The 57671-nt window shown below is 43.6% G+C and carries 44 protein-coding genes (2 of these 44 only partly in view); 34 read left to right on the forward strand and 10 right to left on the reverse strand.

All coding sequences use genetic code 11. From position 1 onward, the window contains the following. The 3 genes from BLS59_RS07680 to BLS59_RS07690 form a co-directional block, all read left to right on the forward strand. Window positions 1-362, forward strand: the 3' portion of a protein-coding gene (locus BLS59_RS07680; RefSeq protein ID WP_162842580.1) for a SusC/RagA family TonB-linked outer membrane protein. 2689 nt of this gene lie to the left of the window's left edge; only the last 362 of its 3051 coding nucleotides appear in the window; its start codon lies beyond the left edge, outside the window; the stop codon is at window positions 360-362. 23 nt (window positions 363-385) lie between these two features. Further along, window positions 386-1831, forward strand: a complete 1446-nt coding sequence (locus BLS59_RS07685) for a RagB/SusD family nutrient uptake outer membrane protein (RefSeq protein ID WP_091147135.1) — start codon at window positions 386-388, stop codon at window positions 1829-1831. A 347-nt stretch (window positions 1832-2178) separates the two neighbouring features. Further along, window positions 2179-2439 (forward strand): hypothetical protein, encoded by a 261-nt coding sequence (locus tag BLS59_RS07690; RefSeq protein ID WP_091147139.1) that lies wholly within the window; start codon window positions 2179-2181, stop codon window positions 2437-2439. Between the two features lie 17 nt (window positions 2440-2456). On the opposite strand, the gene BLS59_RS07695 is transcribed toward BLS59_RS07690, so the two are convergent. Continuing rightward, complete coding sequence (locus BLS59_RS07695) at window positions 2457-4595, reverse strand: FUSC family membrane protein (RefSeq protein ID WP_091147142.1); 2139 nt, start codon at window positions 4593-4595, stop codon at window positions 2457-2459. 353 nt (window positions 4596-4948) lie between these two features. Here BLS59_RS07695 and BLS59_RS07700 point away from each other — a divergent pair, with 353 nt between their 5' ends. Continuing rightward, a complete protein-coding gene (locus BLS59_RS07700; protein ID WP_091147146.1) occupies window positions 4949-7519 on the forward strand; it encodes a phosphoenolpyruvate carboxylase in 2571 nt (856 codons plus the stop codon). Between the two features lie 385 nt (window positions 7520-7904). On the opposite strand, the gene BLS59_RS07705 is transcribed toward BLS59_RS07700, so the two are convergent. Next, window positions 7905-8342: a carboxymuconolactone decarboxylase family protein gene (locus BLS59_RS07705; protein ID WP_091147150.1), complete on the reverse strand. Its 438-nt coding sequence runs from the start codon at window positions 8340-8342 to the stop codon at window positions 7905-7907. Window positions 8343-8429: 87 nt separating this feature from the next. Then, window positions 8430-9017, reverse strand: a complete 588-nt coding sequence (locus tag BLS59_RS07710; RefSeq protein WP_240315171.1) for a Crp/Fnr family transcriptional regulator — start codon at window positions 9015-9017, stop codon at window positions 8430-8432. A gap of 385 nt (window positions 9018-9402) precedes the next feature. On the opposite strand from BLS59_RS07710, the gene BLS59_RS07715 reads away from it, so the two are divergent. The 21 genes from BLS59_RS07715 to BLS59_RS07815 all read left to right on the forward strand — a co-directional run bounded on the left by BLS59_RS07715 (window position 9403) and on the right by BLS59_RS07815 (window position 35718). Continuing rightward, the gene (locus BLS59_RS07715; protein ID WP_091147153.1) at window positions 9403-10647 is read left to right on the forward strand and encodes an efflux RND transporter periplasmic adaptor subunit; all 1245 of its coding nucleotides are present in this window, start codon (window positions 9403-9405) and stop codon (window positions 10645-10647) included. A gap of 48 nt (window positions 10648-10695) precedes the next feature. Next, window positions 10696-12153, forward strand: coding sequence for a TolC family protein (locus tag BLS59_RS07720; protein WP_091147157.1), 1458 nt, complete (start codon window positions 10696-10698; stop codon window positions 12151-12153). 202 nt (window positions 12154-12355) lie between these two features. Further along, the gene (locus BLS59_RS07725; RefSeq protein WP_091147161.1) at window positions 12356-13021 is read left to right on the forward strand and encodes an ABC transporter ATP-binding protein; all 666 of its coding nucleotides are present in this window, start codon (window positions 12356-12358) and stop codon (window positions 13019-13021) included. Between the two features lie 25 nt (window positions 13022-13046). After that, the gene (locus BLS59_RS07730; protein ID WP_091147166.1) at window positions 13047-14279 is read left to right on the forward strand and encodes an ABC transporter permease; all 1233 of its coding nucleotides are present in this window, start codon (window positions 13047-13049) and stop codon (window positions 14277-14279) included. Between the two features lie 27 nt (window positions 14280-14306). After that, a complete protein-coding gene (locus BLS59_RS07735; RefSeq protein ID WP_091147168.1) occupies window positions 14307-15497 on the forward strand; it encodes an ABC transporter permease in 1191 nt (396 codons plus the stop codon). 24 nt (window positions 15498-15521) lie between these two features. Further along, complete coding sequence (locus tag BLS59_RS07740; RefSeq protein WP_091147170.1) at window positions 15522-16895, forward strand: sigma-54-dependent transcriptional regulator; 1374 nt, start codon at window positions 15522-15524, stop codon at window positions 16893-16895. Then, window positions 16879-18180, forward strand: a complete 1302-nt coding sequence (locus BLS59_RS07745; RefSeq protein ID WP_091147173.1) for a sensor histidine kinase — start codon at window positions 16879-16881, stop codon at window positions 18178-18180. Before BLS59_RS07740 ends, BLS59_RS07745 begins: the two co-directional genes overlap by 17 nt. Before the next feature lie 311 nt (window positions 18181-18491). Beyond that, window positions 18492-19106, forward strand: a complete 615-nt coding sequence (locus BLS59_RS07750; protein WP_091147177.1) for a TetR/AcrR family transcriptional regulator — start codon at window positions 18492-18494, stop codon at window positions 19104-19106. Between the two features lie 54 nt (window positions 19107-19160). Then, window positions 19161-20411 (forward strand): MFS transporter, encoded by a 1251-nt coding sequence (locus tag BLS59_RS07755; RefSeq protein WP_091147182.1) that lies wholly within the window; start codon window positions 19161-19163, stop codon window positions 20409-20411. Between the two features lie 17 nt (window positions 20412-20428). Further along, the gene (locus tag BLS59_RS07760) at window positions 20429-20737 is read left to right on the forward strand and encodes a hypothetical protein (RefSeq protein ID WP_091147186.1); all 309 of its coding nucleotides are present in this window, start codon (window positions 20429-20431) and stop codon (window positions 20735-20737) included. Window positions 20738-20777: 40 nt separating this feature from the next. Beyond that, window positions 20778-21338, forward strand: a complete 561-nt coding sequence (locus tag BLS59_RS07765; protein WP_091147189.1) for a cysteine hydrolase family protein — start codon at window positions 20778-20780, stop codon at window positions 21336-21338. Window positions 21339-21514: 176 nt separating this feature from the next. Then, complete coding sequence (locus BLS59_RS07770; protein WP_091147192.1) at window positions 21515-23182, forward strand: alpha-amylase family protein; 1668 nt, start codon at window positions 21515-21517, stop codon at window positions 23180-23182. Between the two features lie 67 nt (window positions 23183-23249). After that, window positions 23250-24560: a hypothetical protein gene (locus BLS59_RS07775; protein WP_091147195.1), complete on the forward strand. Its 1311-nt coding sequence runs from the start codon at window positions 23250-23252 to the stop codon at window positions 24558-24560. A gap of 32 nt (window positions 24561-24592) precedes the next feature. Next, window positions 24593-25183, forward strand: a complete 591-nt coding sequence (locus BLS59_RS07780; RefSeq protein WP_240315172.1) for a TMEM175 family protein — start codon at window positions 24593-24595, stop codon at window positions 25181-25183. Between the two features lie 187 nt (window positions 25184-25370). Next, window positions 25371-26018, forward strand: a complete 648-nt coding sequence (locus tag BLS59_RS07785; RefSeq protein WP_091147199.1) for an RNA polymerase sigma factor — start codon at window positions 25371-25373, stop codon at window positions 26016-26018. Between the two features lie 97 nt (window positions 26019-26115). Beyond that, on the forward strand, window positions 26116-27324 hold the full coding sequence (locus BLS59_RS07790) for a FecR family protein (protein ID WP_091147202.1): 1209 nt from the start codon (window positions 26116-26118) through the stop codon (window positions 27322-27324). 282 nt (window positions 27325-27606) lie between these two features. Then, window positions 27607-29862, forward strand: coding sequence for a SusC/RagA family TonB-linked outer membrane protein (locus BLS59_RS32440; protein WP_091147205.1), 2256 nt, complete (start codon window positions 27607-27609; stop codon window positions 29860-29862). Then, a complete protein-coding gene (locus BLS59_RS32445) occupies window positions 29849-31036 on the forward strand; it encodes a SusC/RagA family TonB-linked outer membrane protein (RefSeq protein WP_091147209.1) in 1188 nt (395 codons plus the stop codon). Before BLS59_RS32440 ends, BLS59_RS32445 begins: the two co-directional genes overlap by 14 nt. Window positions 31037-31059: 23 nt before the next feature. Continuing rightward, window positions 31060-32559: a RagB/SusD family nutrient uptake outer membrane protein gene (locus tag BLS59_RS07805; protein ID WP_091147212.1), complete on the forward strand. Its 1500-nt coding sequence runs from the start codon at window positions 31060-31062 to the stop codon at window positions 32557-32559. 93 nt (window positions 32560-32652) lie between these two features. Beyond that, a complete protein-coding gene (locus tag BLS59_RS07810) occupies window positions 32653-34938 on the forward strand; it encodes a GH92 family glycosyl hydrolase (protein ID WP_091147214.1) in 2286 nt (761 codons plus the stop codon). Window positions 34939-34944: 6 nt separating this feature from the next. Further along, window positions 34945-35718 carry a PI-PLC domain-containing protein gene (locus tag BLS59_RS07815; protein WP_091147218.1) on the forward strand — a complete coding sequence of 258 codons (774 nt, stop codon included), beginning with the start codon at window positions 34945-34947 and terminating at the stop codon, window positions 35716-35718. Window positions 35719-35726: 8 nt separating this feature from the next. Here the strand turns inward: BLS59_RS07815 and BLS59_RS07820 are convergent, their stop codons facing one another. After that, entirely contained in the window at window positions 35727-36341 is a 615-nt protein-coding gene (locus BLS59_RS07820; protein ID WP_091147221.1) for a trimeric intracellular cation channel family protein, read from the reverse strand. 207 nt (window positions 36342-36548) lie between these two features. On the opposite strand from BLS59_RS07820, the gene BLS59_RS07825 reads away from it, so the two are divergent. Further along, on the forward strand, window positions 36549-36992 hold the full coding sequence (locus BLS59_RS07825) for a hypothetical protein (protein ID WP_143014068.1): 444 nt from the start codon (window positions 36549-36551) through the stop codon (window positions 36990-36992). Here the strand turns inward: BLS59_RS07825 and BLS59_RS07830 are convergent. After that, the gene (locus BLS59_RS07830) at window positions 36989-38209 is read right to left on the reverse strand and encodes a dicarboxylate/amino acid:cation symporter (RefSeq protein WP_091147229.1); all 1221 of its coding nucleotides are present in this window, start codon (window positions 38207-38209) and stop codon (window positions 36989-36991) included. The two genes, BLS59_RS07825 and BLS59_RS07830, sit on opposite strands and share 4 nt — an antisense overlap. 109 nt (window positions 38210-38318) lie before the next feature. Between BLS59_RS07830 and BLS59_RS07835 the strand changes: the two genes are divergently transcribed. Together BLS59_RS07835 and BLS59_RS07840 are read left to right on the forward strand one after the other, a co-directional pair. Then, a complete protein-coding gene (locus BLS59_RS07835; RefSeq protein WP_091147233.1) occupies window positions 38319-38900 on the forward strand; it encodes an HD domain-containing protein in 582 nt (193 codons plus the stop codon). 10 nt (window positions 38901-38910) lie between these two features. Then, entirely contained in the window at window positions 38911-39789 is an 879-nt protein-coding gene (locus BLS59_RS07840) for a YitT family protein (protein ID WP_091147236.1), read from the forward strand. Between the two features lie 96 nt (window positions 39790-39885). Here BLS59_RS07840 and BLS59_RS07845 read toward each other — a convergent pair whose 3' ends face one another. The 4 genes from BLS59_RS07845 to BLS59_RS07860 form a co-directional block, all read right to left on the reverse strand. After that, complete coding sequence (locus tag BLS59_RS07845) at window positions 39886-40929, reverse strand: adenylate/guanylate cyclase domain-containing protein (RefSeq protein WP_205411208.1); 1044 nt, start codon at window positions 40927-40929, stop codon at window positions 39886-39888. Further along, window positions 40929-41306, reverse strand: coding sequence for a response regulator (locus BLS59_RS07850; RefSeq protein WP_091147243.1), 378 nt, complete (start codon window positions 41304-41306; stop codon window positions 40929-40931). Before BLS59_RS07850 ends, BLS59_RS07845 begins: the two co-directional genes overlap by 1 nt. An 82-nt stretch (window positions 41307-41388) precedes the next feature. Then, window positions 41389-42819 carry a sensor histidine kinase gene (locus tag BLS59_RS07855; RefSeq protein WP_240315173.1) on the reverse strand — a complete coding sequence of 477 codons (1431 nt, stop codon included), beginning with the start codon at window positions 42817-42819 and terminating at the stop codon, window positions 41389-41391. A gap of 125 nt (window positions 42820-42944) precedes the next feature. Beyond that, window positions 42945-43820 carry a helix-turn-helix domain-containing protein gene (locus BLS59_RS07860; RefSeq protein ID WP_091147245.1) on the reverse strand — a complete coding sequence of 292 codons (876 nt, stop codon included), beginning with the start codon at window positions 43818-43820 and terminating at the stop codon, window positions 42945-42947. A gap of 148 nt (window positions 43821-43968) precedes the next feature. Here BLS59_RS07860 and BLS59_RS07865 point away from each other — a divergent pair, with 148 nt between their 5' ends. The 6 genes from BLS59_RS07865 to BLS59_RS07890 all read left to right on the forward strand — a co-directional run bounded on the left by BLS59_RS07865 (window position 43969) and on the right by BLS59_RS07890 (window position 55765). After that, window positions 43969-47193, forward strand: a complete 3225-nt coding sequence (locus BLS59_RS07865; protein WP_091147248.1) for a DUF1553 domain-containing protein — start codon at window positions 43969-43971, stop codon at window positions 47191-47193. A 6-nt stretch (window positions 47194-47199) separates the two neighbouring features. Next, entirely contained in the window at window positions 47200-48714 is a 1515-nt protein-coding gene (locus tag BLS59_RS07870; RefSeq protein WP_091147251.1) for a DUF1501 domain-containing protein, read from the forward strand. A gap of 169 nt (window positions 48715-48883) precedes the next feature. After that, window positions 48884-49993, forward strand: coding sequence for a twin-arginine translocation signal domain-containing protein (locus tag BLS59_RS07875; protein WP_091147254.1), 1110 nt, complete (start codon window positions 48884-48886; stop codon window positions 49991-49993). Further along, on the forward strand, window positions 49990-51315 hold the full coding sequence (locus BLS59_RS07880; protein WP_091147257.1) for a DUF2231 domain-containing protein: 1326 nt from the start codon (window positions 49990-49992) through the stop codon (window positions 51313-51315). Before BLS59_RS07875 ends, BLS59_RS07880 begins: the two co-directional genes overlap by 4 nt. A gap of 56 nt (window positions 51316-51371) precedes the next feature. After that, entirely contained in the window at window positions 51372-54206 is a 2835-nt protein-coding gene (locus BLS59_RS07885) for a hypothetical protein (RefSeq protein ID WP_091147260.1), read from the forward strand. A gap of 155 nt (window positions 54207-54361) precedes the next feature. Next, the gene (locus BLS59_RS07890; protein WP_091147263.1) at window positions 54362-55765 is read left to right on the forward strand and encodes an alpha-L-fucosidase; all 1404 of its coding nucleotides are present in this window, start codon (window positions 54362-54364) and stop codon (window positions 55763-55765) included. A 352-nt stretch (window positions 55766-56117) separates the two neighbouring features. Here BLS59_RS07890 and BLS59_RS07895 read toward each other — a convergent pair whose 3' ends face one another. Next, on the reverse strand, window positions 56118-57671 hold the 3' portion of the coding sequence (locus tag BLS59_RS07895) for a GH92 family glycosyl hydrolase (RefSeq protein ID WP_240315176.1). It continues 750 nt past the right edge of the window; 1554 of the gene's 2304 nt are visible here — the last part of the coding sequence; the start codon falls outside the window, past its right edge — the gene reads right to left on this strand; its stop codon occupies window positions 56118-56120.

Here is a 57671-nt window from a genome sequence, read left to right on the forward strand (position 1 = left end):
CTGATGCGTTAAACTACTGGAAAAAACCAGGCGATAAAAACGTACTGCCTAAGCCCGATGCCAACGCTACTACTTATGATACCGACCTGTATCTGCAAAAAGCATCATACATAAGGTTAAAGAACGTTACGCTGGCTTACACCATACCAAAAAATATAACCCAAAAAGTGCATGTACAGGGATTGAGGGTATTTATTACCGGCGAAAACCTGCTTACCATTAACCCCAATCATTTCTTTGGCGATCCTGAGGTGGGTATTGGCAGCGCAGAAAGTTTTGCCACCACTATACCAGGGCAGGCAACTTTATTTAGCTATCCAAACACACGCCAGCTTACATTTGGTGTCGACGTAACCTTTTAATAACCATTAATACAGAAACAGAAATGAAAAAGATATATATATACGCATCAATTGCATTGCTGGGTTTGGGTATAAGCAGTTGTAAAAAGGAGCTTACGCAAAACCCTTATAACGCCGTAAACAGCGAAGACGCTTTTAAAACCCCCGATGATTTTAGCAATGCTTTAAGAGGAGCCTACGCGGCGTACCGCAGTACTACCAATTTTGCGGTGTACTATGGCGGTCAGGATGGCGGCGCTATGGCCAGCACGCCAGATATTTTGGCCGATAACCTTATCCTTAACCAGCAGGGCCGTAAATCGCAGCAAACGTTTTTTGATTTCAAATACCAGCCCAACAATACCTGGGACTTGTGGGGAAATGCTTATGCCGTTATTCTGCGCGCTAATTTCATCCTCGCTAACATTGATCATTTAGGTGCAGGCGACTTTAAAAACAACATACAGGGCGAAGCTTTGGCCGTTAGGGCATTGGCACATTTCGATTTGCTGAGAACCTATGCCAAATCATACACGTCGGCAACGGATGCTGATCTTGGGGTGCCTTACGTAACCTCTACAGATCCAAATGCATTACCTGCAAGAGATCCTGATAAAAAATGTTATGATCTTGTTGTGGCCGATTTTGAAAAAGCAGCCACACTTATTGGTGCCGATAATGGCGTTGGCCGTATGGATAAAGCGGCTGTTGAGGGGCTGCTATCAAGAGTGTACTTGTACATGGGCCAATGGCAAAAAGTGGTTGATGCAGCTACATCGGCTATCAACACCGCGCCCGATGCTAATAAACTGGCAGATACGGTTGAGTTTCCAAAGATCTGGCTGGATGCCTCGGAGCGGGATGTACTGTTCAAAGTAAAAATACTGGATGGTGATAATGTGCAAATTGGCGTAGGCTACGAGCAGGCAAGTCCGGCTGGTGTAAAAGCGGAGTACAGTCCCGATTATGCTTTAACACTATTGTATACCACTACGGATACACGTAAAAGGTCATACATTGGGCAAACTGTGTTAAATACGGTTAAATACAATTACATTAAAAAGTATTTCGGTCGGGCGGCAGGTGCAGCCAACGTGGTTGATTTTAAAGTGATAAGGATGGGCGAGGTATACCTTAACCGTGCCGAGGCTTATTACAACCTTACAAAACCGGCCGATGCCCTTGCCGATTTAAATACACTTCGCGCAAACCGCTACAGCGATGACACACCCGGCGCCGAAACCGGACAGGCTTTGTATAACGCCATACAACTGCAGCGCAGGCTTGAACTTGCTTTTGAAGGCGCAAGGTTTTTCGATATCAAACGCTTGAACCTGCCTGTTCAACGGTCGTCATTTGGCGATAAGGCGGATGGATCTGGTATTGCGGCTTCGGTAAAAACAGTGCCTGCAAACAGCAAATTGTTTGAGCTGCCAATACCACTGGCCGAAACAAATGCCAATAAAAATATCAAACAAAACGATTATTAAACGAGGATAATAAGCATTTGCAAATGCAGCAAGGGCCGTTTTTAGTTTAAACGGCCCTTGCTGTTTGTTAACATTATCCGTTTTATGCACACTGTAATAAAGGGTGATTTTCACACATAATGATTTTGGGTAACGGTTTATGTTTGCATCAACCAGATATTTGTTAATTATTTGGTCAGTTAATAGTTAATTAAAAAAGTCAGTAACGCGAGGCTACTGACTTTTTTTTGTGCGCTGGTTTTTAAAGCGGGATTTATCCGTGTTCAAAATATGCGAAAATCACCTTTTTTAAAACGTGTGTAACGTTTGTGTTTTTCCTCCGTCATTATTTGTAAATCTATTAACCAATGAAAACATTTACTATTCTGGCCGTAACCGGCGGATTATACCTAAGCTCGCTTTACCTAAACAAACCTCTCAACGATAATCAGTCAAGAAATACCATCTCCAGACATTGCACAGCAAAATGCTGCAAAGACAAGTGTTCAAAACCGGTAGTCAAAAATGGAGGCGATAATGCAGAAACTGCAAATCCGGCTATGGGGATGCTTTTACAAATGGCAAGCTGCACGTTTCAGGCTATAGTTTCCTGGAATCCGCTGGCCTGAAGTTATTAACAGCCAGTCTATTGCAAAATATTATCGGTGATCTTGGCTATATCGTAGCTTATTTTGTTGATAAAGCCCAACTGCTCTTTCAGCAGGGTATCAACGGCAGATGGTTCGGTTTTTTCGGTATCGTTAGAGGTTTTGCCAACGTTAAACTCAATATTTGCGCCATGCAGCTTTTTATTGCTTTCGTTAAGTACGGCTATACTGCGTTTAATGAGTTTAAGAGCTTCGGGGTGGGGGCGCTGGGTTTCATTTTGCGTTAAGCCGGATGCTATGGTGGCTATGTATGATGATAAGATGTGGTTAAGCACCACAAACTTATGCACATCCTTTACATTACGCTGTTTGCTTTTAGGCTCAGATGTCATCCTTTCAAACGTGGCCGATAAGTTGGCCGATTTTACATAAACCTCTTTACGGGCCAGTTTATAGGAAGTTAAACTGGTTACTTTGGCTGATATATTATCGGCAATGGTAAGCAGGTAGTTAATGTTGGCCACAATTACTTCGCGCAGGGTTTGTTCAATTTGCTCAAACTCCCATGTAGGGAAAATAATGTAGCTGGCTATAAATGCTATCGATGATCCTATAACCGTATCCACAATACGTTCCTGCGCTACGTTTAATAAGCCCACGCCCAGAAATTTAAAAAGGATAAGCACATAAGGCGTCATGAAAATTACGCTTACTACGTAATTTAACCGCTGAAAGCTATAGGCACCTATCATAAACACCATCAGAAAAATGAATTGCGCGGTAGTATCAGGTATAAAGTTTAATATTAAAATACCAATTGCCCCGCCGCCTATGGTGCCTATAAGCCTTTGGTAATTTCGCTGTTTAGAGAGGCTAAAGCCCGGTTTAAGAATCACAATAATGGTCAATAGTACCCAATAACTGTGGTGGCCCAATGCAATAAATTTGGCGGTTGTAAAACCTATAAGGCAAACCAAAGATACCCGCAAAGCATGTTTAAAAGTGCTGGAGCCAAAGGTAAGGTTATCAAAAAAGATGTGCGGCGCGTAATCCTGGTGGGTTACAAATTGCGTATACTCCACATCACCGCGCAGCTCGGTTGATTTTTGCACGCCTTTACGGTTATAGTAGTTATAAACATTGGTGATGCTTTCGCCCAGGTTGCGCAGGTTAATGAGGATCTTTTTAAGCACCATATTGCTGCTTTCATTTTGATTGCCTATAGCATCAATCTTCAATTTCAGCTTTTCCAGTTCGGTATTAAAATCCATCAAATGACGGTGCCGGGTGTTTGATAACACCAGATAGGCAATATCGTCGAGTTCATCGGCCATGTGGTGCAGGATGCGGGCAATTTCGGTCAGCACGCCTGTACTCATGAATTTTTCGCGTATTTCGCTGTAATCATAATGAGTTATCATTATTTGCTCATACATATCCACCAAGTCAACAAAGGTGAGTACCAATATCCTGCTGGCCGCAGTTGATTCGCGCACCATTATGCGGCTTTTAAACAGCAGCTCGCGTACGGCATCCTGGTGCTGGCTTACCTGTATCTGCTGCGATACCAGCTTGCGGTAATTATCGTCTATATTGGTTTCGGCAACATAAAAATCGGCCTTTATCCGAAGGAAACGGGCAATATCGGCCACGTTTTCACCCAGTGTTTGCTGCGCCGCGCGGTAGGGGCGAATGCCGAAAAATACCAGGCTAAATAGCATATACCATATACCACCTGCTAAAATTTGCAGGCTGTACACCAGCACTTCAGATGGCGGCGTAGCCTTGTCCATCATGAAGATCATAATAAGCAGTGATGACGTACCAATTGATGCCGCCCTGTTGCCATACACAATAAACATGCTGAACAGGAAGGAAAATACCGTGATCTCCAGCCCAAGCGTAAATACATTCAAGCGTGCAAAACTGGTAACAACCGCTACAATAAAAAGGCAAAGGTTGCCAATGGCCATGGCATTGCGCTTATGTAATACCGGCCCCGGGTTATCTATAACACAAATGCAAAGTGCACCAAGCGACAGGGTAAGGCCCAAGTCAAACTTGTTAAACTCCATTAGCAGCAGCGAGGGCAGCAGTATCCCTGCAGATATGCGCAAGCCATCAGAAAAATACTGGCTATAAAAAAAGCTGTTGATCTCCCTGGTGTTAATTTTCATCAATATTGTTTGTTTTTTTTAAAGCGATGATGCTATCATGAGCAATTATTTATTGCCTGTTGCCCATGATGGTTCCATCGGTGTTTTTGTATGTTAAACCTATTAAAGCAATTATAAACAATTTAGCTATTTATGGTTTTTTACTAAATATAATTTATGGGCCTTAATTGGGTGTTCAAATTTACAAAAATTAAATTATTTAGGCTTATTTTAATGAATATGGCATTAATACCATATAACTGTTATAAATTATTTACTTTTTGCTGAAAATTAATTTAAGATATTTAAATTCACCCCCGGTATTGTATCTTTTGCGTGCCCATCAATTTAACCTTCAACTTATTTGTACCACCATGTCGTTAAATTTAAAACTCAGTCAAAGAGAAACAACTTTTAATAGCGAAGTTGTAACCCGTTTTGAGTTGTATAACAGTTTATTTCAAACACTGCCGTTTTACCAGGTAAAAGATACGGGTATTTTGTTGCCTTTCTTTAGTTCGCATTGCGAAAAGGGAGCGGCCATGAATGCTTCGCCAACAGATATTATTGAAACCTTTTTTAAGAAGTACGTACCGGATATTGATCACCGGGAGCAGATAAACCGCATGTTCAGGTTTATTCAGTACATTGAGCGGCAGGTGGTATTATTTGATGCTATTGAAGATTCATCGTTTAATAAACTGGGTAAGTTTGATGATTCGGGCACGCTGCAAAGCCTGCTGCAACAAGCTGCCATAAGCGATGAAACCCGCAAAAACATCAGCGAGAAACTAAAGGATTTTTCGTTGAGGCTGGTGCTTACCGCGCATCCAACCCAATTTTACCCAGGCACCGTACTGGGCATCATGACAGATCTTATCGAAGCTGTAAAGGTTAACGATATTACCAGTATTGATGTACTACTGCAGCAATTGGGTAAAACACCTTTCTTTAACAAAACATCGCCAACACCGGTTGATGAGGCCATTAGCCTTTCGTGGTTTTTGGAAAATATATTTTACTACGCCGTATCGGGCATACAGGCCAAGCTGGAGGAAGAATTTGACATTGATGCCAGCAGTCAACTCCTTGAAATGGGCTTTTGGCCGGGCGGCGACAGGGACGGAAACCCCAACGTAACCACCGAATCAACAAAAGCGGTGGCCAGCTATTTAAGGCAGCGTTTATTCCGTTGTTATTACCGCGATTTCAGGAACCTTAAACGCCGTATCACTTTCCGTGGGGTTGAAAAACCAATGGCCAAGCTGGAGAAACTCATCTACAAAAATGCCAATGAACATGGCGATCCGAAAGATATCCAGGCCGAATTACTGAGCCTGCTGCAAACTGTTAAACAAACTATAATTACCGACCATGATAGTTTGTTTGTTGATATTGTGGAAGACCTGATGCAAAAGGTGCGCCTGTTTGGCTGCTACTTTGCCACGCTGGATATACGGCAGGACAGCCGCATTTTGCGCAGTGTGTTTGACTACGTAACCGAGCGTACCGAAACCGGCATCCCCGCAGGTTATAATGATACCGAAGAAACAGATAAACTAAAAAATATAGCCTTTAACGAGGTTGACTTTAAACGCCCGGATGATGCAGACGATATGACCAGCGATACGCTGGATACCATTCGTCTGATGAAGCAAATTCAGCATAGCAATGGCGAAAAGGCCTGCCAGCGTTTTATCATCAGCAATTGCCAGCGCGCATCTGATATTTTGCAGCTTATCGACCTGTTTTTATGGAGCGGCTGGAAAAAAGAAAGCCTGAGTGTTGATTTTATGCCATTGTTTGAAACCGTGAATGACCTAACCCGTGCCGGCGAGATCATGGAGCAGTTATATACTCACCCATACTACGCCGAACACCTTAAACTACGCGGCAACAGGCAAACCATTATGCTGGGTTTCTCAGATAGTACCAAAGATGGTGGTTATCTGATGGCCAATTGGTCGATATACAAAGCTAAGGTTGAACTTACTGCCATGGCCCGCAAATACGGCGTAAGCCTGGCGTTTTTTGATGGCAGGGGAGGCCCACCGGCACGCGGCGGCGGTAAAACCCACCGTTTTTATGCCTCAATGGGTAACGAGATAGCCAATGAGCATATCCAACTAACTATACAGGGTCAAACCGTAAGCTCGCAATACGGCTCGGTAGAAACTGCCCGTTTTAATATGGAGCAGCTGATTAATGCCGGTATCATATCGTCATTACACCCTAACCGTAACGATTTGCTGGATAACAGGCATAAAAAGCTGATCTCAGAAATGGCCGAAGTAAGCCACAAGCTGTTTTTAGCGCTTCGTGCGCACCCGTTATTTGTGGAGTACCTGGAAAAATTCAGTCCGCTTAAATTATTGTCGCGTATTAACATCAGTAGCAGGCCAACCAAACGTAATGCAGGTGCACCACTTAAACTGGAAGATCTGCGTGCCATTAGCTTTGTAACCTCTTGGAGCCAGCTTAAACAAAGCATCCCTGGTTTTTACGGCGTTGGCACGGCATTAAAACTAATGAAGGATGAGGGCAACTGGGCCGAGATCCAGGAGCTTTACCAAACATCGGGTTTCTTTAAAACCATGCTGGATAACTGTATGATGTCGATGTCGAAATCGGATTTCAGGGTTACCGCTTATCTGGAAAAAGACGAAAAATTCGGTGATTTCTGGAAGATGCTGAAAAACGAATTTGAGCTTACCCGCACCATGCTGCTGGAGCTAACCGGCAGTGCTGTACTAATGGAAGAATACCCGGTTGAACGCCGCTCTATCGCCATTCGCGAAAAAATTGTACTGCCGCTGGTAATTATTCAGCACTACGCCCTGCAATGCCTCAACAACAGCCAGGACGCCGAGCTGATTGAAATATACGACAAGCTGGTTATCCGTACCGTTTACGGTATAGTGAACGCCGGCAGGAATTTGGCGTAAAAGCCCCACCCAACCCTCCCCTGAAGGGGAGGGCTTAAAAAGGGATTAACTGAAGCTGTAACAGGTTTAGTTAATCCCTTTTTTTGTTTATATCCAAACGTATTTTGTTTTTAAGTGGGGGGCTGTCAGTCTGAGCCTGTCGAAGACTCGTGTGTGAAGGCCTTTACCCGCTATCCTTCGACAGGCTCAGGATGACAGACCCTTTATGTATATATAAACTTGTCATTGCTGTAACGAAGCAATCCCACAGGACGGGCGGACGAACCTTCAGACGAGATTGCCACGTTATCGCTCGCAATGACAAAAGTCGTATTGAGGGTTTTAAACATATGAAATTAACCTCACTGCAACATCTGCACATTTGAAATTTAAAATGCGCACATCTTTACAGCGCCGGCTGCATTCCCGTAGCAATGCCTATCCTGTTCCAGGCGTTTATATTGATAATAGCCATCATTATTTGAGCAAGGTAGTGCTCATCAAACAAACTGGCAGCTTTGGCGTAGGTTTCGTTTGATACATGGTTTTGTATCAGGGTAACTTCTTCGGTTAAGGCCAGTATCACCTGTTCTTCCTCGGTGAAAAAAGGAGTTTCGCGCCAGGCGTTAAGGGCGTAAATACGTTGCTCGGTTTCGCCGGCTTTGCGGGCATCTTTGGTGTGCATATCAATACAGTAGGCACAGCCATTTACCTGCGATGCGCGGATCTTTATTAACTCGCGGTGGGTTTTTGTTAAGCTGCTGCTGGCAATGTAATGATCTAACCCTAACATAACTTTTAATGCTTCGGGTTCTAATTTGGTGATGCTAATTCTGGTTTCCATTTTCTTTATCTTTTGTTTTGATAACACAAAGATGGGGGTAAACCAAGGCCAAAAAAATGAATCACGATTAAGAAAACACAGGAGCGGTTAAGTTTTTTTCGCGCGTATTTTGCTCATAAACTGCGGCGTAAACCCCAGGTATGATGCCAGCATATATTGCGGTACGCGCTGTAAAAAGCCGGGGAATAGGCTGCTGAAATGCCAGTAGCGCTCTTCCTCGGTCATGCTGTAAATAAACTCAATACGTTTTTGGGCGGCAGTAAAAGCCCTTAATTGCACAATTCTAAAGTAACGTTCCAATTGCGGCACAGCTATAAAAAGTTCTTCAAGTTTGGTTTTTGTAATGCTGATAACTTCCGAATTTTCAACCGCCTGGATGGCATATTTGGATGGCTTGCCGCTTTCCAGGCTGTCATGATCGGTTATCCACCAGTTCTCTATCGCAAATTGGGTTATCTGCTCGTTTAGCTTTTTGTTGATGAAATACAGGCGCAGGCAGCCCTTGCTTACAAAATACAGCTCTTTACAAACATGGTCGGGCTCCAGCAAAAAAGTTTTCTTTTTCAGGGTTTTTACCGATACAGCCGCGTTGATAACGTCTACATCGGCGGCAGATAAGTCAACGAATTTTTTGATATGGTCTGTAAGTGGCAATGGCATGGTGAATGTTTGCATTGATGCAATTTACAGATTTTGTCTGAACCGGGGTTAAGCGGATTAATGGATTTGATGGATTTTGAAAGGGCGTAGTGTAAACTTACCAAGGCTACAACTCACCCGGTCTACGCTTCGCTGGACCACCCTCTCTTCACCTGCGGTGGAAAGAGGGGAAGTAAGGTAGGCTACCCCTCTTTACGGCAAAGCCGTAGAGAGGGTGACAAGCGCAGCGATGTCGGGTGAGTCGAATAGCCACAATGACAATGTAATTCTCCCTTGTCCATTATCATAAAATCTGTCCGATATCGATCACTTTTCTAAAATAATAAAATCATAAATAATTGATTATAAATATTTTGATATTGGTACACCTATTGCAAAACCCTAAGCAAAATGTGCTAAAATGGACAAAGAAATTACGCTCGAAGTATCATCGCAAAAAAGGAAGAAAGGAGTGGTAGTAGTTATCATCACTATCGCGGTTTTGCTTGTTGCGGTGCTGATGTTAAGGGGGGCGATTAAATCATCGGTAAAAAGATCAGAGGTTACCACCGCCGTTGTTGAAACCGGGAATATAGAAAATACCATAAATGCTACCGGCGAAGTTTTGCCCGAGTTTGAAGAGATCATCACCAGTCCTATAAATGCCTCTATAAAAAGTGCCGTTATGGATGCCGGGAATAAAGTAAAGCCGGGGCAATCGATATTAACGCTGGATAAGTCGGCCACGCAAACCGAGTTTGAGAAACTGAATTTTACGCTGGAATCTAAGCGCAACGAAATCAGTAAATTAAAGCTTGATCTGGGTAAAAGTTTTTATGATATCCAAAGTAACAATGATATTAAACAGCTGCGCATCAGCAACCTGGCCGATGCCGTTGAAAGCGCCAAGCGCCTCTTTAAAGCAGGCGGCGGTACCCGCGAAGGTATTGAACAAGCCGAATTGAACCTGAAAGTAGCCCAATTAGAGAAGAAACAGCTGGAAAACGAGATTAAAAACAAGCAAAAAACCATGCAGATAGAGATCAAAGAGGCCGAGATAGCCGCGGCTATCCAGGTGAATGATCTTAACGAATTGCAGCGCAAACTTAAACTGGCCAATGTGTTGGCTACCCGTGCAGGCGTTATCACCTATGTAAATAAAAACATCGGTGCCACTATTCACGAGGGCGAAACCCTTGCCCGTATTGCCGATCTGGGCAGCTTTAAGGTATCAGGCAGTATATCTGATAACTCAATGGACGATCTGCATGCGGGCATCCCGGTTATCATCCGTATTAATGATACCCAACTACGCGGCCATGTAACCAATGTATCGCCGGCTGTGCAAAACAGTACCATTTCTTTTGACATTCAGTTGGATGACAGGGCCAATAAGCAGCTGCGACCTAACATGAAAGTTGATGTATTCCTGATAACGGCCACGCACAATAAGGTAATGCGGGTAGCCAACGGACCTGCATTTAAAGGCCCCACCCTGCAAGATATTTTTGTGCTTAACGGAGGTAAGGCCGAGAAACGCACCGTGCACATCGGTCTTACCAATTTTGATTACGTGGAGATACAGGACGGCGTTAAACCCGGCGATGTGGTAATAACATCAGACATGAGCGAATATAAAAACTCAAAGGAAGTAACGGTTAATTAATCGGCTTACCCAACCCTCTGCAAAATAGAGGACTTTAAAGGAACTGAAATGAAATTTTTATACATCATCTTATTATTAACCATTAACGTAAGCGCGTTTGCCAGCAGCGGGGGCGATACTCTGCGGCTTACGCTGCAGCAGGTGGTAGAGATGGCCAAAGCCAATTCCATAGCGGCCAAGCAGGCTGCCACGGTGCGCGAAACCAAGTATTGGGAGTACCGCACCTACAAATCAAACTATCAGCCGCAGCTGGCACTGAGCGGGATATTACCAGGGTATACCAAAACATTTACCCAAGTGCAGCAGCCCGATGGTACCATCCAGTTTCAGCCTGTTCATAACGATAACTCGTCGCTGGCGCTTAACTTTAGTCAGAGTATTACGGCTACCGGGGGGACAATTTACGGGACTACGCAGCTGCAGCGTTTTGATGATTTCGACAGGCATACTATTTTGTACAATGGCATCCCGTACGGTATTGGCTATACCCAGCCGCTGTTTCAGTTTAACAGCTTAAAGTGGGACAAACGCATCGAGCCTTTAAAATACAACGAAAGCAAACAGGCTTATATTGAGGCGCAGGAAAAGATCGCCATTGATGTTGAAGGATTTTTCTTTGACCTGCTGCTGGCCCAGGTTAACCTTAAAATTGCCGAAACCAATTATGCCAACACGCAAAAGATCATGAATATTGCCAATACCAAGTTTGAGTTGGGTAAGGTATCAAAAAATGAGATCTTGCAATTGCAGCTGGAGCAGATCAATGCGCAAAAGGCTGTTGGCACAGCCAAACGCGATATGGAGATTGCTACCCTAAACCTGCGCAGTTATACCGGCCAGGAAGACGATAACAAGATTGTGCTGGTGGTGCCCGAAAACATCAGCCAGATGACCGTATCGTCAGACAAGGTACTGGCCGAGGCCTTCGCCAACCGGTCAGACGCTATTGCATTTTTGCGCCGTGTTGCCGAGGCGCAGCGTGATGTAGCCAAGGCAAAGGGGCAAAGCGGTTTAACGGCTTCTATTAATGCAAACCTGGGTTACTCCAATACAGCAACCAGTATTCCGGGTGTTTATAAAAATCCGCAAAACCAACAGGTGTTGCAGGTGGAGCTATCGGTACCGATATTGGATTGGGGGCGTTCAAAATCACGTACCAAAACGGCGCAGGCCAACCAGCAATTTACCGAGTACGCAGTAGAGCAGGATAAGCAAACGTTTAAACAGCAAATAGTTACCCAGGTATCGCTTTTTAATGTAATGAAGGAGCAATTGGTATATACCGCTAAAGCCGACAGCATCGCATCCGAAAAATACCAGATTGCCCGCGAGCGCTATGTACTTGGCGACCTGAGCATCACCGACCTCGGCATTGCTTTCCGCGAAAACGACCAGGCCAAGCGTGATTATGTAGCTTCGCTCCGCGATTTCTGGGGCGCCTACTACCAGCTGCGCTACCTGTCGTTATATGATTTCGAAACAAACAGCAAAATCACTTATAAGTAAATTCAAAATTAAAAAGCCTCACCTAAATCCTCTCCAAAGGAGAGGACTTTGATAAGCAAAGTTTTAAATAATCAATAATTCACTAAATAAAAGCCTCACCTAAATCCTCTCCAAAGGAGAGGACTTTGATAAGCAAAGTTTTAAATAATCACTAAATAGATAAATCACCAATTCACTAAATCAATAATTCAAAACTAAACATATGATCCGTTTACAAAATATCGAAAAAGTGTACCGTACAGACACTATAGAAACACTGGCCTTAAACAGCGTAACGCTTGATGTTGCCAAGGGCGAATTTTTATCCATTATGGGCCCGTCGGGCTGCGGCAAAAGTACCCTGCTTAATATTATGGGCCTGCTTGATGCGCCATCACGGGGCATGATTCAGATTGCCGATAAAAAGACCGATAACCTGAGCGATAAACAACTGGCGCAATTTCGTAATAAAACGCTGGGCTTTATCTTCCAAAGCTATCACCTTATCAATGATCTGCAGGTATTGGATAATGTAGAACTGCCCTTGCTATACCGCGATACCACCGCCAAGGAACGCCGTATGCTGGCTACCGAAGCGCTGGAAAAAGTTGGTCTTTCCAACAGGATCAAGCATTTTCCTACCCAGCTTTCGGGCGGGCAAAGGCAACGTGTTGCCATAGCGAGAGCCATTGTGGGCAAGCCCGATATTATCCTGGCTGATGAGCCTACCGGTAACCTGGACAGTGCCATGGGTAACGAAATTATGGATATCCTCATTAACCTTAACCGTAACGAGGGCACCACCATAGTAATGGTTACGCACGATGAGAATATGGCCCATAAAACCCACCGGCTGGTGCGTTTATTTGATGGTTCGCAGGTACAGTAATTAAACCGCTAAAAGATTAAATATCATGCTAAAAAATTATTTTAAAATAGCCATAGCGGTATTAAGGCGCAGAAAGTTCTTCACCTTTATAAGCCTGTTTGGCATAAGTTTTACGCTTACCATTTTACTGGTGCTTACCGCCTTTATTGATAAGGTAGTTGGCGACAGCTATCCCGACCGCAAACGCGACCGCTCCTTATATATTTCCCGAATGACGGAGGTTATGCAGCAGGATGGCACCAGCTCGGGCCCGGTGTCCTTTTACTTCCTGGATCACTTTGTGGGCAGTTTAAAAATACCAGCTGCACTTGCCATATCCTCGGGCTTTAGCGGTACCAATACCTATGTAAACAATAAAAAGATTGCCGTTAGCTACAAGTACACCAATGCTGCCTACTGGGATGTAATGGAGTATGATTTTATAGAGGGCAAGGCTTTTAATAAACAGCAAATTGATAATGCCGATAAGGTTGCCGTGATATCTGAAGATATGAAGAACCAGTACTTTGGCGATATCCCATCAGTGGTAGGCAAATATATCGAAGCTGATAACGTAAAGTACAGGGTAACCGGCGTTGTTAAAAACGTGCCCATTACCAGCTATATGCTGTTTAGTGATATTTATCTGCCCTATACCGTTGCTAAAACCGATTTTAGGAAGGATAAAGGTTACCGGGGCGGCTTTTTTGGTGTGTTGCTGGCAAAATCAACAGGCGATGTAAGCCGGATGCAAAGCGAGTTTAATGCTATGGTCCGCAGGCTGCCTATGGAAAGCAAGGATTATAAAAAGATCTACTGCCATGCCGATCCCTACATTGTAAGCTATGTTGATACCGGCGACGAAAAACGATCTGGGGTAATGCTGGTGCTATCCATAATAGGCATATTTACGTTGCTGGTGATGTTGCTGCCAACACTAAACCTGGTAAATATTAATATTACCCGTATTATGGAGCGCTCGTCAGAAATTGGGGTTCGCAAGGCATTCGGGGCATCATCACGTACGCTGGTTTACCAGTTCATTGTCGAAAATATTATCCTCACTTTGTTGGGTGGGTTTATTGGGGTGATATTGTCAATCATCGCCCTCCATTTTTTGAACAGCCTTAACCTTATCCCCAACCTGGTATTGTCTATCAATTTTACGGTATTGGCCATTGGGTTGCTGGTGTGTTTAATATTTGGTTTGCTATCGGGCGTTTACCCGGCCTGGCGCATGTCTAAACTGAATGTGGTAACGGCTTTAAAGTCGCAATAATTATAAATCTATTTAAATCAAGATATTATGTTTAAGCATTTATTTAAACTCATCTGGAATAAAAAGAAGCAGAACTTTTTATTGATGTCTGAGATGTTTTTCTCCTTCCTTGTGCTCTTTGCTGTGTTTACCCTGCTGGTATTCTATTATCAGAATTATAAAAAGCCCATGGGTTTTGATTATAAGGACGTATGGGTAGTAAGCTATAATAACTCCCTCAAAACAAAAAATACCGATTCGGTAAACGCCTATTACCAAACCATGCGCAAAAATATAACCGCCATGCCCGAGGTTAACGACATTAGTTTTTGCAGCGATAATATTCCCTTTTCATCAAACCACTGGACAGAAGGCGTCACCTACAAAAAAGTTGAAACAGATGGCGTTAACTGGTTTACCGTTGATGCTAATTATAAAAACACGCTAAACGTAAAATTGCTGGAGGGCAGGTGGTTTGAAAAAAGCGATGTTGTATCAAAATACAAACCGGTTTTAATAAACAGCGATCTGAAGGAGAAGTTGTTTGGCGCAGAACCAGGTACCGGAAAAATCCTCGACCGTGGCGATAAGGGCAAAGACAAGGTTAAAGTGATAGGCGTAATACAAAGCCTTAAATTGGGAGGCGATTATGCCAAACCGGCGATAGCGTTATATAACCTGGCAGATACAGGATCATACCATTGGCTTGGTAAAATCATGATAAAGGTATCGCCAACAAAAGCAAATGCCGCGTTTGAGGCCCGGCTGTATAAACTGCTGGCCAATTACATGAAGGATTCGAACGTGGAGATTGAACACATGGTAAACAAACGCACCGAGGTTAATTACTTTACGCTGGTGCCCATGATTGTATTGTTAACAGTGGGCGGTTTTTTGGTAATTAACGTGGCGCTGGGCTTGTTTGGCGTATTATGGTACAACATAAACAAACGCCGCGGCGAAATTGGACTGCGCAGGGCGGTAGGGGCTACAGGTAGTTCGGTATCAAACCAGCTCATTACTGAGTCCATGATCCTGGCTACGTTGTCGTTAATTATCGGTACCTTCTTCGCCATACAATTTCCGTTGTTAAATGTGTTTGATATGCCGGCCGGGATTTATTTAACGGCTATATTACTTTCAATAATATTCATTTATCTGCTGGTATTTTTATGTTCTTTGTACCCCGGCAAACAAGCAGCGGCTATTTATCCGGCGGTGGCTTTACACGAAGAATAATAATTACGATATTAACCTGCAAATATGATATTGGTTATTGACGATGATCTGGCGGTACGTACCTCGCTTATGCTGTTGCTTAAAAGCGAGAGTTACGACGCTGTATCTACAGAAAATCCCGGCGAGGCGCTCAAGATCGTAAAGAAAAATAATCCCGAGCTTATTATCCTCGACCTTAATTTTTCTATCGATACCTCAGGCAAAGAGGGGATGGACCTGCTGGAGAAAATAAAACAGCACAACATTGCCACGCCGGTGATATTAATTACCGGCTGGGGCAGTATTGAGCTGGCTGTAAAAGGTATGAAACTGGGTGCCAATGATTTTATCAACAAACCCTGGAATAATGAGCACCTTATCCAATCGGTAAAAACACTGCTTGATCTGCAGGATAAAAAAACCGAGCACCGTACCCGTAAACAGCTGGATAAAACCTACAATTTTCAGCACATTATTGGCGAAGACGCCAAAATGCTGAACATCCTGGAAACCATTGGCCGTGTAGCCACCACCGATGCATCCATATTAATTATGGGCGAAAGCGGTACGGGTAAGGAACTTATTGCCGAGGCCATTCATCAGAACAGCCTGCGCCGCAATAAGCCGTTTATCAAGGTTAATTTGGGCGGCATTTCTACCTCGTTATTTGAGAGCGAAATGTTTGGCCACATCCGTGGGGCTTTTACCGATGCGAGGTTTGATAGGATGGGGCGCTTTGAAATGTCAAACAAAGGCACCATTTTTTTAGATGAAATAGGCGATCTGGATGCCAGCAGCCAGGTAAAACTGCTGCGTGTTTTGCAGGATAGGACCTACGAGGTGCTGGGCAGCAGTCGCACAAAAACAGTTGATGTACGCGTAGTTTGCGCCACCAACAAAAACCTCAACGAAATGGTTAGCCGTGGCACCTTCCGGGAAGATCTGCTGTATCGCATCAACCTCATAACCGTATACCTGCCCGCCCTGCGTGACAGGCCGAAGGATATCCCTTTGCTGGTAGATTTTTTTATCAATAACTTAAAGGAAATTTATAACCGGCCAAAATTATCCGTAGCTCCGGCCGGTATGAAATGGCTGCAGCAATTACCACTGCCCGGTAACATAAGGCAGTTAAAAAACCTGGTGGAACGATCTATATTAGTAAGCAAAAACGATGAACTGGGCATTGATGATTTCCGGTCGCAATTGGAGCTATCGCCGGTTAAAAAAGGTAATATGCAGCTGCCCGGCGTGGGTACTTTAACGCTGGAAGAGGTGGAGGTAGAAATGATAAAGCGCGCAATGGATCATCATAAAAATAAAATAAGCAGGGCCGCCGCCGCGCTTGGCCTTACCCGCAGCGCGCTATACCGGCGGCTTGATAAGTACCAGATCCCATACGATGAAACTGAGGACTAAATATGTTTTATTTGTTGTAATACTGCACCTGCTTACCCTGGTGCTCACCTACTATATTTTTAAGGAGAACAAAGTTTATTTCATAGCGTCTGAGGTGTTTGTCATTATTTCGGTAGTGGTGGCTGTGCAGTTGTATCGGCAGTTAATAAACCCCTTAAAATTGCTGATGCAAGGCGTTGATGCCATAAAGGACAAGGATTTTAACGTTAAGTTTTTACCCACGGGCAAGCATGAGATTGATGCGCTGATTGATGTTTATAACCAAATGATGGACGAACTAAGAACCGAACGCACCCGGCAGGAGCAGCAGCACTTTTTCCTGGAAAAACTTATCCATACCTCGCCAACGGGTATCATCATCCTTGATTTTGACGATCGTATACAGCAGGTAAATCCCAAAGCGCTGCAATTGCTGGCCATTACCGAAGAACAGCTGAAAGGCAATTCCATTTATGAATTACGGCACCCGCTTATTGAACAGATAAGGGTTTTAAAATCGGGCGAAACGGCCGTGGTAAAACTCGATGGGGTAAGTTCGTTTAAACTGCAAAAATCCCACTTTGTTGATAGGGGCTTCTCGCGGCATTTTATTATGATAGAAGACCTTACCGCCGAGATCCTGGCAGCCGAGAAAAAGGTATACGGCAAGGTGATAAGAATGATGGCACACGAGGTAAATAATACCATTGGTCCGGTAAATTCCATCATGCAATCGGCCATGAAAACCGATGATCTTTGGGCCAGTCATGAACACGATGTTTTAAAAGATGCCCTGCAGATAGCAATGGACAGGAACCAAAACCTCAACCTGTTCATGCGTAACTTTGCCGATCTGGTTAAACTGCCGCCGGTAAATAAACAACCCATTGTACTACAAAATACCATCACCTCGGTTGCTACGTTAATGGCCATCAAGGCAGAGGAAAAGAACGTGAAATTTGAATTTAACCTGCCCGAGGCTGCCATTAAAATAAAGGCTGACGAGCAACAATTGGAGCAGGCACTTATTAATATTGTAAAAAACGCCATAGAAGCCATTGCCGACGGCGGTACGGTAAAATTTACCATTATCCCCCGCGAAAAAAAGCTCATTATCACAGATAGCGGCAAAGGCATTACGCCCGAGCAAAATGCCAACCTGTTCTCGCCATTTTTCAGCACCAAGAAAGATGGGCAAGGCATAGGGCTCACTCTCGTTCGCGAGATTCTGTTAAACCACAGCTTTGAATTTAGCCTCAAAACAGTTGCCGAAGGCCAAACAGAATTTGCGGTGTTGTTTGGGTAGTAAGTGAATCTTCTCTGTAGAGACGCATAATTGCGTCTCTCATCACGCAGGTGTTTAAAAGATGAAATTTTATAAAAGATTGTCATTTCGAGAGAGCAGGGGCGGGCAAAAGCGTGGCGCGAAAGAGAAATCTTCTGTGGAATACAAGACTTCAATGCATATCGTATAAGATTTCTCACTCGTACCTCGTATCGAAATGACAATTTTTTAGTGTTCTCAACGGTATAAACACACATTAAAAAAAACATTTAAACAATTTTTGTTTAAATGTCTAAATTTTATATTTTTGCATCGTTAAAGTTGTTTCTCATATGTCGGCCATCATTTCTACCAAAGAAGATTTAATGCAGCAGCAGATCCTGGCGGCTGCCAAACGCCTGTTCCAGGTGTATGGCCTGGCTAAGGTAACTATGGATGATGTAGCAAAAGCAATCGGCAAGGGCAGGAGCTCACTTTATTACTACTATAAAAGCAAGGACGAAATTTTTGACGCCGTTATAAAGATAGAGATCCGGGAAATGCTGGCAGCGATGACCCATGCCGTTAACGAGGCATCAGGTGCTGAACAAAAGCTTTATGCCTTCTTCTTAACAAAATTGGAAGTACTGCGTGAAAAAAGAGCTTTTTTCAAAATGGTCGACGCAGGTATGGATGCTGATGCCTTATCTCAATTCCAAAAAACGAAAATTGTTCATCATAACCTTATCATTCGGCTGGAAAGTGCTTTACTTGGCCAGGTACTCACGGACGGCATGAACAACGGCGAATTGCGTAAAGTAGAAGCTTCTGAATTAGAAATGCTTATCCTGGTTTTGCTTAGCAGCCTGCGCGGATTAAAACGTGAAATGGAACTGGAAGATAATGCTGAAAAAGTTTTGCCTGCAGTAGATATGTTTACCCGTATGGCTATGTACGGCCTGAAATAATATTTTTTTTAATCCTTTTTCGACAAAATGACAAAAAACGTCTAAAAGAAGAATATGAAGAGCGAACCAACCGAACACACTTTCCGGGCATTCCGCAACCGGAACTATGCTTTGTTTTTTGCCGGGCAGTCTGTTTCCCAAATTGGTACCTGGATGCAGCGAACGGCCGTTATCTGGGTTATCTACTCGCTTACACACTCGGCCGCCATGATCGGTTTTGCTGTTTTTGCACAACAGTTTCCGGCATTTTTATTTTCGTTGTTCGGCGGTGTAATTGCCGACCGGTACGCCCGGTACAAAATACTGCTGGTTACCCAAACTGCATCCATGATACAAGCTATATTGCTGGCGGTACTCATTTTAACTAACCATTATGTTATTTGGGAAATACTAACGCTTAGCGCCTTATTAGGTACTATCAATGCCTTCGATGTACCTGCCCGCCAGCCAATGGTACATGAAATGGTGAATGATAAGGCCGATCTGGCAAACGCCATCTCACTCAATTCGGCTATGGTAAACATGGCCAGGCTTATCGGTCCGGCTTTATCAGGGATGGTGTTGCAGCAATTTGGTGCAGGTGTTTGCTTCGTTATTAATGCGGTGAGTTTTATAGCGGTCATCTTCTCGCTGCTGTTGATGAAGTTTCCAGACTTTCAGCCGCCTATCGTTAAGAAAAAGGTTACCTCCGAATTGGCAGAGGGCTTAAAGTATCTGAAACAAACCCCCGTTATTAGTATGCTTATCGTGCTTATGCTCTGTTTAAGCCTGCTGATTTTGCCTTACGATACCATGGAAGCTGTTTTTGCCAAAGTTATTTTTAAAGGTGATGCAGCCACCTATGGTTATATCACTGGTTGTATTGGGCTGGGGGCCCTTATTGGCAGTTTCTTATTGGCTTCAGCAAAAAAAGGGATCAATTTAAGGATGGTATTGTTATTGAGCATTGCCATATTAGGTATAGGGCTCATCTTGTTTTCACGAATGAGCTATTTTGCCTGGGCCTTACCGTGTGCAGTGATATTGGGACTGGGGTCTATCACGCCCATGTCAACCAGTATTACCATCATTCAAATGGAGGCAGCTACACATATGCGCGGCAGGGTAATGAGTTTCGTAGCTATGGCCTATTTCGGCATGTTGCCGCTGGGTAGTTTACTAATTGGCAATACCTCTCAGCGAATAGGCGCCCCGCTTACTATGCTTTGCCAGGGCGTAACAGCACTTATTATTGCCGCCTGCTTTTTTGTGTTTTTAAGGAGTGACTGCGGAGAATTAAAAGAAAAAAATCATTCAACTATTTAACCACTAAACTACTTACTATGCAATGGTATCATTATTTCGGCGGTTTTTGGGCGGGCATGTTCCTCGCCAATTTCGTTCCGCATTTTATAAAAGGCATCGCAGGCGATCCTTTTCCTACACCTTTTGCCAAACCGCCGGGGAAAGGCCTGTCCTCTCCGCTGGTGAACGTATCGTGGGCGCTGTTCAATTTAGTAGCGGGCTACCTGCTTTTCCGGTTTGGTAAAGTATCTGCTGATAACTGCCTGTCCGTCCTTATCTGCTTTGTTGGCTTTACTTGTATAAGCATTTTCGGCGCGATGAACTTTGTGCATAAGCACAAAGCTTAATCAGAAAACTAATGAATCATCAATAAAATAAATTAACAAAATGGAACAGCAAAATAACACTGCCCTTTTAATTATGGATATGCAGGCGGGGATTTCGGCCATGCTGCCCGGCGCGGCAACTATCCTTAACAATGCAGCAAAAGCTATCGCTAAAGCGCGCAACCAGAAAATTCCGGTTATCTACGTAGTGGTTGGTTTTAGGCAGGGTGCGCCGGAAATCAGCCTGAACAATAAAAGCTTCGCTGCCAGTAAGGAACGGTTAACAAGCGTTAACATGGCCGAGTTTATGAAAGTTCATGAAGATGTAAAACCGCAAGCCAATGAAGTTGTGGTTACCAAGCGGCGTTACAGCGCATTTGCAGGCAGCGATCTGGAGGTTATTTTACGGGCTTACGGGGTTCAGCATTTGGTGCTTACCGGCGTAACTACCAGCGGGGTAGTTTTATCTACCCTGCGGGAAGCCGCCGATAAGGATTACCGCTTAACCGTACTGGCTGATTGCTGCGCAGACCGCGATGAGGAAGTGCACCGCGTACTAATTACCAAAATTTTTCCGCCCCAGGCCGATGTGCTGACGGTTGAGGAATGGCTTACTGTGTAAATATTAGTGCGCCCCTCGCCCATGCCTGGTGCTTCCATAATACTGAAAAGCACCAGGTATGTTTGAAATTAATGCTTGCCAAAATGCTATAAAAGAGATTGTAGTTTTATAATTTTACAAAAATTTCTATTACCTGAAACCTTTTAGTAATGTTGTAAAACCAATTTTCACACTTTATGCAAAGGCGACATTTCCTTAAACTTTCTGCAACTACAACCGCCGCTGTTTTATTCAGCAGGCTTACCTATGCTACTTCAACACATTCAACCGCCATTAACGCACCAGACGAGGTTTGGGCGCAATCTGGCGATGAATGGTTTAAACTCAAAGGCAGCAACGGGTCGTCGTTTGTTTATAAAGATATTTCGGTGGTTATAAAAACAAACGGAAATGCAAAGGGAGTGTATGTAATGTCGCCAACGCAGCAGTTAAACGCGGTGCGCATTAAGTGGAAACACAATACATCGCCGCAGGCAAAATTCCTGGGTGATCATTGGGAACGCTCATACGGCGATCTGCAATGGAAAACCGACACTGCGGGCGTTAAAAACCCCTGGTATTTAATTATCAGCGACGGTAAGCAAACCGGCTGTTTCGGTGTAAAAACTGGCACAAACAGTATTTGCTGGTGGGCTTTAAGTGCCGATAGCCTGGAGCTTAATTTAGATACCCACTCTGGCGGTAATGGTGTACTGCTTGGCACGCGCCAACTACATGCTGCTGATATTATAACGCATGAAAGCAAAAACGGCGAACCTGCCTTTAAGGTTACCCACCGCTTTTGCGGTATGATGTGTGAAAAACCGCGCCTGCCCAAGCAACCCATTTACGGTATTAACGATTGGTATTTTGCCTACGGAAATAACTCAGCCGAGCTGATCAGGAAAACAACCGGCATGATGGCCGAACTGGTTACCGATACAAACAACCGCCCGTTTTCGGTTATGGATGCGGGCTGGGCCACCTATTCGCCGCTGCTGCCTGGTGACGGCGGCTGGAACGATGATTTCTCCAAACCCAACGATAAGTTTAAGGATATGAAACTCCTGGGCGATGAGATAAAACAAATGGGGATGCGCCCCGGTTTGTGGATGCGCCCGCTTTGCGCCAAACATGATGAAAAAGCATCTCTAGTGGCACCAAAGATTCCCGGCAGGGACGATCCACGGAACCCGGTGCTTGATCCAACCATCCCCGAAAATATTGAACGTATAAAACATAATTACGCCGTTTACCAGCAATGGGGCTATGAAATGGTGAAACATGATTTTAGTACCTATGATATTACCGGTCGCTGGGGTTTTGATATGAAGGGCAGCATAACATCGCCCGGATGGAATTTTCAGGACAGGAGCAAAACCACTGCCGAGATCATCAATAATCTGTACGCCGCCATTCGTGAGGCTGCAGGTAGTATGTATGTAATTGGCTGTAATACCATGAGCCACCTTAGCGCCGGTGTGTTTGAACTTTGCCGCATAGGCGATGATACCAGCGGACACGAGTGGGAGCGTACCCGTAAAATGGGCGTTAACACACTGGCATTCCGCCTGCCGCAGCATAATACTTTTTACGCCGTTGATGGCGATTGCGTTGGTTTAACTAAGGATATAGCCTGGGAAAAAAATAAACAATGGCTGCAATTATTGGCCGAAAGCGGTGCCCCGTTATTTATATCGGCACAGCCCGAAGCATTAGGCGCCGAGCAAAAGGTAGCCGTAAAACAAGCCTTCGCCAATGCTGCCCGTGTGCAGCCATTAGGTGAGCCATTAGACTGGATGAGCAACATGCTACCCACAAAATGGAAGCTGAATAACAGGGAAGTAGATTTTAATTGGGCCTGATACGTATTTTTTAAACAATGGAATTATTACCTTGTTCAACATTTACGTTGAACAAGGATAATTTGCCATGAAAAAAATACTGCTTTATCTCCCTATACTTTTTATACTCTCGTGCGGTCATGATCCGGCGCAGCAGTCAGAAAATAAAAAACTGAATAGCCTGGCTGTTGAATACGTACGGCTTGGCCTGAGCATAGGGCAGTATGATACAGATTTTGTTGATGCCTATTACGGTCCCGATTCGTTGAAGCCAAAACTTGCTGCTGCCAAGGAGTTTCCGAAGGATAGCCTGCTGGCCAGTACCAACAGTTTAATGAACGAGCTGAAGGTTATTTCAACCACATCGCAAATAGATACCAATAAAATAAGGGCCGATTGGATGATCAACCAACTGGTTGCTTTTGGTCGCCGTATAAGGATCTTTTCGGGCGAAGAGCGGTCGTTTGACGAGGAGTCGAAAGAGCTTTTTGGCGTTGCCGCCCCGGTTTATACCGAAGATTTTTTTAAAGCACAGATTGCCCTGCTGGATACCCTGTTGCCGGGCAAAGGCCGCGTGAGCGAACGTTTCCAGAAACTGGCCAATAAATTCATCATCCCCAAAGATAAACTCGACCCGGTAATTAAGGCCGCCATTGCCGAAGCGCGTAAACGTACCCTGAGCCATTACACCCTGCCCGCCGGTGAGGCATTTACGCTGGAGTATGTTACCAATAAACCCTGGAGCGGCTATAACTGGTACAAAGGCAATTACAAAAGCACCGTACAAATAAATACCGACCTGAAAATTTTTATTGACAGGGCTATTGATGTGGGCAGCCATGAAAGCTATCCGGGTCACCATGTATATAATATGCTGCTGGAGAAAAATCTGTATCGCGATAAGGGTTGGGTAGAGATCTCTATGTATCCGCTGTTTAGTCCGCAAAGTTTAATTGCCGAAGGAAGTGCCAATTACGGTATCGAAGTAGCTTTCCCCGGCGATGATAAAGTGAAATTTGCCAAAAACGTGCTGCTGCCACTTGCCGGGTTGGATACTGCTGGTATTGATGTATATTTTAAAGCCCTGGCGATAAAAGGAACCCTCAACTACGCCCGCAATGAGGCCGCCAGGGGATTGATAAACAATACCATGTCGCGCGATAAGGCAACTACCTATCTCACTAAATACTGTTTGATGAACGACGAAACGGCGGCAAAATCCCTCAGCTTTATAAAAAAATATCGCAGCTACGTTATCAACTATAATTATGGGTTGGATATGGTAAAAAATTACATTGAAAAAAATGGGGGTACAGCCAAAGCACCAGCAAAACGCTGGGAACTGTTTGGCAGACTGTTAAGCAGCGAGGTAACAACAGAGCAGTTGCTGAAAAAGTAAAAATCATTAAATTGCTTACCTAAACAAAAACTATGGCAATTGGAAAAGGCAGGATAGAGGCTTTCAGCGATGGGGTTATCGCAATTATTATTACCATAATGGTGTTGGAAATGAAGGTGCCGCATGGCGATACCCTTGCATCGTTAAAGCCGCTGATACCTGTTTTTTTGAGCTATGTACTGAGCTTTATTTATGTAGGTATTTATTGGAACAACCACCATCATTTAATGCAGGCCGTTCGGTCAGTAAACGGGGCAACGCTGTGGGCCAATCTGCACCTGCTTTTCTGGCTTTCGCTGATCCCTTTTGTTACCGGCTGGATGGGCGAAAATCATTTTACCCAATGGCCGGTAATATGTTACGGTGTAGTGCTTATTATGAACGGTATAGCCTACAACCTGCTGGCCAGGATCCTTATCCGTCATCATGGCGAGCACTCGGTACTGGCCGAGGCTTATGGCAGCGATTGGAAAGGGAGAAGCTCTATAATAATTTATGCCGTTGCCATTGGTTTATCATGGTATAGCGCTATGGTCGCCTTCGCTTTGTACGTTATTGTAGCTGGTATGTGGTTTATTCCCGATAAAAGGATTGAAAATAAGCTTAGTAACGATAATTCCTAAAATTTAATTATAAGGCTAAACATCTAATTAATAATATTTTTTATTTGTCCCAAAAAACATAATTAGTTTAAAAAGTATAAACTTTTTTGCAAGTTTGGAGTTTGTAACTAAAACGTTATAGATTATTCCAGTAATGTTTAGCAACCGATAAACCAATTATTTGCCACTACTATACTATTTGCGACCTATGTTTGAAATTGCTCAAAATCAGGAGAGCGAACTGCTTTTAAAATCAGCTGCTGATCGTAATGAAAAGGAACTGCTTTTGAAGGTGGCATCGGGGGATGAATATGCCTTTCGCCAACTTTTTACTGTGCATCACCAGCAATTGGGTGTTCATATTTTGCGTGTAACCCGCTCTGCAGAACTGGCCGAAGAAGTAGTACAGGATGTTTTTTTAAAGATTTGGATGACCCGCGAGGCGCTTGCCGGGGTTGATGATTTTAAAGCCTATTTGTTTGTGATCTCAAAAAATCACGCGTTAAATTGTTTAAAAAAGCTGGCCAAGGAGCGCATAAAAGTTAAAAATTTAGAAGAAGATAATATCAGGTACATGCTTAACCCTGATATGAACGATACCAATTTGTATTATAATCTGCTGGATGAGGCCATTGACCACCTGCCGCCTCAGCAGCAAAAGGTTTACCTGCTTAGCAGGCACAATCGCCTTAAATACGCCGAAATAGCCACCCAGCTAAAACTATCGCGCGAAACCGTAAAGAAATATCTTCAAAAAGCTACCACCTCTATAACCGATTATGTTAAAGAACATTTGATAGCTTTGGTGGCTATTTTATTAATGCTGAAAACTTTTTTTATTTTTTTAAAAAACTGATAGCCCCTTTTTTATCCTCGTGGTTGTCTTATGTGTAGGTTGTCCTAAAAACCTCATTTTACCAATTATAAATTTTATGAATTAACAATTACCTCCTATGAGTGCATTGAATACAAGGCTATTTTACCTTTTCAATACCTATTATAATGAAACGGCTACACCGCAGGAACGCGATGAGTTATTTCAGATCATTACGTCATCGGCAAATGATGCGGAGTTAACTGCACTTATACACGAGGCCTGGAACAGTCTTGAAATAAATGAGCCGCTTTTTGATCCTACAAAAAGCCTGGATATGCTCAACAATATCCTTTTAAATAAAGCTGCTAACGATGGCTCAGCTAAAATACGCCCCCCGGATAATAACAGGCTGTGGTTAAAAATAGGTGTTGCCGCCGCCCTTATGGTTTTTACAGGTATTGGCGCATATTTAATAGCAAACCGGCAACAGCAGCAGCTCAATAAAAACAACGTGGCCCGCGTTAGCCACACCCATGATGTTTTGCCAGGCGGTAATAAGGCGGTGCTAACGCTTGCCAATGGTAAAACCATAACCCTTAACAGTGCTCAAAACGGTGTTTTAGCGCAGCAGGGTGGTGCCAGCGTGTATAAAACACGTAACGGACAGCTGGTTTATGGGGGCGGGCAAAATGATGCGCAGGAGCAGGCTACGGCTATGAACAAGGTATCAACCCCGCGCGGCGGGCAATACCAGCTGGTGCTGAGCGATGGCAGTAAAGTTTGGCTTAACGCGGCATCATCGCTTAGTTTCCCGGCGGTTTTTATGGGTAAAACAAGGGATGTGGAGATAACCGGCGAAGCTTATTTTGAAGTTGCTAAAAATCCAAACAAACCATTCAGGGTTAAAACAAACAATACAACAGTTGAAGTTTTAGGTACCCATTTTAATATAAACGCCTACACCGACGAAGAATCAATAAAAACCACCCTGCTGGAAGGCTCGGTAAAAATAAGTAACAGCAAGTACGCCAGTGTTTTAAAGCCGGGGCAGCAGGCATCGCTTACGCAAACCGGTCAGATAAAGGTTATTGACGATCCCGAAGCGGAATACGCCATTGCCTGGAAGAACGGCGTTTTTGAATTCAAGGATGCGGGTATTGAAACCATTATGCGCCAGGCGGCCCGCTGGTACGATGTTGATGTAAGCTACCAGGGTACCATACCCACCAGGGAGTTTAACGGCAGTATCTCACGCAATGTAAAAGCATCAGAATTAATGGGGATGCTGAAATACGCCGGCGTGAATTTTAAAATTGAAGATAAACACATTACGGTAATACCTTAATGGCAGCATAAAATACTTACATATACCAAACAATAATTAACCAATTGTAAACACTAAACAACCCCATGATGAAAAAAATACGAAAAATAAGTTAACCCCCGGGAGTAAGGTCCATGATAGCGAAAACACTTTTGTGCTGCTTTAATGCACGCTGAAAAGCAAAAACATCGCATAAAAAAACCGGGAAGTATTCGAAGTACTTTCCCGGCATAAGTATCTGGGCCCCAAAAAAATGCAATCGACGAATTGAAAGTTAATGTTTAACCCAAACTCTACAAACTTATGAATTTTAATTCTAAGGCTACGCCTTTGGTATGGCCCCAATTAAGCAAAATAATTTTAGCTATGAAGCTAACAGCTATTATTTTGATAGCGGCTCTTACCCAGGTGAGCGCCAAAACCTATAGTCAGGTAGTAACCCTGCATCAAAAAAACGCCACGGTACAAAAAGTTCTTAAAGCAATTGAAAAGCAAACCGGCTATCATTTTTTATATGATAAGCGGGATGTTGGAAAAGTTGGCGGTATTAATATTGAAGTTGAAGGCGTTTCGCTATCGCAGGCGCTTGACCAATGTTTTAAGGATCAGCCTTTAACCTACAAAATTTTCCAGGAAACAATTGTAGTTAAAAAGAAGGATACCGAACAGGTAAAACCGGTTGCCGATATTAAGGTATCGGGTACAGTATCTGACGCCAAAGGCCCCTTGCCGGGCGTAAGCGTTAGGATAAAAGGCACCCAAATTGGCACCCAAACCGATGTGAGCGGTAAATACACTTTAAACGCACCCGATAACGGAACGCTGGTATTTAGCTTTGTTGGTTATACTACTCAGGAAGTTGCAGTAGCCGGCAAAACCACCCTCGATGTAATAATTACCGAAGCGCCAAAAGCCTTAAGCGAGGTGGTAGTTGTTGGTTACGGTACTGCTAAACGGGTTGACCTTACCGGCTCTGTTGGCAGTGTAAGCGGCAAGCAATTGCAGGACAGGCCGCAAACTAACCTGGAGCAGGAATTATCCGGTAAAATTGCCGGCGTAAACGTATCAACCAACTCGGGCGCGCCGGGTGGTGCTACCAAGATCCGCATTCGTGGTTATAGCTCCATAAACACCAATACCGACCCTTTATATGTGGTGGATGGTGTTGTTTGGACAGAAGGCGGTAACTCTATAAACCCTAACGATATTGAAACGATAGACGTTTTAAAGGATGCATCATCAACAGCCATTTATGGTACACGCGGTGCCAACGGGGTAATATTGGTTACTACCAAAAGAGGTAAAAAGGGCGGAATCGTTAGTTATGATGCTTATGTATCTATTAATCATATGGCTAAAGAAATTCCGGTACTTAACTCGGCACAATTTATGGCCATTGAAGATCAGTCATACGCCAATATCAAAAAATATGACGCGGTTGGTTGGGCATCAGGCAAATATGCCGATCAGGATCCTGTTAAATTACGCACAGCCCTGATAGGTAAATTATTTGATCAAAACCTGAAGCCGTTGTATGATGTGGATTGGCAAAAAGCTTCAACCCGTACCTCGGTTAGCCAAAACCATAACCTTGCATTTACCGGTGGCTCTGATGATATTAACTACGGTTTGTTCCTGAACTATGCCGATGATGAAGGTATTATATTAAACAGTTACCTTAAACGTTATAACGTACGTTTAACCTTTGATAATCAGATTAAACCCTGGTTAAAGGTTGGTGCTACGTTAAATTACAATACCCAGGATAAACGTACCGCCGATGATGGTGCAGGTGGTAACAACATCCCCCGTATGTTGATTGAAATGGTGCCTTTCATCCCCATCAAATATCCTGATGGATCATACGGAAAACGTACCGATTATCCGAATTTAGAAGGTGGCGATAACCCGGTAGCGCAGGCTAACGAAGTAGTCTCGTTATACAAAACCCGTGTTTTCAGCGGTAACGGTTATGCCAACATAACCATATTTCCAGGGCTTGATTTTAGGAGTGTGCTTGGTGTAACTACATCTGCAAACTATGACCCGCATTTTCAAAGCGGTTTAGTAGGCGGCCCAACTGCCGATCAAAAGTACAGCTCAGCATCCATAGATGAAGCAAACAATACATACTGGCAATGGGATAACTATGCAACTTATAATAAGGTATTCAATAAAGTACATACATTAAATGTTGTTGCGGGTTATGAAAAAACTGCTTTCCAGCAAACTGGTGTTTATGCCAATACGGGCAGCCTGGCTGATAATTATTATCAGTTTTATAATTTAAGTGCAGGTTCAATACCGGCAATACCTCAATCAAATTATCTGGCTTATCAGTTTGAGTCTATTTTTGGCCGTATTAATTATGGCTATGATAATAAATACTTATTAACGGTAACCGGCCGCCGTGATGGTTCATCGCGTTTTGGTACCAATGTGAAAAACGGATTTTTCCCATCGGCTGCTATCGCGTGGAGGGCATCACAGGAAGATTTCTTAAAGGATAACAAAACCATATCTGATTTAAAATTCAGGCTGAGCTATGGTAACCGGTAACTCCGAAATTGGCTCATATCAGTCGCAGGCGCAAATAAATACAGTGAATTACGTATTTGGCGGCGCCCAGGCTATCGGAACGCAGCAAATCACGATTGGTAATGAAGATTTATCATGGGAAAAAACATCTGAGTATGATTTTGGTGTTTCATTTGGCTTGTTCAATAATCGTGTTACGGTAGATGCCGATGCGTATCTGAAAAAAACCAAGGCACTTTTACTTGATGCACCATTGCCAGAATCAAGCGGTTTTAAAAGTGTTTACAAAAACACAGGTAAATTAGAGAATAAAGGTATTGAGTTAACCATTAACACAGTTAACGTAAAAAGCGAAAACTTTAGCTGGAACACTTCATTCAATATTTCATTCCTGAAAAACAAAGTATTGCAATTGGGGGCATCCAATGATGATATCTTCCTTAATCCAACCTTCCTTTCTCAATTTAACCTTATGCGTGTAGGTTTACCTGCAGGCAGCTTTTATGGCTACAAAGTTTTGGGTACCTGGGGAACATCAGAAGCTGCAAAGGCTGCCACTTATGGCTTATTCCCCGGCGACTTAAAGATCCAGGATACAAATAACGACGGGAAAGTTACATCGGCCGATAAGGTGGTGTTAGGTAAATCAACCCCAGATGGTTACGGTACATTTTCCAATACATTCCGTTATAAAGCAGTAGACTTGGCTGTAGATCTTCAGTTTAACTACGGTAACCAGATCATGAACTTAACCCGGCACTCAGGACAGGATCGTACAGGTCAGGCCAACAGCTATGCTACCGTGTTAAATGCCTGGACACCCACTAATCAAAATACCAGCATTGCCGAAAGCAGACCTGCGTATGTAGGTTACCAAACCGAAATTTATTCTACAAAGGTTGAAAACGGTAATTTTATACGTGGCCGCGCTGTAACGCTTGGATATAATTTCCCTGAGTCAATTACCAAAAAGTTAAAGTTAAATAGGTTAAGGATATATGCCCAGGCGCAAAATCTGTTTGTAATTACAAAATATACCGGGTATGATCCAGAAGTTTCAACCTATAATAACAATACAGCTATTACGCAAGGTACACAGGGTCATAATAACACCAGTAACTTCACACAGGGTATTCAGTTTTATGATTATCCAAAACCCCGAACTTTCTTATTTGGCTTAAATGTTAGTTTATAATTTAAACGTTAAAACATACTATTATGAAGTTTAATTTAAAAAAATATCGAATTAGTTACTCACTACTAATTCTTACCATAGTATTAGGCAGCTGCAACAAAGATCTTGTTGAAAAAAACAAGGGTAATTTTGTAAAAAGCACCTATTTTACCTCTCCTTCCCAAGCCCGTACATTTGTTAATGGTATTTACCAAAAGCTTTATATGTTTCAAAACGGCGATGCTTATGGCGAAAGTCCGTTTATAACCATTGAGCTTTTTGCGGGTCATGCTACCTCTCTTGGGCAGAGCGTTAATAACGGTAATGTTATAAAAAACGTTACCGATGCTGTTAACCCAGGCTTTGAAACCGTATGGTCAAATAGTTACACTGCTATTTCAAATGCTAATATTGCACTTGAAAGCATTGCGCCAATAGTAATGCCAGATGCCGACAAAAAGAAATTATTAGGCGAGGCGTATTTTTTAAGGGCGTTCTTTTACTATCACCTGGTAAGGTTATACGGCGATGTGCCTTTAATAACAACTCCGGTTACCATTAGCAGCCCTGATCTTTACCCTTCACGTACAGCTGCGGCTGCAGTATATGATCAGATTATCAGCGATCTTAAAGCTGCCGAAACATCGGGCTTACCAGACAAAGATGAAACCGGCCATGTATCTTTAGGTGCAGTACGTACATTATTGGCAAGCGTTTATTTAACTACCGCCGGTTTTCCGTTAAATAAAACTGAAAATTACGCATTGGCAGCTGCTGAGGTTGCACCGGTTTTAACAAGTTATTCGTTATTTACCGATTATGCTTTTTTGCATGATAATGCACACAAAAATCAAACGGAACTTATTTTTCAATCAAATTACCTGGTTGGTGTTGCTACAAATGCAATTCCGCAGCTAACAATCCCTTTTAACTTACTTGTAGGTGCATACGGCGATCACCTGGGTGCAATGATCCCTACAGATGCTTTCTTTAAAAGTTATGAAGCCGGTGATTTGCGTACCGAAGAACGACAGTTTTATTTTTCAAGCTATCCTAAAGACAAAGACCCTGGAACCATAATACAATTTGGTGAACATGCACTTTATAAATATTTCCATGTGGAAAGCGCATTGGGCAGCGGAATAAGTGATGAAAACTGGACGTTTTTACGCCTGCCCGAAGCTATGCTGATATATGCCGAAGCTACAAATGAAGTGAGTGGCCCAACACAGGCATCTTATGACCAGATAAACCTGATCAGGACACGCGCTCATTTGGATCCCTTGAAAAACTTAACAAAGGATCAGTTCAGGATTGCTATCTGGAAAGAGCGCTATCATGAACTTGCTTATGAAAACAAAGCCTATTTTGATATTCAGCGCACACATAAAATTTATGATGTAATCAACAATACATTTGGTGATGCTACCACAACTAAAAATGAGCAGAATGTGACCATGAAAGCTCAGTACTATTTATGGCCTATCCCTCAGCGTGAAATAAGCACAAATACTAAACTAACCCAAAATCCCGATTGGAATTAATGGTTAAAATAATGAAACGTAAAAGACCGGCAATACCAGCCGGTCTTTTATATTTACAGCTAAATAGTAATTTCAACAAAATTTAAATACCGCATGAAAAAACGTATTACCATCATCTCCTCGCTTTTTTTAGCTGTAACCGCTGCATTTGCCCAACAGGTAAATAAAGTGACCGATCCGGTTGAATATATAAACCCGCTAATGGGTACCGATTCCCATTACGATCTGTCAAACGGTAACACTTATCCGGCCATTGCACTGCCCTGGGGCATGAATTTCTGGACACCCCAAACCGGTGTAATGGGCGACGGATGGGCCTACACTTATGATGCCCACAAGATCCGCGGCTTTAAGCAAACTCACCAGCCATCTCCCTGGATGAATGATTACGGGCAATTTGCCATTATGCCGGTAACGCATAACCTGAAAGTAACACAAAACGGTCGCGCCAGCTGGTTTTCACATAAGGCTGAAATTGCCAAGCCATACTACTACAGCGTTTACCTGGCCGACCATGACGTAACTACCGAAATTACGCCTACCGAACGTGCGGCACAGTTCCGGTTTACCTATCCTAAAACCGATAGCTCGTTTATAGTGATAGACGCGTTGAACAAAGGCTCGTATGTGAAGATCATCCCCGGCGAAAAAAAGATTGTAGGTTACTCTACCAAATATGCCCGTGGTCCGCTTAAAAACTTTAAGAACTACTTTGTAATTTATGTGGATAAGCCAATTACCCTGGCCCAAACCTTCAGCGACTCTACCCTGGCCGATGGTCTTGAACTAAAGGCCGAACATGCCAGTGCCGTAGTTGGCTTTAGCACAACAGCAGGGGAGAAGGTACACCTTAGGGTTGCCTCATCCTTCATCAGCATTGAACAGGCCGAACTTAACCTTAAAAGAGAAGTAGGCAATGATAGCTTTGATGCCACTGCTCAAAAAGCAAAAACAGTTTGGAACAAAACCCTGAGCCGTTTAACGGTAGAAGGCGGAACCATTGATCAAACCCGCACATTTTACTCCTGCCTTTACCGCATGGTTTTCTTCCCCAATAAACTATATGAGATAGATGAAAAGGGCAACATTGTGCATTACAGCGCATCGACAGGTAAAGTATTCCCCGGCTACAAATTTGCAGGTACGGGCTTTTGGGATACCTTCCGCGCATTGTACCCATTCCTGAACCTCGTTTATCCGTCCATTAATAAAGAGATGCAGGAAGGCCTTATAAATGATTATAAAGAAGGTGGCTGGCTGCCCGAGTGGTCAAGCCCGGGTTATTCTGCCGTAATGATCGGTAATAACTCGGCATCTGTAGTGTCCGAAGCTTATTTAAAAGGCGGCAGGGGATACGATATCAATACACTTTACGAAGCGTTGGTACATGGTGCCAATAACGAAGGCCCCGCTGCTACCGGCCGTAAAGGTGTTGAATATTACAACAAATTGGGTTATGTACCTTACGATGTTAAGATTAACGAAAACGCCGCCCGTACGCTCGAATATGCTTATGACGATTTTACAATTTACAAATTAGGCAAAGCGCTGGGCAAACCTGCATCCGAAACCGATGTATACAAAACTCGGAGTATGAATTATAAAAACCTGTTTGATCCATCAACCGGGTTAATGCGTGGCAAAAATAAAGATGGCTCGTTTGAAACGCCGTTTAGTCCGTTTAAATGGGGCGATGCCTTTACCGAGGGTAATAGCTGGCATTATAGCTGGAGTGTTTTCCACGATATGCAGGGCTTAATTAACCTTATGGGCGGTAAACAAAAATTTGTTGCCAAGCTGGATTCGGTATGGAGCCTGCCGCCAATTTTTGATGATAGCTACTATGGCGGCGTAATTCACGAGATCCGCGAAATGCAGATAGTGAACATGGGCCAGTATGCACACGGCAATCAGCCTATACAGCACATGATTTACCTGTACAACTACGCCGGTCAGCCATGGAAAACCCAATATCATGTTCGTGATGTAATGAACAAGCTATACAAAGCCACACCAGATGGGTACTGCGGCGATGAGGATAACGGCCAAACATCTGCTTGGTACGTGTTTTCGGCGATGGGCTTTTACCCGGTAACCCCGGCCAGCGACCAGTATGTGCTTGGCGCGCCGCTATTCAAAAAAATAACCTTGAATTTAGAGAGCGGTAAAAAAGTGGTGATAAACGCAGCCAACAACAGCTTTGCCAACAAATACATCAACACCATGACGGTTAACGGCAAACCTTATGATTTAACCTGGTTAAGCCATAGCGCGTTAAAAAGCGGTGCGGTCATCAACTTTAACATGAGTGCCCAGCCCAATAAAACCAGGGGCGTAAAGGATGCGGATGTGCCGTATTCATTATCAAATGAAAAATAGGTTTCCATGAAAAAACTGGTAAAAATTACCATTGCACTACTGGCGTTCATGAACGCCAGTAGTGCAATTTATGGGCAAAAACGGGTGTATACCGTAGCTAATGCACATGCCCATAATGATTATGCAAACTCGGTGCCGTTTTATTATGCCTACGAAAAGGGCTTTGCATCGGTTGAGGCCGATGTTTTTGTGGTAGATGGCAAGCTGATGGTGGCCCATAACCTCAAAGAGATAGTTGCCAAACGCTCGCTCAAGATCATGTATACCGATCCGTTGGCCGTAAAGCTGGCTAAGGATTTAAATCGTCATATTATTTTACTGATAGATATTAAGCAGGATTACCACAACACCATTCCACTGGTTATTAGGGAACTTAAGCCTTTAATGAAATACGCATCTGCCAAAGGCATGCCGGGCAGGCTAAAGGTGATCATGACGGGAGCTGTACCGCCCGCCGCCGAGCTTAATAATTACCCCAAATGGCTGCAGTTTGATGTAAATCATTTAGCAGGCTTTACCCCGAAACAGTGGGAACGTGTTGGCTTATTAAGCTTTAGGTTTAGCAACTACACCAAATGGATTGGCAACGGCCCAATGCCGCCTGCAGACTATAAACGGGTAGCCAGCCTGGTTGATAGTGTACATGCCGCCAAAAAGCCCATCCGTTTTTGGGAAACCACTGATAATGAGATCACCTGGCAAACCCTCGAACGCCTGGATGTTGATTTTATTGGCACCGATGAGGTTAAGGAGTTTAGCGAGTTTTTGAATAAAAAATAATGGTAATATCAGTGCCACTCTTCGTGGTACACAAACTTGGGCATTTGCCATTTGTAGCGGATAGACAGTAAACGCAACGCAAGGCCAATAACTCCGGCCAAAACAATGGCAACACCTGCGCTGCCGCCCGCATATTCGATACCCAGGTAAACAGCCCCGGTAACTATAGATGCGCTGGCATAGATCTCCTTATGAAAAAGTAGCGGAATGTCATTACACAATACATCGCGCAGCACACCGCCCGCGCAGCCCGTTATCATACCGCTTAATAATACAATGGTAGTCGGCAGGTTTATTTGCTGAGCTATCTGGCAGCCTATAATGGTAAATACCACCAGGCCCAAAGCATCAAGGTAAAGGAAAAGCTTTTTTAGTTTGGTCATGATGGACGCTATAAATGCGGCCAGGATAGCTGCACCGGCGGTGATCAGCAAATACTCGGGATGTTCAACCCAGCTCATGGGGTAGTGGTTAAACAGTATATTACGTACCGTGCCGCCACCCAATGCGGTAACCCAGGCAATTATACAAACGCCAACCCAATCCATATCTCGCCTGCCGGCAGATAACGCAGCCGTCATAGCTTCGGCAATAATGGCAATAATGTAAAGAATGTGCAGCATAGGTACCGGTTAGGTTTGTTTGCCAAAGATAATGATTTGGGGAATATTTATTTTGAAGTTTAGAAAGTGGGGGCATGTGCTATACTGCAGTCGCTCGGCTTCGTTGAAGGTAGCATTGAATTATATAAATTTTGTCATTTCGATAGAGCACGCTTGGGGAAGCGCATGGGGCGCGAAAGAGAAATCTTCTGCGGATGCAAAGTTGCAATGCATATCATAGAAGATTTCTCGCTCGTACCTCGCATCGAAATGACATTTTTTTTATTTCTTTCACCGCAGTCGCTCGGCTCCAGCCGAGTGACGATTATTTCGCGGCGTCCCGCCGCCGTGATTATTTTGATTGTGCAGCTCGCAGGCCGGAGGCCTGTTGATAGTTGTCACTCGGCAGGAGCCCACAGGTGTTGGGAAGACAAAAATGTTGTCATTTCGATGCGAGGTACGAGCGAGAAATCTTATTCGCCACGCATTGGAGCTTTGTATTCCGCAGAAGATTTCTCTTTCGCGCCGCGCTTTTTCCCGCCTTGGCTCTATCGAAATGACAATTTTTTTATAAAATTCAGTCTTCCCAACACCTGTGGGCAGGAGCCGAGCGACCGCGTGGGGTGGAGGGGTGTGTTTCTCGGGTTTGCATATCCAACCCAAGAAACCTAACTCTCCCCCTCCATCCATTTTTTACCGGTGCTAAATCTGCTTATCAGCATGGCGGCGACGGTATCGCCGGTGGCGTTCAGGAGGGTGGCCATGGGATCTACCAATGTACCGATGATCATGGCCGGGGGCAGGGCCTCGGGCGGGAAGCCGTAGGCGGATATAAAAAGCAGCTCGCCAATGTAGCCGCCGTTGGGGATGCCGCCTTCAACCAGGCTTACCAGTACCGTCATGGCCAGGGCTATGGCTATGGTTTCGGCGCTGTTAAAGCTTTTGCCGAACAGGGCAAACACCACGGCCATTTTTACAATGGATGAAATACTGGAGCCATCCTTATGCAGCGTAGCCCCAAGCGGGATGGTTACATTGGCAATAACGTCAGAGATTCCCATCTTTTTAGCGGCATCTAAATTGGCAGGTATCGTAGCTATGCTGCTGCAGGTGCCAACCGCCGTTGCCGATGGTATGATGTTGTTTTTCCAGTATTTTTTTATCCCCTTTAGGCCCCCGGCTATAAAAGCATATACGCTGAACAGCACCACAAAATAAAATGCGCCTACACCATAATATAATGCCATTGACCGTGCATACCCGCCAAACAACTGCGGTCCGAACACACCTACCTGGTAGGCGAAATAGGCACCCAAACCAATTGGTCCTAATTTCATGATCAGGATAAAGATGTTTTTAAAAACCTCGTTGCCGCCATGTAAAAAGCTCGCAAATGCCGCCCCTTTCGGGCCCGACCGCAATGTGGCAAAACCTGTTAATACCGAAAATATGATCATAGCCAGCATGCTCTTTCTCGATAGCAGCTCGTAAAATTCGCTGGTGGTAAACAGGTGCGTAAGCTGATCGCCTATTGGTTTTTTAATAATGGCCTCGGTAACAGGGCTGGCCACAAGGTGCTGATGTACGGGGAAGATCCACACGGCCACAATAGTTATTACGGCAGCCACCAGTACCGTACCCACAAAAACCAGCGACGTAATGCCAAGCAGTCGCCCTAGTTTATTAGAGGCATCCAGCGCCGCAATGGCCGATGATATGGCAAAGAAAACAAGCGGTACCACGGCGGTAAACAGCAGGTTAAGGAAAATATCGCCAATGGGTTTTATAACTTCTACCTTGCTGCCCAAAAATAGTCCGGCTATGCTGCCTGCTATAATACCGGCCATTAAAAAAATGATACCCTTGTAACTTTTAAACCAGCTGTTCATGTAGCTAATATAGTCGTTTTGCTACGTGATACCTAAAAGGGGAGAGTTTGCAATATGGGTTTTTACCGGCCAAACAATTTAATATATTAGCAACCATATTTTTAGGGCGATGCAAATTGAACAGGCCAGGGAATTTATACTGGATAAGATAAAAAGGGAACTCCCGGCATGTTTTCATTACCACAATGCCGATCATGCTGTTGATGTATACACCGCCGCGGGCCAAATTGCCAGGGCCGAGGGAATAGAAGCGCACGATACCGCCTTGCTGCTTACAGCAGCCTTGTTCCACGATTCGGGTTTTATTACGGGGCAGGTGGATCATGAACTAAACTCCTGCAAAATAGCGCGACAGTATTTGCCTGCTTTTGGTTACAGTGCCGATGATATCGACCAGATCTGTACCATTATTATGGCCACAAAAATGCCGCAGAACCCGCAAACCAGGCTCGGCGAAATTATTTGTGATGCCGATTTGGATTATTTGGGCCGAAATGATTTTTTTATACTTAGTAAAAGGCTATTTTCGGAACTTGTAATAACCGACCACCTGGAAACCGAACTGGAATGGGATAAGCTACAGGTGGTATTTTTGGAAAAGCATCATTATTTTACCAAAACGGCTATAAGTTTAAGGGCGGCGGCTAAGCAACAGCACTTGCTGGTTATTAAACAAAAAGCTACAATTTAATATACAATTCATGACAAAACCAGAGCATAGTTTATCTGAAATAATTAAGGATATTGTTACCGTAATTATAGGGATTTTATTTTGCGGCTTTGCCTTAAAAGGGTTCTTGGTACCCAACAAGTTTTTCGATGGCGGTGTAACCGGTATCTCCCTGCTTATTCACGAAATATACCATAAGAACATAGCCTTTGTAATTATTGCGGCCAATATTCCTTTTGTTATTTTGGGAGCGTTCCAGGTTAATAAATCCTTTGCCTTAAAAACATTTGTGTGCGTAATTGCGCTGGGTATCTGTTTGCTATATGTGCCTTACCCTGTTATCACTTCCGATAAGCTTTTGGTATCCATATTTGGCGGGGTGTTCATGGGGCTGGGGGTAGGCCTTTCCATCCGTGGCGGCTGCGCACTGGATGGTATCGAGATTTTGGCGCTATACACGCTAAAAAGAAGTAGTTTTACCATCAGCGAAATTATATTAGGGATAAATATCATCATATTCCTGATAGCTGCCTTTGAACTTGGGCTGCCTACCGCATTATATTCTATCCTTACTTACTACACTGCGTCGCGCACCATCAGCTTTGTGATTGATGGATTGGAGGAATATACGGCAGTAAACATCATATCGGGCAAAAGCGATATCATCAAAGAGAGACTGGTGATGGAACTTGGGCGTGGTATTACAGTTTACAAAGGCGAACGCGGTTTCCTGAAAGAGAGTTTTGATGTTAGCCACCCGGTTGATATTATTTTTACGGTGATAACACGTTTGGAGGTGCGGAGGTTGAAAAATTTGGTACACAGCATCGATCCCAAAGCTTTCGTATTTACCAACAGCATCAAAGAAGCCGCCGGCGGCGTGCTCAAAAAACGCGTCCGCGAACATTGATAATAAGTTAAAAGTCAAAATTAAAAAGTCAAAATACTATTCTTATAAGAAGTCGTATTCGGAGCTTTTCCATTTTTTGACTTTTTAATTTTGACTTTAAGAAACTACTTCGTATATCTCCACAGGTTTAGCCTTGTTTTTAAGGCTCACTTCGCCAATTTTATTGAAGGCAAACGATTCTTTGGCCTTGTGGTAAACCTCTTCTGTTACAATGATCTGGTTTGCTTGCGCTACGCCCTGTAAGCGTTGTGCAAGGTTAACGGCGTCGCCTATAACCGTGTAATCCAATCGTTTAAGTGACGCTGAGCCAATGTTCCCCGAGATCATTTCTCCTGAATTTATACCGATGGAAACTTCGGGTTTAAATGTTTTATCGCCGTAAACTATCTCCTCGGCGGCGTGCATTTTTTCACGCACGGCCAGGGCGGCATCGATAGCCCGGTCGAGATGGTACTCCCCGCGAAAAACGGCCATGATGGCATCGCCCATAAACTTGTCAATATGACCACTTTGCGCTATAATTTCCTTCACCATCAGGTCGAAAAGTTTGTTGATAAGGCCCACCACCGTGTTTGCCGGTACGTGCTCGCTGATGGCGGTAAAGCTGCATATATCAATGAACAGCACGGTAGCATCAACGGTTTCGTTGCTAAGCAGGCTGGTTTCAAACTCCTTATGTGTCATGAAGTTAAGAACGTTTTCATCCACATACATGCGCAGTATATTGTTCTCCTTTATGGCCTGCAAGGTTTTTTTAAGTTCGATAACATGCAGCAGCGTTTTTTCAATAGTAATATCCAGGTCTTCAAAGTTTACCGGCTTCACCACAAAATCAAAGGCCCCACGGTTCATAGCCGTACGGATGTTATCCATATCGCTATAGGCAGATACCATTACGGCCTTGAGGATAGGATTGGCTTCGGGCAGCTTGGTAAGCAGGGTAAGGCCATCCATTTCTGGCATATTAATGTCGCTTAGTACAACATCAATGTCAGGTTCTTCTGCAAGCTTAATGAGTGCTTCAAAACCATTGTGGGCAAATACAAAATCATATGCCTTTTCCCGTATCTTTTTTCTGAATTTTTGTTTTATCAAAAGCTCCAGATCCGATTCATCATCAACCACCAGTATCTTGGCCATTATTGTTCTAAATGTTTAAGTTTTTCTTTAAGATTGTTAAAATCAAGGGGTTTTGTTAAAAAATCATCGGCACCTAACTCCATCGACCGCTGATAATTTTCGTCATCGCCGTAAGCCGTTATCATCATTACCACCGGGGGCGGTTTTTCATAGGTGTGCCTTATATTGTCAAGCAGTTCTAACCCGCTCATGCCGGGCATATTAATGTCTGACAGGATGAGAATCACCTGCGAATGATGATCGGCCAGGAAAGCCATCGCTTCCTCGCCCGATAGCGCAAAATCAAGCTCAACCTCACCGCTTTTTATTTCTTTTCTAAAACGTTGTATAAATAAGGGCTGTACATCGGCCTCATCATCAACAACAAGTATTTTCATGGTTTTCAATATTACCCAAAGTTAGTTTTTGTATTTGTTTATGCAGATATCCGGCTGTAAATTCGGCCCAAACCTGGTATTTTTATGAATTTGATAAATTTGGTATGGTGATAATAAACCTCGCAAATTCACCTTCGGCGGTTTCTACTTTTAATTCGCCCCCATGTGCCTTGGTAATAATATCATAACTCATAGATAAACCCAAGCCGGTTCCCTGTCCGGTAGGCTTGGTTGTAAAAAAAGGCTGGTATATTTTATCCAGTACTTTTTGAGGGATACCCATACCATTGTCGCTCACCGTAATCTCAACAGAACCAGCGCCGGTAGGGCCGGCAACTTTCTTGGTAACTACTGTTACCGTAGGCTCATAACCATTAATGTTTAGCTTTTTCTTTTCGGCAACGGAGTAAAACGAGTTGTTAAACAGGTTAAGGAGTACCCTGCCCAAATCCTGAGGAATGGCGTTTATTTTGCCAATGTTGGCATCAAAACTGGTTTTCATACCAGCATTAAAGAGCTTGTCTTTAGCACGTAATCCGTGGTAACTGAGGCGCAGGTATTCATCGGCCAGGGCATTAACATCGGTAGGTTCTTTTTTGCCTGTTGTAGTGCGCGAATGCTGCAGCATCCCTTTTACAATGGCATCTGCACGTTTACCGTGTTGATTTATCTTGGTAAGGTTTTGCGTAATATCATTAATAATATCACCCGCCTCTTCCTTAACGTCATCGGGGAGTTTGCTTAGTATTTCTTCCTTGAGCTCGTCAAGCAGTTCAATACTTACCTCGCTAAAGTTGTTTACAAAATTGAGTGGATTTTGAATTTCGTGGGCGATACCTGCTGTAAGCTCACCCAGCGAAGCCATTTTTTCTGACTGGATAAGCTGGGCCTGTGTGCTTTTAAGTTCAGATATGGCCTGTTGTAATTCTTCGGTTTGATGTGTAAGCTGGGCGGTACGTTGTTTAACCTCGCTTTCCAGGTTTACCTTCATGGCGGCCATCATGCGGTTCTGCTCCTGTTCGTCGAACCGTTTTTTGCGTTCGGTTTCCAGTGCCTTACTTTGCTTACGCGTAATAAGGTACATAGCGCCGAACCATAAAATAGTACACCAGTAAATATTTTCAATAAGATCCTGATGGTTGTCGTAAAAAGTTGGGAATACATTTTCTAACAGATCCGATATAAACGCTATAGCTATATAAGGAATCATTGCGGTAACAATGGTGCGGTTTGGTTTAAAATCTTCAATATAATAGGGGAGCGCTGCAAGGCTAAATACCAGCAGGTGTCCCAGCCACAACCCCAGGTGCTCAAAAAACGAATTATTACGAGCGGTAAAGTCTACACAGACCAGCGCAACGGCACCATAAACGGCAACCATCATATATTTTGCCAGCTCGGTTTTACGCGGATCCGGTGCTTGTAAGTCAAAGCGCATACTATCCGCCTTTACGGTTTTACGTAATTGAGTAGCTAAAAAAATCGCGACAAAGGGTTCTAAAGCAATATGCATATGATGTGTTACTCGGTTGTTGTGGTGATAAATGTTATTCGAAACAATTTAAAACTAATATTTTATTTACACTAATTGCAATTTAATAAATTGTAACGTGTTTATAGCCTCGTAAACAGTTGTAATTATATAAGCAGGCTGTTCTTTTTGTATGAACTAGGGGTTTGCCCGGTAATGTTTTTAAAGATGCGCGAAAAGTACGACAGGTTCTCGAACCCGGTTTCGGTAGCGATATCATAAAAGGGCAAATTGGTTGTAGTAAGCAGCAATTGAGCCCGTTCAATTCGTTTGGATTGGATGTAGGTAAGTGGCCGTTCGCCTGTACTTTCATAAAATAACCTCGAAAAATAGTCGGCGTTATGATTAGCCCTGGTAGCCAGATCGGTCACGGTAATGGTTTGCTGCAAGTTGGTTTGTATATAATTTATTGCATCAGATATTTTGGAATTAATAACGCCCTTATCTTCTGTTAAAAATATCCCCGATACCATAAACCTCGAGATGAGTTGCAACAGCAGGCCGCAGGTTTCCATATATGCAGAAGCAGGCATCAGCTCATTAAGTTCATCAAACCCTTTTAATATGGGGCGTTTTTCATAAACTTTGGGGTTGTATGATGCCTTTAAGGTACGATTAGGATTCAATTGCAGTATCTTTTTTACACAGACAATTACATCATCGGTAGCCTTTATGCTCAGGAGCCTTCTGTTTGATGAAAAAAGGGATGCCCCATCTGCAGATTGCTCTGCAAACGTGATGTAGTACTGACTCAAATAATTATCGCAGTAATAACTGCAGGTTGTAAAGCTGGGAATAAGGTATAAAAAACCTTCTTCTAATTTAACAGTGCTGTTGGTGTTGTACAACTTGCCTTCGCCACCATCAATATAATACAGGCGGTAAAAAGTGCTGGTTACATTTTTATAGTTCCAGGTTTTGTTCAACTGCACATAGTCGGTATTCAGCAGGGCAAAAGTTGATCGTAAAATGCTTTTGTTCATAACTATAAGGTGATGCAAGTTAAATATAAACTGATACACTTGTTACTATAAAAGTCGGTTTTGTACAAACTTATGTTGTGTTTGTGAAACTTTTGCTCAATTCCCCAGCGTAGATTTATCATAATTATAAACACCAATTATTTACTTCATGCGAAGGCTTATATTTATACTGCTTAGTGCTGTATTGCTGCTTGCCGGTATCTTTTACTATTCAACGGCCGTTGATTTACCACCCGATGTAAAGGAGGCATACAACGCATTGCCCGGCTCGCTGGATTATAATATAGATGTAAAGCCTATTCTGTCCGACAAATGTTTTGCCTGCCATGGCCCCGATAAGGCCAAACAAAAAGCGGGTTTAAGGCTGGATATTGCACAGTTTGCTTACGCAGCTTTACCCGACGATAAAGGCAAAGTAGCCATTGATCCGGGTAATTTAGACGGGAGCGAGTTTTTTCACCGCATTTTGTCAAATGATCCAAAATACATGATGCCCTCGCCCGAATCGCATCATACGCTTACGGCGCAGGAAAAAGCTATACTTATAAAATGGATAAAAGACGGCGCCGTTTACAAACCGCACTGGGCCTTTGTAAAACCCGTAAAGCCAGATGTGCCCGATGCTGATGGAACTATAAATAACCCGATAGATAATTTTATCCTCGCCAAGCTAAAACAACAAAAGCTACAGCCATCAAAAGAGGCAGATAAGGAACTGCTGCTGCGCCGGGTTACGCTCGATTTAACAGGTTTGCCGCCAACCATAAAAGAAATTGACGACTTTTTAAAGGACAATTCTCCAAATGCTTACGAAAAGCAGGTAGATCGTTTGTTGGCATCTCCGCATTATGGAGAAAAAATGGCGGTGGATTGGCTGGATGTTGCCCGTTATGCCGATTCGCACGGGTATACGGTGGATAGGATCAGGGATATGTCGCCGTATCGCGATTGGGTGATCAAGGCTTTCAATACCAATTTTAGTTACGATAAATTTATTCAATGGCAACTGGCCGGCGATCTGATGCCGCACCCCACGCGCGATATGATTATCGCCACCGCTTTTAACCGCAACCACCAGCAAAATATGGAAGGGGGGATAATTGAAGAAGAGTTTCAAACCGAATATGTTATAGATCGTACCAACACCTTTGGTAATGCTATGCTGGGGATGTCTGTAGGTTGTGCCAAATGCCATGACCATAAGTTCGACCCGATATCGCAAAAGAACTATTACGAGTTATTTAGCTTTTTTAATAACGTGAAGGAAGCTGGGCAAATTTCTTATGATGATGCCCTGCCAACGCCAACCTTATTGCTGCCCACCAAACAAAAAGAACAAGTACTGCAGTACATCAACAACAACATAAAAACCGAACAGCAAACCCTTGCCCAAACAGAAATTAAAGCCACCGCTGGCTTTGATAAATGGATAAATGAGGGAGGTTATAAAAAACTTGTTGCCGATAAGATTCCCGGTAACGGCTTACAGGCTTATTATACGTTTGATAACGGAAGTTTAGCCAACAAAGTAAACCCCAAAGATATAGCCGTAATGAAGCGCGAAACCGGGCAGCCCGGCGATAATGCCGTGTTTGAAAATAAGGGAAATGGTAAAGCCATAGTGCTTAACGGCGATACCTGGCTTGATTTGAACCAGGCGGGCATTTTCAGGCGATCACAACCCTTTAGTGTGGGCATTTGGGTAAATATTCCCAAACAACTTGCCGAGGGGGTTATTTTTCATAAAAGCAGTGCCGAGCGGTTATATAATTTTAAAGGATATCACCTATATCTCAGAAATAATAAACTGGAGCTTAATATGGCACATACAGGCCCCTCAAATGCCATAACAAGGGTAAGTATTGATGATGTTCCGCGCGATAAATGGATTCAGCTTACGGCTACTTATGATGGCTCATCCAAAGCAGCAGGATTTAAGTTATACATGGATGGTACGGAAATGCGAATGGAAACCACTATGGACGCGCTGACTAAAGATATTTTGTTTAATGGAGGCGGGCCTGGTCTGCAAATTGGTGCATGGTGGCGTGGGCGTGGTTTTAAGGATGGTAAGGTAGATGATATTACCGTTTATAACCGCACACTAACGCCGTTTGAGGTTAAAACACTGGCTCAAAAAGCGGCATGGTCGCAAATTGCGGTTAAGGCTAAGGCGCTGTTATCTCCTGAGGATAAGAACAGTTTAAAGGCTTATTATCTCTCGGCAGTTGATCCGGATGTGCAATCAGAAGAACAAAAGTTAACAGCCCTGCGTACCCAGTTATCTGATTCGACAGAGAATATTGAGGAGTTAATGGTGATGCGTGAAATGGCCAAGCCTAAAAAAACATTCCTGCTTAAACGCGGCAATTATGATATGCCAGGCCAGCAGGTTTACCCGACCACGCCCGAGGCTATTTTACCTTTTGATAAACATCTGCCTAAAAACAGGTACGGATTGGCGCAATGGGTAACAAACCCCAATAATCCTTTGGCAGCGAGGGTTGCCGTGAATCGTTTCTGGCAGAACTTTTTTGGCACAGGCATAGTGAAAACAGCCGAGGATTTTGGTAATCAGGGCGAAATGCCAAGTCATCCTGAACTGCTGGACTGGCTGGCTACTACCTTTATCGAATCGGGCTGGAATGTGAAACAGCTAAACAAAATGATCGTTATGTCGGCTACTTACCGGCAGGATTCTCGCGCGAGTAAGGAGGCTGTAGAAAAAGATGTAGAGAACCGCTTTCTGTCGCATGGTCCCGCATACCGGATGCAGGCCGAAATGATCCGCGATAACGCGCTGCTGGCCAGTGGTCTACTGAATACGCAGATTGGCGGCAAAAGTGTGAAACCTTATCAGCCCGAGGGACTTTGGGAAATTAACAATACCAGCTACACACCGGATACGGGCAAAGCTGTTTACAGGCGCAGCTTGTATGTTATCATCAAGCGGTCGGTGCCTAATCCAACATTATCAACCTTTGATGCAACGGCGCGTAATTATTGCACCATGCGCAGGCAAAAAACCAACACGCCATTGCAAGCGCTGGTAACCCTTAATGATCCAACCTTTATAGAGGCAGCCAAGGTAATGGGCGAGCAAATGACACGATCACATGACAGCCGTGCGGCCATAGTTACCACTTATCGCAAACTTACCGGACGCCAGCCGGGGGCCAACGAGGTAAGTCTGCTGCTCACCCTGCAGCAAACCGAGTTCAAAAAATTCAGGGCGCATCCCGAAAAGCAAACCGGCTGGCTCAACACCGGCCAATATAAAATAGATAAAACATTGGATAGTTCCATGATAGCTGCCAATACGGTGGTTGCCAGCACTATTCTTAATTCCGACGCATCATTAACCAAAAGATAAATTTGTATGGCAGATTTTCACCATGATGAGGAGTTCAGACTTCATACACCCGAATTTAATGAGCTCAATAAAAAGCTCGACCGCCGCGAGTTTTTAACCAAAACTTCGCTTGGTATTGGCGCTTTGGCTGTGGGTTCATTGTTTGGCAATAGCCTGTTCGGTAGTTCCCCAAAGACCTCGGCGGCATCAACCGGCGATTTGGAGGCAGATATTTTAAGGGCGTTACCGCACTTTGCACCCAAGGCAAAAAGGGTAGTGTATTTGTTTCAAAGCGGTGGGCCATCGCAATTTGAAACATTTGACTATAAACCTATGCTGGCAAATATGATGGGCCAAAACCTGCCCGATTCTGTTCGTAAGGGACAACGCCTTACCGGTATGAGTGCCAATCAAAGCGCGCTGCCTATGGTGCCATCTTTCTGCAAGTTTAACCAGCATGGCGAAAGCCGCACCTGGATGAGCGAGTTAATGCCATTTACGGCAGAAGTCGTCGACGAGCTTTGCATCATAAAATCAATGCATTCCGAGGCTATAAACCATGATCCTGCTATTACCTTTTTTCAAACGGGTAACCAATTGCCGGGCAGGCCGTCCATAGGATCGTGGATCAGTTACGGCCTGGGATCCGATAACAATAACCTGCCAACTTTTATTGTGCTGGTTTCCAAAAACGGACAAAAAGATCAACCACTGTATGCCCGTTTATGGGGTAATGGCTTCCTGCCATCCAAGCACCAGGGCGTACAATTCAGGGCGGGGAAAGATCCGGTACTGTTTCTGAATAACCCCGATGGGTATGACGGTAAGGACAGGAAGGAGATGTTGGAATACCTGTCTAAACTAAACCAAATGCAAAACGCCGCCTATGGCGACCCGGAGGTAGATGCCCGCATAGCCCAGTATGAAATGGCCTATCGTATGCAAACCTCCGTGCCCGAAGTAATGAGTACCGCCGATGAGCCTAACGAGATCTTTGAAATGTACGGCCCCGATAGCCGCGATTCAGGAACCTACGCAGCCAACTGTTTATTGGCGCGCAAACTGCTGGAAAAAGATGTAAAGTTTGTACAGTTGTACCACCAGGGCTGGGATCAGCATAGCGGTTTGCCATCGGGTATAGCAACGCAATGCAAGGCTACAGATCAGGCCACTGCGGCCCTCATTAAAGATTTAAAACAACGGGGATTATTGGAAGATACCCTGGTTATATGGGGTGGCGAGTTCGGTCGTACGGTGTACTCGCAAGGTAAACTTACCGCCAATGATTACGGCCGCGACCATCACCCGCGCTGTTTTACCATGTGGATGGCCGGGGCCGGGGTAAAGCCCGGCATAACCTACGGCGAAACTGATGATTTTAGCTATAATATAGTAAAAGATCCGGTGCATGTGCATGATTTTCAGGCAACGCTGTTACACCTTATGGGGATAGATCATGAAAGGCTTACCTATAAATTTCAGGGCAGGCGTTTCCGGCTTACCGATGTGGAAGGAAAAGTGGTAAAAGATATATTGACTTAGTATTTTAGTATCAAGTAGTTAGTATCAAGTATCAAGACAGTTAGAACCCAGTAGATTTATTTGTATGTACATATTCAAAAAAAAATCTGATATTAGATTTGAGATATCAGTGTCTTGATACTTGATACTAACTACTTGATACCAACCAATCACAACCAAATTATAATTTATGAAAAATTCGAGAAGGGATTTTATAAAGAACGCTACTGTTGCATCTGCCCTGGTTGCAGCCGCGCCGGGTAAAAGCTTTGCTATTTTACACAAAGATTTAAAGGAAGATGATCAGGTTATTGGTCATGGTGGCTTTACCTACAAAGCCGATAAAGGCTGGGCCAAGATTAGCGTAAATACCAACCCGCTGGCCAATTGCCACGAAATGGTGCAGGACAGCAAGGGCCGCCTTATAATGCTTGGCGATCATACCCATAATAACATCCTTATTTTTGATAAGTCGGGCAAATTACTTGATTACTGGGGTACGGCTTTGCCCGGCGGGCATGGTTTAAGCATCAGTAAAGAGGGGGGAGAGGATTTTCTGTTGCTAACGGATTGCGGCTGGGCGCAAGACCGTACGGGAAATAATTACGGTCAATCGGGCCAGGTACTAAAAACTACGGTTGATGGAAAGCTAATATTCGCTATAGGGCATCCCCGCACCATTGGCGTTTACAAAGATGATGAACCATTTAAACCAACCGAAACAGCGGTAGCACCTAACGGTGATATTTACGTAGCGGATGGTTATGGATCTGACTATATTATCCAATACAACAGCAAAGGGCAGTACATCCGTCATTTCGGCGGGCATCATAACGATAATAAAGATCATAATTTGGTTAACGCGCACGGCGTATCTATAGATAACCGCGATAAAAATAATCCCAAGCTTATCTGTACCTCGCGCGAGGAAAATTGCTTTAAGGTATTTACGCTCGATGGTAAATTTATCAAACGGATTGATATGCCCGGCATGTACGTATGTCGCGCCGTTATTAACGATCAAAATATATATGCAGGCGTTTGCTGGTCAAAAGATGCGTCTGGTAACCGCTTTGATTATTCGGGCTTTTTAACCGTGCTTGATGCCAATGATAGGGTAGTATCAAACCCCGGTGGTGCCGCGCCGGTATACAAAGGTGGTGTTTTGCAGCCAACACTGCAGGCACATAATCCCGTTTTTCAGCACGGTCATGATGTATGTGTCGACGAGGATAAAAACGTTTACGTGTGCCAGTGGAACGCCTACCACACGGCCCCAGTGAAATTAACGCGTGTATGATATTAGGTAACATTACAACTTTCTCGGGCCATTTACATCCGCTTATTGTGCACCTGCCTATTGGCTTTATACTGCTGGCGGCGGTTTTTGATGTTTTATCCTACAAAAAAAAGTATGAAAATTTAAAACCAGCGGTATCTATAACATTACTTATCGGGTTTATTTCGGCATTGCTGGCGTGTTTGTTCGGTTATATATTATCCTTATCGGGCGATTATGATAAAGCTGTTTTAACACACCACAAACTTTCTGGGATAACACTCGCAGTAATTTCGGGTGTGCTGTATTATATCTCTACAGATAAAGCTAAACGAGAAGTACGCATCCCCGGGAAACTGTTTTCGGTGTTGCTTATTGGGCTTATAGCATTGATGAGTTATAGTGGTCATCAAGGAGCAAGCCTTACGCATGGTAATGATTATCTTACTATGCGCACATTAACACAGCAGGTGCGTGAAAAACCTGCCAGCGTTCAAAGTGCCATGATATTTGAAGATGTAGTGGCACCTATCCTCCAAAAAAAATGCGCGCAATGCCACCAGAATGGTAAACTGAAAGGCAATTTTTCGGTAGAAAACCTGCAAACGCTGTTAAAGGGCGGTAAAAACGGGCCAGCCATTGTGCCCGGGAAATTAACAGAAAGCGAGCTGTATAAACGTATAACGCTTGATCCCGATCATAAGGATTATATGCCTGCCGATGGCAAGCCGCCACTCACCAAAACCGAGGTACAGATCATCAAATGGTGGATAGCAGAAGCGGGAGCCGCAGAGGGCAAAACTATGGCCCAGCTAAAAAATACCGATTCTATAAAAACACAGGTTAGTACTTATTTAGGTCTAAATAACGTAGCTACGTCAAGCGGCGATGATAATGGATTTACACAAGCTATCAACCCCGATATTCCGCTACAGGCAGATACATTGCTGATTGCCCGTTTGCGGGGAAAAGGGCTAATGGTGCGGCTAATGCTGAAAAAACCGGTAATGCTGGATATTACGCTGCCTGCCAATTCGGGTGTTAAAATGCCGGCCATAAAGAACGACCTGATGTCGCTGGCTAAAAACATCATCTGGCTAAATCTATCTGGCAATAATTTTACAGATAATGATTTAACTATCTTGAAATCATTTACCAACCTCGAAAAACTACGGATTGAGAACAACCCTGTAACCGATGGCGTAAGTGGTAATATTGCTGCTTTGAAACACCTCGAAGCCGTGAATCTAAATGAAACAAAAATAACTGATGCAGGAATAGTTAATATTAAAAAAAATACGGGAATTAAAAGAATTTATACCTGGGGTAGAGCTGCTAAGTGAAATAATTAGCATATATTGTTCATGTTTGATGTATTAAATATCATATATACCTTATCATGACCAATAAAGCGAAATTCTGCCTTGCGCTATCTGTTGTAATTATAATAAGTTTTAAAGTTTTCAAGTCCGCTGCGCAAACCGCCCCCACCGGGGGTATAGATAATGTGTTATCCGCAGTTGCAAACAGGCAGATTGCCGAAGCTAAGGAATCTGTTTACCTGCAATTTGATAAGCCATACTACTCTGCCGGTGATACCATCTGGTATAAAGCTTACGTATTTGATGCGGCAAGTCTGGGTTCAACTACAAAAAGCGGTTTATTGCATATCAATATCAGCAATGAAAAAGGAGAGATTGTTAAAAACTTCGTCCTCCCGCTGATAATTGGATTAGGCTGGGGCAATATTCCGCTCGATGAACACCTCATGCCGCCCGGTACCTATACTATTCGCGCGTATACCAACTGGATGCGCAATTACAGCGATGAACCTGCATTTACGCAAACATTTTACATCAACGGTAAAACAGATAATGCATGGCTGGTAAAGGCTGTTGTAGCTATAAATGGGAAAAAAGATAGCGCAGCACTTAATCTGTCGTTCAATAACTTAAATGCCGAACCCGTAAGGGTACAAAGTATGCGGTTAAGAATAAGCAGCGGGGGTAAATATTTGGCCGGCGGCAAGGTGCAAACGCGGGTAGATGGCTTGCTGGGTATTAGTTTCCCGCTACCAATTAAGGCAATAGGCAAGCAGGTGTTGCTTAGCATTACTGAGGATAGCAAGGAAATTACAAAACAGCAAATAATTATGCCGCTTGCTGTAAACCGCGCAGCCAATACTGACGTACAATTTATGCCCGAAGGCGGTAACCTGGTTGAGGGCATAAACGGTAACATAGGCTTTAAAGCCACCGGCGAAGATGGCAGCAGCGTGCCGGTATCAGGCGAAATTATAGACAGATCGGGCGCGGTTATTACCACCTTTAAAACCCGCTTTAACGGGATGGGGAATTTTCAGTTTAAACCCTTGCCTGGTGAAACCTACACGGCAAGTATAAATTTTCCCGGTGGCCTTAAAAAAAGCTATCCGATACCGGACGTAAAACCTCTTGGTACGGTATTTAATGTTGTAAATCCAAAGGATACGGTTGCGCTATTAGCAACAATTAATGCAAGTTCACAAGGCGGCATATACTATATTATAGGGCAGGGCAGAGGCTTGGCAAGTTACGGGGCAATAATTCGTTTAACAGGAAAAGATCGTACCATAAAAATACCTAAAAATATATTTCCAACAGGGATAGCGCGCATTTCCCTGCTCGATCAAAACAGGAAGCTGCTTAACGAAAGGCTGGTATATATTGATCATCAGGATCGTTTGAAGATTAATGTTACAACCAATAAACAAACATACGGCAAGCGCGATAGTGTGGCTTTACAGTTTAATGTAACAGATGAAGCAAACAATCCGGTTAAAGGTAGCTTTTCGGTTGCAGTAACGGATAACGGACAGGTAAAAACAGACAGCATTAGCCAGGGCAATATAATTACCCGCATGTTAATTACCGCAGGTGTAAAAGGCGATATTGAAACGCCCGGGCACTATCTGCAGCAAACCCCCGAAGCATGGGCCGACCTCGACCTGCTGCTATATACCCAGGGATGGACGGCATATGATTGGGATGGTTTATTTACCCCGGCTAAAGAACCTAAATTTAAAGCCGAAACCCAATTTGAAGTAAGTGGTAAAGTAACCAACGTTTTTGGTAAAGCTGTGGCTGGCACACGAGTAAGTTTATTTGGTCCGCGCCCATTGATATTTAAAGACACACTTACCGACGCTAAGGGCAGGTTCACTTTTAGCAATTTTCCACGGATCGATACGCCAATTTTTAATATCCGTACGGTAAACAAAAATGGCAAGGCCTTTAATGTGGGTGTAGAAATGGATGTAACACCACCGCCTGTTTTTGCGCAAACCCAACGGGTACTAATGCCATGGAATGCCAATTCAGATACCGTGATGATAAATAGTGCCGTTAACAAAAAACTAACTGATAAAGAAGAAATGGCATTACTTACAAACGGCGGTAAAATGCTTAATGAAGTGAAAATAAAAGGTGTAAAATCTGTAAAGGGATCGCATAACCTTAACCCATTGAATGGTGCGGAGCAAGTATTAGACGAAAATGATATGATAAAGGCCGGCAATATGAGCCTTGTAAAGTTTTTGCAAACAAAAATTAACAGCTTAACTTATGATCCGTTCAGGGGCTTCAGGATACATAATAAGCGTGTCCATTTTATTTTTGATGGTATTAATCTGGAGGATGGTTTATATGATACCGAGCAAAAAAAAATTTTAGCGCAACTGGATCAGCAATTTCTTTTAAGTGAGAATGACAGCAAAATTCAACAGCAAAATATTTACATAGAAAGTCTTATAGACGCATTTACAGCCGAGGACATAGTTGGCGTAGAGGTAATGACATCCATGAAAAATTCTATGCTGTACAATTCAAAATATAATCCGGGAGATCCTGTTGATTATGTACGTGGCGGTCCTGCCTACGTAGAAATTACAACACGGGGCAAGCGCGGTCCGTATAATAAGGTAAGTATAGGTATGGCATTATTTAGAGGTGCGCCCTTAGCATGGCCCCGGCAGCATTTTTACAGCCCTAAATATTTCAAAAAACAAAATATGGCTACAACCACAGATCGCCGTTCCACCATTTTTTGGGAGCCTAATTTAGTTACCGGGCCCGATGGTAAGGCGACGCTATCATTTTACACATCAGACATAGCTGGCATATACACAATTGTTATGGAAGGCGCAGATATGAGTGGCAGTATTGGTACTATTACCCAAACTTTAAAGGTTAATTGATGTGCTTTTGACAGTCATCATTGTCAATTTCGTTGAATAGTATGCCAATATTCATAAGTTTTGATTTGCCATATTTACGGGTTGTTACATGAAATTAAATTTTCATGGGTTTTGTTAAGCTCTCACAAATAATTTAAATAGAACAAATCATTAGTATGAAAAAGAAAGTAATACCTTTTTTACTTTGTGCACTTATTATCAGCACACTTAATTTACAAGCCCAAAGCATATCAAAAGTAGTGCGCCCGTATTCTGAACTGCAGCAGCAGTTTGTTGATCTGCGCTTTGGTATGTTCATCCACTTTAATATAGGCACTTTTGAAAATGCCGATTGGCCCGATCCGGAAACACCCGCATCTGATTTTAACCCTAAAAAGCTTGATTGTACCCAATGGGCAAAGGCTGCAAAATCAGCCAATATGACCTACGGATGCCTTACCACCAAGCACCACAGCGGTTTTTGCATCTGGGATACCAAAACTACCGACTATAATGTAATGCATAGTCCGCTGAAAAGGGATGTAGTAAAAGAGTATACCAAAGCATTTCGCGATCAGGGTTTGAAGGTGATGCTGTACTATTCTATATTAGATACACACCACAGATTGCGCCCAAACCAAATCAAGCCTAAACATATTGAAATGGTTAAAAAGCAAATTACTGAGCTTTTAACCAACTATGGCCCTATTGAAGCCCTTATTATTGATGGCTGGGATGCCCCATGGTCAAGGATCTCTTATGACGATATTCCTTTTGAAGAAGTTTACAAGCTGGTAAAATCTTTGCAGCCAAATTGCCTGCTGATGGATTTAAATGGCGCCAAATACCCAGGCGAAGGTTTATATTATACTGATATAAAAACTTACGAAATGGGTGCAGGTCAGCGTATTTCTAAAGAAACCAACAAAATGCCTGCACTGGCTTGTTTGCCAATTAACAGCGCATGGTTCTGGAAAACAGATTTTCCAACTACACCGATCCGCGATGTTAACAAGCTGGTTAATGATGTTTTGATCCCGTTGAATAATGCCAACTGTAACTTTATCCTTAACGCAGCACCAAACCGCGATGGTTTAATTGATGATAATGCCCTTGCTGGCCTAAAACAAATTGGCGAAATGTGGAAAAACGCTGGTCCGGTGGCTAAACTTGCCGAAACCGGGGCGCCTATAATTTCGCATAACCTGGCCAAACACGCGCCATCAAACTCAAGCTGGAGCGATGATTCAAATATTATGGATTTTGCTAACGACGATGATTTTGGATCGTCGTGGCAGTCAAACCCGGCCGTTAAACAGCCTTGGTATGAAGTGGATTTAAAACCTGGTCAGCCGTTTAACGCAATTGTAATTGCCGAGCAAAAATCCAACATCAAAAAATACAAACTTGAGTACTATGACGGCTCTGCCTGGAAAGTTATTTTTGAAGGCGAGAATGATAACCGCGTAAAAGTTAACCGCTTTAACCAGGTAAAAGGCGATAAAGTGCGTATGTCTATAGAAACCTATAACGAAACACCGTCTATCGCAGAATTTCAGGTTTACAACGAAACAAAGTAAACTTCAGAGGGATTTTTAAATAGAAAAGGGGCAAAGCTTAACCAGCTTTGCCCCTTTTTCTTATGTTATTCACTCCATCGCATCATTGCGAGGTACGAAGCAATCTTCTAACTTATCTGGCGTGGGCTGGAAGCTATAAGTGTTCGAAACAAATAAAAAGGGTGTCATTTCGACGAGGTACGAGGAGAAATCTTCTGCGAAATGCAAGGGGACTCAGTAATTCGTTGAAGATTTCCTTGCCCCTCACACACAATTCCCATGCAAGCTCGTCGAAATGACAACCTTTTTATAAATCTCTAAGGTTTCGAACACTTATAGCTTTCAGCTAATAGGCTGGAAGCTTAATTCTTTATTACTTCACCGGCCTATCGTTAATCGCTGTTCCCCAGTTCATGTTTGGTTTATTTCCCATCACAAACTCAAGCACACCGCCATCAGTAATATCTTTTTGGGTGATATACGTGTGTGTGTAAACCTTACCATTTAGCTTTGCCGATTGTATATAAATGTTTTCGGCAGTACGGTTAGGGGCCAGCACCGTAAAAGTTTTAATTGGCGATAACCGCATCACCGATTTTTTCATAGCGGGGGCACCTATCACATAAACGCCACTAGCCGGGTTAACCGGGTAAAAGCCCATAGCACTAAATACATACCAGGCCGACATTTGTCCGCAATCTTCGTTGCCGGCATAGCCTGATGATGAGGTATTATACAGTTCGCTCATGATCTTGGCTACATAAAATTGTGTTTTCCAGGGTTGGCCGGCATAATTATAAAGGTAGGTGATATGATGGCTCGGCTCGTTGCCATGGGCATACTGGCCTATAAAACCCGACGCATTGCCATTAACCTCGCCGGGTTTACTGGTCAACGTGAAAAAAGTATCCAGTTTGGCGGTAAACTTTTTATCGCCGCCGGTAAGGCTAATCAACCCCTTTACATCCTGAGGAACGTACCAGTTGTACTGCCAGGCATTGCCTTCGGTATAGGGGTTACCGCCATTGCCACCATATTGCAGCGGGTTAAATGGTGTTTGCCATTTAGCATCAGTATCTTTCGCCCTAAAAAAACCGCTTTGAATATCGTACAGGTTTTTAAAGTTTTGAGATCGCTGCATAAAATGCTGATAATCGGCAGTTTTACTGAGCTTTTTGGCTAACTGAGCCACGCACCAATCGTCATAGGCCATTTCTAACGTAAGGGATACCGATTGCGATTGTATGTTTTCTGGTATGTAACGGTATTTTTCCCATGCCTTAAACGGCGAGCCGGGATGATTGGTAATGGATGAGTTTTTTACAGCCTCGTAAGCCTTATTAATGTCGATGCCCGGCGTGCCCTTAAGCACCGCATCAACCACAACTGGGATAGCATGGTTCCCTATCATACAATAATTTTCTTGTCCCCATAGCTGCCATATAGGGAGGTAGCCATAGGTATTGTACTGGCTTATCATGCTGTTTACAAAACCGGCAGTGCGTTCGGGTTGTACCAGGGTGTAAAGTGGATGTGCCGCCCGGTAGGTATCCCATAACGAGAATGTACTGTAAAATCCGCCTTTTGTATTATGAACGGTGTAATCAATAGCGGTGTAATCGCCGTTTACATCGGCATAATTATTGGGCTGAATAAAGGTGTGATAAAGGCAGGTATAAAAAATTTCCTTTTGTTCAGCGGTGCCTTCAACCTTAATTTTTTCCAGTTCTTTTTCCCATTTGCTATCGGCCTGGGTTACGGTTTGGTAAAAATTCCAATTGGGGATCTCGGTATCGAGGTTTAGTTTGGCATTTTGAGTGCTAACGGTTGATAGCGCTATTTTAGCAAGTACCGGCTTCCCGTCGGCAACATCAAAATCAAATATTGCCCTAAGATCGGTGCCGTTCAGCAGCTTTTGGTCGAAGTT

It is taken from the genome of Mucilaginibacter pineti, from assembly GCF_900101875.1.
GTDB classification, from domain to species: Bacteria; Bacteroidota; Bacteroidia; order Sphingobacteriales; family Sphingobacteriaceae; genus Mucilaginibacter; species Mucilaginibacter pineti.

Excerpts from the sequence above, each read along its gene's own strand:
- BLS59_RS07725 (WP_091147161.1), top strand. The coding sequence starts at position 12,356 with ATGATCCGTTTACAAAATATCGAAAAAGTGTACCGTACAGACACTATA.
- BLS59_RS07825 (WP_143014068.1), top strand. The coding sequence starts at position 36,549 with ATGCATATCATAGAAGATTTCTCGCTCGTACCTCGCATCGAAATGACA.
- BLS59_RS07830 (WP_091147229.1), bottom strand. The coding sequence starts at position 38,209 with ATGAACAGCTGGTTTAAAAGTTACAAGGGTATCATTTTTTTAATGGCC.
- BLS59_RS07855 (WP_240315173.1), bottom strand. The coding sequence starts at position 42,819 with ATGCATATTGCTTTAGAACCCTTTGTCGCGATTTTTTTAGCTACTCAA.
- BLS59_RS07705 (WP_091147150.1), bottom strand. The coding sequence starts at position 8,342 with ATGGAAACCAGAATTAGCATCACCAAATTAGAACCCGAAGCATTAAAA.
- BLS59_RS07820 (WP_091147221.1), bottom strand. The coding sequence starts at position 36,341 with ATGCTGCACATTCTTTACATTATTGCCATTATTGCCGAAGCTATGACG.
- BLS59_RS07790 (WP_091147202.1), top strand. The coding sequence starts at position 26,116 with ATGAGTGCATTGAATACAAGGCTATTTTACCTTTTCAATACCTATTAT.
- BLS59_RS07745 (WP_091147173.1), top strand. The coding sequence starts at position 16,879 with ATGAAACTGAGGACTAAATATGTTTTATTTGTTGTAATACTGCACCTG.
- BLS59_RS07710 (WP_240315171.1), bottom strand. The coding sequence starts at position 9,017 with ATGCAAACATTCACCATGCCATTGCCACTTACAGACCATATCAAAAAA.
- BLS59_RS07840 (WP_091147236.1), top strand. The coding sequence starts at position 38,911 with ATGACAAAACCAGAGCATAGTTTATCTGAAATAATTAAGGATATTGTT.
- BLS59_RS07780 (WP_240315172.1), top strand. The coding sequence starts at position 24,593 with ATGGCAATTGGAAAAGGCAGGATAGAGGCTTTCAGCGATGGGGTTATC.
- BLS59_RS07815 (WP_091147218.1), top strand. The coding sequence starts at position 34,945 with ATGAAAAAACTGGTAAAAATTACCATTGCACTACTGGCGTTCATGAAC.
- BLS59_RS07690 (WP_091147139.1), top strand. The coding sequence starts at position 2,179 with ATGAAAACATTTACTATTCTGGCCGTAACCGGCGGATTATACCTAAGC.
- BLS59_RS07750 (WP_091147177.1), top strand. The coding sequence starts at position 18,492 with ATGTCGGCCATCATTTCTACCAAAGAAGATTTAATGCAGCAGCAGATC.
- BLS59_RS07700 (WP_091147146.1), top strand. The coding sequence starts at position 4,949 with ATGTCGTTAAATTTAAAACTCAGTCAAAGAGAAACAACTTTTAATAGC.
- BLS59_RS07870 (WP_091147251.1), top strand. The coding sequence starts at position 47,200 with ATGGCAGATTTTCACCATGATGAGGAGTTCAGACTTCATACACCCGAA.
- BLS59_RS07720 (WP_091147157.1), top strand. The coding sequence starts at position 10,696 with ATGAAATTTTTATACATCATCTTATTATTAACCATTAACGTAAGCGCG.
- BLS59_RS32440 (WP_091147205.1), top strand. The coding sequence starts at position 27,607 with ATGAATTTTAATTCTAAGGCTACGCCTTTGGTATGGCCCCAATTAAGC.
- BLS59_RS07845 (WP_205411208.1), bottom strand. The coding sequence starts at position 40,929 with ATGGCCAAGATACTGGTGGTTGATGATGAATCGGATCTGGAGCTTTTG.
- BLS59_RS07685 (WP_091147135.1), top strand. The coding sequence starts at position 386 with ATGAAAAAGATATATATATACGCATCAATTGCATTGCTGGGTTTGGGT.
- BLS59_RS07765 (WP_091147189.1), top strand. The coding sequence starts at position 20,778 with ATGGAACAGCAAAATAACACTGCCCTTTTAATTATGGATATGCAGGCG.
- BLS59_RS07695 (WP_091147142.1), bottom strand. The coding sequence starts at position 4,595 with ATGAAAATTAACACCAGGGAGATCAACAGCTTTTTTTATAGCCAGTAT.
- BLS59_RS07770 (WP_091147192.1), top strand. The coding sequence starts at position 21,515 with ATGCAAAGGCGACATTTCCTTAAACTTTCTGCAACTACAACCGCCGCT.
- BLS59_RS07805 (WP_091147212.1), top strand. The coding sequence starts at position 31,060 with ATGAAGTTTAATTTAAAAAAATATCGAATTAGTTACTCACTACTAATT.
- BLS59_RS07810 (WP_091147214.1), top strand. The coding sequence starts at position 32,653 with ATGAAAAAACGTATTACCATCATCTCCTCGCTTTTTTTAGCTGTAACC.
- BLS59_RS07860 (WP_091147245.1), bottom strand. The coding sequence starts at position 43,820 with ATGAACAAAAGCATTTTACGATCAACTTTTGCCCTGCTGAATACCGAC.
- BLS59_RS07715 (WP_091147153.1), top strand. The coding sequence starts at position 9,403 with ATGGACAAAGAAATTACGCTCGAAGTATCATCGCAAAAAAGGAAGAAA.
- BLS59_RS07755 (WP_091147182.1), top strand. The coding sequence starts at position 19,161 with ATGAAGAGCGAACCAACCGAACACACTTTCCGGGCATTCCGCAACCGG.
- BLS59_RS07785 (WP_091147199.1), top strand. The coding sequence starts at position 25,371 with ATGTTTGAAATTGCTCAAAATCAGGAGAGCGAACTGCTTTTAAAATCA.
- BLS59_RS07735 (WP_091147168.1), top strand. The coding sequence starts at position 14,307 with ATGTTTAAGCATTTATTTAAACTCATCTGGAATAAAAAGAAGCAGAAC.
- BLS59_RS07890 (WP_091147263.1), top strand. The coding sequence starts at position 54,362 with ATGAAAAAGAAAGTAATACCTTTTTTACTTTGTGCACTTATTATCAGC.
- BLS59_RS07880 (WP_091147257.1), top strand. The coding sequence starts at position 49,990 with ATGATATTAGGTAACATTACAACTTTCTCGGGCCATTTACATCCGCTT.
- BLS59_RS07760 (WP_091147186.1), top strand. The coding sequence starts at position 20,429 with ATGCAATGGTATCATTATTTCGGCGGTTTTTGGGCGGGCATGTTCCTC.
- BLS59_RS07740 (WP_091147170.1), top strand. The coding sequence starts at position 15,522 with ATGATATTGGTTATTGACGATGATCTGGCGGTACGTACCTCGCTTATG.
- BLS59_RS07865 (WP_091147248.1), top strand. The coding sequence starts at position 43,969 with ATGCGAAGGCTTATATTTATACTGCTTAGTGCTGTATTGCTGCTTGCC.
- BLS59_RS07885 (WP_091147260.1), top strand. The coding sequence starts at position 51,372 with ATGACCAATAAAGCGAAATTCTGCCTTGCGCTATCTGTTGTAATTATA.
- BLS59_RS07835 (WP_091147233.1), top strand. The coding sequence starts at position 38,319 with ATGCAAATTGAACAGGCCAGGGAATTTATACTGGATAAGATAAAAAGG.
- BLS59_RS07875 (WP_091147254.1), top strand. The coding sequence starts at position 48,884 with ATGAAAAATTCGAGAAGGGATTTTATAAAGAACGCTACTGTTGCATCT.
- BLS59_RS32445 (WP_091147209.1), top strand. The coding sequence starts at position 29,849 with ATGGTAACCGGTAACTCCGAAATTGGCTCATATCAGTCGCAGGCGCAA.
- BLS59_RS07775 (WP_091147195.1), top strand. The coding sequence starts at position 23,250 with ATGAAAAAAATACTGCTTTATCTCCCTATACTTTTTATACTCTCGTGC.
- BLS59_RS07730 (WP_091147166.1), top strand. The coding sequence starts at position 13,047 with ATGCTAAAAAATTATTTTAAAATAGCCATAGCGGTATTAAGGCGCAGA.
- BLS59_RS07850 (WP_091147243.1), bottom strand. The coding sequence starts at position 41,306 with ATGAAAATACTTGTTGTTGATGATGAGGCCGATGTACAGCCCTTATTT.